The organism is Streptomyces phaeochromogenes (assembly GCF_001418655.1).
Lineage (GTDB): Bacteria > Actinomycetota > Actinomycetes > Streptomycetales > Streptomycetaceae > Streptomyces > Streptomyces phaeochromogenes.
This window is the reverse complement of record NZ_LIQZ01000037.1, coordinates 1-57,671: the sequence shown is the minus strand read 5'-3', so window position 1 is coordinate 57,671 and position 57,671 is coordinate 1. Positions and strand designations below refer to the sequence as shown.

The window sequence follows — 57,671 nt, the reverse complement described above, 5'->3', positions numbered from 1 at the left end:
GTGGAGGGCGCCCCGTTCCGCCTGGGCGAGGAGCCCATGGCGCGCGGCTGCCTGATAGCACTCCAACCGCACCATCACGTACTGATCCTGGTGGTCCATCACATCGTCTTCGACGGCTGGTCCCGCTCCCTGCTGCTCAAAGAGCTGGGTCTGGTGTACTCCGCGCTTCAGCAGGGGCAGGACGTCTCGCTGCCCGAACTGACCTGGCAGTACAGCGATTACACGCGCTGGCAGTGGGACTGGATGTCGGGAGACGAGCCCGCCTCGCACGCCGACCACTGGACCACCGCACTGGCCGGCACCCCGACCGTGATCTCCCTGCCCACCGATCGGCCGCGCCCACCCGAACAGGATTTCCACGGCGACCGGTTGCCCGTGACCGTCGACGAGGATCTGACACGAGCCCTGCGCACCTTGGCTTCTGACAACGATGTCTCCCTCTACGCGACCGTCCTCACCGGCTGGTCCGTACTGCTGTCCCTGCTCTCCGGGCAGGACGACATGGTGGTCGGCGCTCCCACGTCGAACCGCCGACGCGGCGACGTCGAGGGTCTGATCGGCTTCTTCGTCAACACCCTCGCCCTGCGCGCGGACCTCTCCGGCTCCCCCAGTGTCAAGGACGCCCTGAAGCGGGTGAACCAGACGATCCGTGACGCTCTCAAGCACGTCGACCTCCCCTTCGAGCGAGTCGTCCAACTGGTCAACCCACCGCGGAGCCCCGCCTACACGGCCCTGTTCCAGACCATGTTCGCCTGGGTCCCCTCCATGCGGAAGGAACTCGAACTTCCGGGTCTGGAGGTCGAGTTACGGGAAGACGCCGCCCACACACCCGCGAAGTTCGACATGGTCCTGGCCCTGGCCGACGAGGGCCGGCACCTCACCGGGGAGATCGACTACGCGGTGGCGCTCTTCGACCGGACGACGATCGAACGGTACATACGTCAATTCCTGCGCGTGCTGCGCCTGATGACCGAACAGCCCGATGCCGAGATCGCCGACCTCACGCTGCTCGACGAGGACGAGCAGCGGACACTCCTTGCCACCTTCAGCACGGGGCCCACCGTGACGGACCCGGCATCGGAGGGCGTGCTGGAGCGCTTCGCCGCGCAGGTCCGCCAACGACCCGGGCAGTGTGCGGTGGTGGCCGGTGACGCGGAGCTGGACTACGCGACCCTGGACCGCCGGGCCAACCGTCTCGCCCATGCACTGATCGCCCGTGGTGCCGGTCCCGATCGAGTGGTGGGCCTGCACGTCGGACGTACGGCCGAACTCGTCATCGGCGTGCTCGGCATCCTCAAGTCCGGAGCCGCCTACCTGCCCCTCGACCCCGGCCAGCCCCCGGAGCGGCTCACTGCCATGGTGAGCGACGCCGCACCGGTCCTCGTGCTGACCGACCGGACGGACACCGCGGACGACCACGGACAGCTGTGGGAGCACCTGGCGAAGGTGGAGGCAGAGGGGGCGCACGACGAGGCGCCGGCCATCGACACGGACCTGACTCGGCTCGCCTACGTCATCTACACCTCTGGATCGACCGGCCGGCCCAAGGGCGTGGCGGTGACACACGGCAGCGTCGTCAATCTCCTCGACCACTGGCGCGAACTCATGGGGGACTCCCCCGGCGAGGCGTCATCGGCCTGGTCGAGCATCGGCTTCGACGCGTCGGTGCACGAACTCCTCGTCCCGTTGACCACCGGTGCCGTGCTCCACCTGGTCCCCGACGAACTCCGTGGAGATCCACGGGCGTTGCTGGACTGGATGCGCGAACGCAAGGTCACCCAGGCGTTCCTGCCCCCCTCCTACGTCCTGTGGATCGGCGAGGACCCGGCCACACGCCTGGCCGGATCAAACCTGCGTCAGCTCCTCACCGGAGTGGAGTCCCTGCCTGAGAGCACCCTGCACCGCATGCGTGAGCTGCTGCCCGGCCTGCGCATCTGCTTCGGCTACGGCCCGACCGAGGCCACCCTCTACGCCACGGCCTACACCGACCCGCAGCCGTACGAGCGGTCCTGTCCCATCGGGCGGCCACTGCGCAACACACGCCTGTACCTGCTCGACGACCGAATGCGCCCGGTACCCGTGGGAGTCACCGGAGAGGTCTACCTCGGCGGGGCGAGTCTGGCCCGTGGATATCTGAACCGCCCCGACCTCACCGACGAACTCTTCGTGCCCGACCCGTTCGTCCCCGGTGAACGCCTCTACCGCACCGGCGACTTGGCGCGCTGGCTGCCGGACGGCAACGCCGAGTACGTCGGCCGCCGCGACGACCAGCTCAAGCTGCGCGGCTTCCGCATCGAACCCGGCGAGGTCGAGGCGGCGCTGCTGGCGGTCCCCGGGGTCCGGGAGGCCGTCGTCCTGGCCGATCGCGACACACCCGGTGGCCCCCGCCTGATCGCCGGCGTGGGATGCGACGCCGAGGCCACGCGGATGCCGTACGAGTGGCGTGCGGCCCTCAAGGACCGTCTGCCGGACTACATGATCCCCGCCGTGGTGGTCGAGTTCCCGCGACTGCCGTTGAACCGCAGCGGCAAGGTGGACCGGACAGAGGTGCTGCGCACCGCGGCAGGAACCCGCGCGGGGCCGGTCAACACGGCCGCGCCCCGCGACCAGGTGGAGATGGCGCTGTACCGGGTCTGGCGCGGGGTGCTGCTGCACCCGGACATCGGCATCAGTGACAACTTCTTCGAGCTGGGCGGCACTTCGATATCAGCGATCAAGATGGCGTCCGCCGTCCAGGAGGAACTCGGCGTCGCCCTGCCCGTCCGGGACGTCATGCTGCACCCCACCATCGAGGCGCTCGCCGCGCGGGTGCGCGCGGGCGGCGGGGATGCCGTGCAGTCCGGGGAACCCGGCAGCCTGGTCGAATTCCGTGCGGGCGGCGACCGACAGCGCGTGGTGTGTGTGCATCCCGCCGGCGGCACCGCGTTCTGCTACCTGCCTCTGTCCGCCGAACTGGCCGACGACATCGGCGTGGTGGGACTTCAGGCACCCGGCATCAATCCCGGCGAGTCCACCCTGCCCGGTGTCGAGGCGATGGCCGAGGAGTATCTGCGGCTCGTCGGTCCCCGTGCCGACGAGGCACTGGTGCTGTGCGGACTCTCCTACGGCGGTCTGATCGCCTACGAGATGGGCCGCCGCCTGGTGGCGGCCGGACACGAGAAGGTGAGCGTGGTCCTCCTCGACACCCACGGCGCCCAGGACGACGAGCAGCGCGCCGCGATCGCGCCGGTCGGCATGGCAGAGTTCCGGGAGAAGCTGGTGCGCTTCAACGGCATGTACCCAGGTATCGACGACGACCAGGTGGCCCGGTACCTGAACGTCTACAACCACCATCGCGAGACAGGGCGCGACTACGCCGTACCCCAATCGCCCGCCCGCGTCGTGCTGATGCAGGCGACGGCCGTGGAGGACGAGGACGCGGACGTCGAGGACGCTGCCGCTCGTCTACGCGCCTTCTGGCGGCACCGCGTCAGCGGTGAGTTCGTGGTCGAGCCGGTTGCCTGCGGCCACTGGGACATGTTGGAGAGCGATGAACTGCCCCGCGTCGCCGCCGTCCTCACCGCCGAACTGCACCGCCTGGCATCCGCCCCCGAACAGGGCGAGACGGCCCGCACAGCACCTTCAGGCACGTCGGAGGCACGATGAAACCGCGCGTCGAAACGTCCCGCACCGACGTGGCCGAGGACATGAGCGCCCCGACCGGGACAGCCATCGAGATTCACCGCCGAGCCCTTCGCACACCACACGCCGAGGCGGTCGTCGACGGCGAAGTCCGCCTCGACTATGCGACGTTGAACGTGGCATCCGCGACCGTCGCCCAGGAGCTGGAACGCCAGGGCATCACCGCGGGGCAGGCGGTGGCGGTGGCGATGCCGCGGTCGTGGCGGCTGATCAGCGTGATGCTGGGCATTCTGCGGCTGGGAGCGCAGGTCGTTCCCCTCGACACCCAGAGCCCCGCCGAACGCCGTCACTTCATCCTCCGGGACTCCGCCGCGGTCGCCGTGGTGTACGACACGGTCGAGAGCGTCACCGACCTCCCGCAGGACGTGCCGGCGTTCGCCGCGGACGCCCTTCTGCCCGCAGTTCCCGAACCTCCGGATGCCGCTGCCGCCGTGGGGTCACCGTCCGCGCCCGGCGAGGTGTCCTTCCTGTTCTACACCTCCGGAACGACGGGGCAGCCCAAGGGAGTTGAGGTCCGTGACGCAGGAGTCCGGCGACTGGCTCAACCCGGCTACATCCGCGTCGAGCCCGGGCTGCGCTACGCCTGCATGGCCAATCCGGCATTCGACGCGCTGAGTTTCGAAGTCTGGGTGCCCCTGCTGACCGGTGGCTGCTGCGTGGTCCTCAGCGACGGGAAGGCGCAGACTCCCGAGCGGCTCGCCGCGGCACTGCGGCACGAGCGCGTGGACACCGTCTTCGTCACCACGGCGCTGTTCAACGCGATGGTCACGGCTGTGCCTGACTGCTTCGCCTCGGTCGGCGAGGTTCTTGTGGGCGGTGAACAGCTCAACCCCCACGTGATGCGCCGCTGGTACCGGGACAATGCCGACAGCGGCACCCGTCTGTTCAACATCTACGGGCCGACGGAGTCCACCACCTTCGCCCTGTGCCATCCGATCCCGCGCGACTTCGACGGGGACGTGGTGCCGATCGGCCGGCCGCTGCCGCAGACCGGTGCGGTGCTGGTCGTACCGGGCCAGGAGCGGGTCGCCGCGCCCGGTGAGGTCGGCGAACTCCTGTTGAGCGGAGCCGGACTCGCCGTCGGATACCGCAACCTTCCCGAGGAGACCGAGCGGCGTTTCGTACGGCTGCCGTGGCTCGACGGTGGCGAGGAGCCGTACTACCGCACCGGCGATCTCGTACGGGCCGGCGACGAGGGTCTGCTGGAGTACGTCGGACGAACCGACCGCCAGGTCAAGGTCCGTGGCTTCAGGATCGAGCCCGGCGAGGTGGAGCGGCGCGTTCTCACCCACCCGGCGGTCCAGCGGGCCTACGTGTGCACGCGTCGCGCGGGCCAGGAGGGGCCCAACGAACTGCTGGCGTTCGTCGTCCTCCAACAGGAGCTGTCCTACGAGGAGTTCGACAGCCACCTGGCGGCCCACCTGCCCGCCTACATGCGTCCCCACCAGATCCATCTCGTGGCCGAGCTTCCGCTCAACGCCAACGGCAAGATCGACCAGGCCGCCCTGTTGCGGCAGGCCGACCAGCCCTGGCGGCCCGCCTCCCCCGGTTCCGACGGACCGCCCATTACGGAGACGGAGCGCCAGGTCGTCGAACTGGCCGAGGAGATACTCGGCACGACCGGCCTCGGGCTCGGCGACCGGTGGATCGCCAGCGGCGGTGACTCCTTGAAAGCGCTTCGGTTCTGCTTCGCCGTACGACGGCGATGGGGCCGCGAGCTGACCCAGGCGGCCGTCCTCCACGGCGACCTGGCCGCCGTCGCCCTCTCGCTCACCACGGTCCGTCCCGGCGAGGAGGGCGCTGTGCCGGCACCGGTGGTCTCCGGTGCCCGCTCGGCGCCCGCCACCAGCGAACAGCAGCGGCTGTGGCTGATGGAGCGCCGCGCCCCGGGCTCCCGGGCCTACTCCGTCAACCAGGCCTTCCGCCTGGACGGACCGGTCGACACCGCTGCCCTCCGGCGAGCCCTGCGCAGCCTGGTGACACGCCACGAGGCGCTGCGGACGAGCTTCGGCCTCGGCCCGGACGGCCTGGAACAGACCGTCGGCGAGCCGTACGACCCCTGGCACGAGCCGGGCCGCCGGCAGACCTGGGACGAGGAAGAAGCACACGCCTTCGCCGACACCTTCTTCGCCGAGCCCTTCGACCTCGCCCTCCCCCGCATGCTCCGGGCCTGCTGGCTGCCGCGTGACGGCGGCGGCACACTCCTGCTGCACCTGCACCACATCGCCGTGGACGGCTGGTCGTTGAGCATCCTGCTGCACGACCTGTCGGCCGCCTACGCCGGAAGCGGCGGGCACGAGGCACCCGCTCCGACCCCGCTGGACTTCGCCGGCTGGCAGAGCGACCGGTTCGCGAGCACCGCCTACCGCGCGCAACGCGATGAACTCCTCGCGTTCTACCAGGGGTTGGAGGAGCCGCAGGAGCCGCTGCCTGCCCAGGGCGCGGGCCCGGCACCGCGGGCGCGCCTGCTGCACACGTCGCTCGACGTCGTTCGGCGCGCCCAGGTGGACCAGCTGTGCACCGAGTTCGGACTGACCGGGTTCCAGGTCCTGCTGAGCGTGTTCTCCTGGTGCCTGTACGGCGTGACCGGTCTGCTCCGCCCGCGCATCGCCGCCCCGGCCGCGGGCCGCCCGGTGCGCGAGTTCGAGAACAGCGTGGGCATGATGGCGAACACCGTGCTGCTGCCCCTGACCGTCGCGCCCGGTGAGGACCTTCGCTCTCACCTCGCCCGCACGAAGAGCGACACCGGGCAGGTTCTGGGACGCCAGGACGTGGCGCTCACGGACGTCCTGACCGGCTGGGAGGCCGTCGGCGACAGCACACCGTTCGACTTCCTGTTCGTCCTGGAGAACACCGACTTCGGGGCGCTGCGGCTGCCCGGCTGCACCCAACGCCCCCTGTGGTTAGCGGCACCGGAGGCCAAGTGCCCGATGACGGTCTCCGTGGTCGAGCACGCGGACGGACTCGACGTGCTGTGGGAGTACGCCGAGGACCGGTTCACCGGTGAGGACGTCGAGGCGATGGCGGAACTGTTCCGGCGGGGCGTGGACGCACTCGCGGCCGGTGGCCGCTCCACCGCTCGTGAACTCGTCGTGCCGTACCGGCGGTCCCTCCCGGAGCACGGGCGCGGACCCGCCCCGGAACCCGGCTTCACCACGATCGCCGAAGGCTTCGGCCGGCAGGTCGCCCGCACTCCGCACTCCCCCGCCGTGGTCACGGCCGACGGTGGCACCCTGAGCTACTCGGCCCTCGACGCCCGTGCCGCGGCCCTCGCCACGGAACTGGCCGACCGCTACGCGATCCCGGCCGACGGCAGCCCCTGCCGGGCGGCCCTGTACCTGGATCCCTCCGCCGAACACGTGGTGGCGCTCCTGGCACTGGCGAGGCTGAACGTCACCGCCGTCCCTCTCGACCCCTCCTACCCGGCCGACGTGCTGCGCCGCGTCCTGGAACAGATCGACCCGCTGTGCGTACTGGCCACGCAGGACAGCTCAGCGACACTGAACACGCTGCTCCCGGACGGTGTGGTGCGCCACCTCCTCGTACCGGGGGCGGATCGGGCGCCGCAGGAGGGCGCCGGCACAAGTGCGTCGTACGACGGGCACACGTATCACCGAGGCACGGTCGGTGCGCCGGTACACGACGGCGCACGCCCCCTGTACGCACTGTTCACCTCCGGCTCCACGGGCGTCCCCAAGGGCGTGCAGATCCACGACCGCACACTGTGCGACCTGATCAGGTGGCAGTCAGGTCCCGGCGGCCTGACCGCCCCCGCGGCCACCCAGCAGTTCTCGATGCTGGCGTTCGACGTGTCCTTCCAGGAGATCTTCGGGACACTCTGCACGGGTGGCACCCTCCAGCTCATACGTCCCGAGTGGCGTCAGGACGCGCCCGCACTCCTGGACCGGCTGGACTCCGCCGGCACCGAGCGGATCTTCATGCCGTACGTGGCCCTGCAACTGCTCGCCGAGTACGCCGTCCGCCTGAACCGGTATCCCTCCCGGCTGCGCGAAGTGGTCACCGCGGGCGAGCAGTTGGTGTGCACCGACAGCATCCGGCGCTGGTTCGCCGGACTCCCCGGCGCGCGCCTGTTCAACCACTACGGGCCGACCGAGACCCATGTGGTCAGCGCCCTGTGTCTGGAGGGAGATCCTGCGCAATGGCCCGAACGGCCCGCCATCGGACGACCGGTGGCCGGCGCGGACCTGCATGTGGTGGACGCCCAGGGCGATGCGGCCCCGACCGGATGCACCGGCGAGCTGCTGATCGGCGGCACCATGACCACCCGCTGTTACCTCGACGAACCCGCACTCGACGACGCCCGCTTCGTCGAGCTCCCCGGCGCGGGCCTGTTCTACCGCAGCGGCGACCGGGCTTTCTTCGACCGTGAGGGCCTGCTGCACTACGCGGGCCGCGACGACCAGCAGATCAAACTGAGCGGGCACCGGCTCGAACTCGGATCCGTCGAGGCAGCCCTGCTGCGCCATCCGGCGGTGGTCAACGCAGTCGTCACCCGTGACGGCGACCGGCTGACGGCAGGCCTTGAAGTCCGTGGCGAAGCACCGTCCGCCGACGACCTGACCGCGCACCTGTCCGCCCTTCTGCCCTCCTACGTACGTGTGGACCGCTTCCGCAGACTGGAGAGACTCCCCCGCACACCCAGCGGCAAGCTGGACCGGCAGGCGGTCGTGCGGGCACCGGGGGAAGAGATACGTCGTTCCGCGATCGCCCGCACGGGCCTGTCGGCCGAGGAGGAGCGCCTCACCGCTGTCTTCGAGGAGGTCACCGGGTCGACGATCGCACCCGACCAGACCTTCTTCGAGGCGGGTGCCTCCAGTCTCGCCCTGATGCGCTTCCACCTGCGCTGCACCACGGCACTCGGTCTGCGCTTCAGCGTCGCGGACCTCTTCGAGCACGTCACCGTCCGCTCCCTGGCCCGCCACCTCACCGCCCCGCGGCCACTCACCCCGTCGGCGCCGAGGAACGACGGGCCCCCCGAACCCGGCGAACCGATCGCGGTCGTAGGCATGGCGGTACGGGTGCCCGGCGCCCCGGACCTGGCCGCCTTCTGGGAGCTGACGGTCTCCGGCGGCACCGGAATCCGCCGTATCGAAGCGCCGGAAGGAGTCATCGGCGCGCACAGCACCCTCGACGGCATGCTCGACTTCGACCCGGGCCACTTCGGCATCAGCCCTCAAGAGGCACGTCTGATGGACCCCCAGCAGCGTCATCTGCTGATGGCCGGTGTGCAGGCCCTGGCGCACGCCGGAGTGGCGGACACCTCGGCCACCCGGGTGGGCCTGGTGGCCGGTGCCGGGGAGAACACCTACTTCCAGTCCCTGCTGCGCGAGGCGGACCCCGGCCGGCTGCCTGACGGCTTTCAGCTCGCCCTGCACCATGAGAAGGACTTCCTGGCCACCAAGGTGGCGTACCACCTCGGGCTGACCGGCCCCGCCTTCAGCGCCCAGACGGCCTGCTCCAGTTCTCTGGTCGCCGTGCACCTCGCCGCCGGTCTGCTCCGGCAGGGCGAAGCGGACGTGATGCTCGCCGGAGGGGTACTCATCGACCCCGGGCTGACCGGCGGCTACCGCTACCGCCCCCAGCACATCTTCTCCGCGGACGGCGACTGCCGGCCCTTCAGCGACGACGCCACCGGCACGGTGGGCGCGAGCGGTGTCGGTGTCGTGGTCCTCAAAACGCTGCGGCAGGCACGGCGCGACGGCGACACCGTCCACGCACTCATCACAGGCTCCGCGATCAACAACGACGGTGCGGCGAAGATGAGTTACACCGCGCCGTCCCTGGCCGGACAGCGGGAGGTGATCCGGACCGCCCTGTCCCGCGCCGGACGCACAGGCGCCGACCTCGGCTATGTGGAGGCCCACGGCACCGGCACCCGGCTGGGCGACCCGATCGAAGTGGGGGCGCTACGGCAGGCGTTCGACGTGAGCGAGTCCGGCCGCTGCGCTCTGAGCTCCGTCAAGAGTCAGCTCGGCCACCTGGGCGCAGCCGCCGGTGTGGTGGGCCTCGTACGCGCGGTCCTCGCCGTGCGCCACGGGACGCTCCCGCCCAACCTCAACTTCCGTGCCTTCAACCCGGAGATCGGACCCGACCCCACTCCCTTCCACGTCCCGGCCCGAGCCATGCCCTGGCCCGAGGGACGCGAACGGGTGGCCGCGGTCAGCAGCTTCGGGATCGGCGGCACCAACGCCCACGTCATCGTGGAGCAGGACACCACGCCCGGACCGGTGGCAACCCGCGAGGTGCCCGAGTGCCTTGTGCTGTCGGCCTCCAGCGCGGACGCCCTGGCCGCCGACGCCGCTCGGATCGCCGACTACCTCCAACTGCGCCCGGAGCGCCTCAGGTTCGTGCTGCGCCATCTCCAGGCCGGTCGGGTCGCTCGCCGTCTGCGGGCCGCGGCACCTGTGACGGACGCCGCCGCGGCCGAGCGCTGGTTGCGCACGGTGGCCGCTGGAGCGGTGCAACCCGGTAGCGCGGACCCGGACGCCGCAACGGTCTCCGCGGCCGGTCGCACGGCCCACGATCTCGCCGAGGCCTGGGCCGCCGGACACCCTGTCGACTGGGGTGCGGGCTCCGCTCCGGCGCCCTGGGACCTTCCGCCCCCGTCGTTCTCCCTCGCGGAGTACGACTTCGACCGGCTGCCCGAGGACCCGCGCGAGGCCCCGGCCGCCACACCCCGGCGGCTGCCCCGGGAGAACTGGCTGCACCAGCCGCACTGGGTCCGGCTGCGCCGTGCCGCCGTCGCGGACACCACCGCGCCGGCCGACCGCGCGTCCGCCGTGGTCGTCGTGGCCTCCGAGGACACTCCGCGGACAGCGCTCGCACCCTTCAAGGCGGTGGCGTCGCGAGTGATACGGGTGCACCCGGCCGGCGCCTTCGCCCGCAGAGGGCCGGACTCCTACGACGTGGACCCCGCCGATCCGGCGTCTGTGCGACGGCTGCTCGACGCGCTGTCCGAGGACGGTGCCCCGGCCTCCGGCGACACGGAGTGGGTGCACGCCCTGCCCCTCGACGTGACAGGGCCGGTCGGTCCCAGCACCCTGGAACACGCCCGCCATGCCTGCTTGGACAGCACGGCGGCCCTGGCCCAGGCGCTGACCGGGCGAACCGGCGCCCCACGTGTGTGGTGGCTGTCGTACGGCGCCCGGCCCGTGACGGGAGCGGTGGACAGACCTGAACTGGCGCTCCTCGCCGGGCCGGTCGAGGTCGCCCATCAGGAGTCCGCCCTGAACGGCCATTGGCTCGACCTCCCCGACGGCGACCTCACCCGCTGGGCCGGACACGTGGCTTCGGTCGTCGCCAACACACGTGAGGCCGGCCATCCCGGCGAACCGGCCTTACCCCGCCAACTCGCTCTGCGGCAGGGCTACTGGTGGCGGCTGGGAACGGTCTCCGTACCGGAGCCGGAGGATACGCAATCCCTCGTACCGACTGGAGCGGACACCGTCCACCTCGTGCTCGGTGGCACGGGCGGCATCGGCCGCGCCATCGCCGCCTGGCTGCTCGAACACACCCGCGGTCGGGTGCTGTTGCTGTCGCGAAACCCGCGGCTGCCCGAGGAGTTGGACGGATGGGCCGACCGTGTCGGCCTCGTCCCGGCGGATCTCGCGACCATGCCCGTTCACGAAGTGGCGGCGGCCGTCGCCGACCACACGTCACGGCTGGACGGCGTCATCCACGCGGCCGGTCTCGGACACGGCGGGCTGCTCGTACGACGTGACGCCACCGCGATGCGCGATGCCGCCGCGGTCCGCGAGCGTGGCGCACTCGTCGTCGAGCACCTGATCGGAGCCTTCCGCCCGGAGATCGCGGTCTACTGCTCCTCGATGTCCGCCCTGCTCGGCGGTGTCGGCCAGAGCGACTACGCGGCCGGCGCGAGCCTCCTCGACGGCTTCGCCCACCACCGGGCCACCGAGACGGAGACGACCGTCCGGATCGGCATCGGCTGGGACATCTGGAGCGAGACCGGAATGGCGACCCGGGTCCTGAACACGGACAGCCGCCATCAGGCCCACCTCGCGGTCGGCCTGACCGTCGAGGAGGGCAAAGCGGTCTTCGCCCATGCCCTGGCTCTGCAACTGCCTCAACTCCTCGTGTCCACAACGGACATCGAGGCCTCCCGGGCCTTCTACGCTCCTGCCTACGCTCTTGTCGGCATCGCGGATCGGTCCTCGGGCTCCGGGCCGACGCACCCGACGGCAACGGACACAGAGGAGGAAGCCTCCGACACCGGCAGTATCGAGGAGCGAGCGGACGCCATGGCCCGGGTGATCCAGGATCTGCTGGGCGTGGACGAACTGGACCCCGAGGACTCCCTCTACGACCTGGGCGCCGACTCGCTGACCCTGATCAGCGTGATCGCCCAGATCGAGGACGACTACGGCGTCGAGTTCGACCTGGCTTCCTTCAGTCACCGCGTCAGCCTCACGGAGATCCTCAAACACATCGAGGCGGCCCTCGCCTCCACCGAGCCCGCGACCGAGTCCGCCACGGGGTCCGCCACCGAGGCGGCCGGAAGCACCTCCCGGGTCGTCCTCGACATCTGGCAGGAGGGAACCGGTTCGGCCGTCCTGTGCCTGGTGCACCCGGTGGGTGGGGACATCCAGGCCTACCGCTCCCTGGTGGCAGCCCTCGGACCCGCGCCTACGGTGTGCCTCATCGCCGACCCGGCACTCCGCGACACCGAGATGCCCGCATGGTCACTGGCCGAGCGGGCCCACCACTACGACGCGGAGCTACGTGAGCGCTTCGGCGGACCGGACCACCGGCTTCATCTGGCCGGGTGGTCCTACGGCGCCCGTGTCGCGATGGAGATGGCGGGCCTCGCCGAGTCGGCCGGCCGGGCACCGGAAGCGCTCTACCTTCTGGATCCGCCACCGCCCGAGGCAAAGGCGCTGGTCGCCGCCTACGACGAGACTCACCTGGAAAGGGTGTTCGCCGCCGAACTCGGGACCGGAGCCGCCTCGTTGCCGAACGGGCACGCACAGGCGTACGCCGAGCGGCTGGCCCGCTGCTGCCGCGCCAACCTGCGCAGCCTCGGCGAACATCGCGTACGGCCGCTCGTCTCCGTCCCCACGTATCTGTGGCTGGCCGAACACCCCACGGCGGGCATGCCCGCCCCCGCGGACCCTCGCGAGTCGGACCGGCAGTGGAACGCCTGCCTGCCTCCGTCCGCCGTGCTCAGGTATCTGCCCACGGACCACTACGGCATCGTCGCGGCACCCCACGTGGACACGGTGGCCGAGACCATCAGGGCGACGCTGGCACCCCCGGATGCCAGCACCCGCGAAACCACCGGCCTGTAAACCCCACCCCCCCTTCTGGAGGTTGACATGGAGTCATACGAACGCGAAGCACTGGAAGCGGTGACCACGCGCCCCGTGTACTCCTACCGCACGCTCACGGTCGAACGGATCACCCCCGTTCTCGGGGCGGAAGTGTCAGGCGTCGACCTGTCGCAGGAAATCCCGGCGGAGCAACTCGAAGAGATCCGGGCCGCCTTCCGCGACCACCACGTCCTGGTCTTCCGCGATCAGACGATCACCGGCGAGCAACACAAGCGCTTCGCCACCGCCTTCGGCGAACCGCGCCCCGTCAACCCGCCGCCGCCCGAGGGCGATCCCTGCATCCTGGAGATCCGCACGACGTCCGCCGCTGCGGACGTGGCGGGCAACGGCTGGCACGCGGACGGCACAGCCGACGCCGAACCGTCACTGGGATCGATGCTCTACATCACCGAGATACCCGAGCCGGGATGCGGCGGCGACACCCTGTTCGCCAACATGCACCTCGCCTACGCCATGCTCTCACCGGCCATGCGTGCCCTGTTGGACCCAATGACCGCGATACACGACGGCGCGCAGGCCCTGGCGGGATACACACCGCCCGCGGACTACGTCATCCCCAAGAGCGAACACCCGCTCATCGCCCGGCACCCCGAGACCGACCGCAAACTGCTGTACGTCAACAAGGCCTACACCAGCCGCATCCCGCAGCTCTCCGCCGACGAGAGCCGGGCCCTGCTCGACATGCTCTTCGACACCATCGCCCGCAGGCCGGTCCTGCACTGCCGCGTCCGCTGGACCCCGGGCACGCTGGTCTTCTGGGACAACCGGTGCGTCCAGCACCACGCGACGTACGACTACTACCCCTACGCCCGCTACGGCCAGCGCGTCGCCATCAACGGCGGCCCCGTCAAGGGCTGATGTCCTGAGCAGCAGGTGAGGCGTCGTGCACGAACCCCGGTCCCGCGCACGACACCTCACCGCGCTGCCTGCGGCCAGTGTGGTTCCGGATCGGAGCGGTGGAGACAGGGCGGCATCGCAAATGGCTTCGGGGGCCCGAGGCCGTTCCATATTGGTGCAACGTCGAGAGTGAACGCTCAAACAGTTGCGGGCTGACAGAGGAGTCCTGTACCGCACCAGTTCTGCTGGTGGAGATGGTCGAGCATGGCCGTCTCCGCCGAACCCGGATTGCGCCGCACGCCGACGAGGACGGGCTCGGTCAGGGAGGGCAGCAGCGGGCAGGCCAGTGATTCGAAGCCTTCAGGGATGGCCGAGGCCGGGACCACAGTGACGCCCAGGCCCTGCGCCACGAGCCGCACCGCGGTGGAGATCTGTGACGCTCGGGCCACCGTGTGCGGGCTGAGGCCGGCGTTGGCGAGCAGGCGGGCGAGGTAGTCGTCGAGCAGGCTGGCGCGCCGGAACCGGATCCACCCCTCCGACGCCAGGTCTTCCAGGCGCAGGGTGGCGCCGTCCGAGAGAAGCGGGTGCCCTTTCGGCAGGACGGCGACGTAGGCTTCCTCGCCCAGAGGATGAATGTCGAAGGTGCACCCGGCAGGGATGTGGTGCACGAGGACCATGTCGAGGGTTCCCTGGCGGACCAGTCGTTCCATGTCCGTGGGATCGGGCTCCTCGTGGAGAGTCACCTGCAGCTTCGGGTGGCGATTGCGCAGCTGCCCCAGCACCTGGGGCAGCTGGCGTGCTCCCAGGCCCATGTGGACAGCCATGATGAGTTCGCCTGCCAGTTCCCCGTCGGCGGCGCGTGCGGCCGTGATGGCACGCCGGGATGCGGTCGTCGCGATCTCCGCCTCCGCGAGGAAAGCCCGCCCTGCCACCGTCACCGTCACCCCGCTCGGGGTGCGGGTGAACAGCTGCACCCCGAGGTGCTTCTCCAAGGTGCCGATCTGCTGCGACAGAGAGGGCTGAGTGACCCCCAGCCGTTCTGCTGCCGCTGTCATGGAGCCCTCGTCGGCGACGGCCAGGGCGTATTCGTATTGGCGCAGGTTCATTCGAAATCCAACCTTCGACATGACATAGAAGATGTCAATGCAGAGTATACGTTGCCACTATTTGCCTCTATGTCGAGCCGAGTCCTACCGTGGTGCACGCCCAGCCCAGCCACCAGAGCCGGAAAGCTGCGGGGATGGCAGCCGCGTCCTGCAGACACGCAAGTCCTGCGACGCCAGCTGCCAAAAGCAGGATGAGACAAATCAATGTGTCCGATGCTCACAGTCTCGAATCAAGGAGAAAGCATGCGTCTCTCGAATAAGGTAGCCCTCGTCACTGGCGGGAGCGCGGGCCTTGGCCTGGCGATTGCCCAGCGATTCGCAAGTGAAGGCGCTCACGTCTACATCACGGGGCGACGGAAGGAGGCACTCGAATCCGCGAAGAATTCAATTGAGGGGCATGTCACAGCGGTCACCGCGGACGCTACAGATTCGGGTGATCTCGACAATTTGGTCGAGGCTATCCGTCAGGAGAGCGGGCACCTCGATGTGATCGTCGCGAACGCTGGAAGCATTGAGCGGATGAACTTCGGGAACGTGACCGAGGAACACTTCGACCACACATTCGACCTCAACGCCCGAGGCACACTGTTCACCGTCCAGAAGGCGCTGCCGATCCTACGAACGGGCGCCTCGATCGTTTTGCTGGGCTCAATCACGGCATTCAAGGGGGATCCCGGGGCAGGGGCTTACAGCGCGGCGAAGGCCGCCGTGCGCTCCTACGCGCGCACGTGGGCGGCAGAGTTCGGCGACCGGGGTCTTCGGGTCAACGTGCTGAGTCCGGGGCCGATCGACACTCTCATCATCGATGGACAGGCCGAGTACTTCGGCCAAGATCCAGTAGATCTCCGAGCCCAAATGAGTACCCTTGTCCCGATGGGCCGCCTTGGGCTTCCCGAGGAGATCGCCAATGGTGCGCTGTTTCTCGCCTCGGACGAGAGCAGTTTCATGACAGGTGCAGAACTCTGCATCGACGGCGGCATGGCTCAGGTATAGCCCGCTTCGGCCGGAGCGGAACTGGGAATGAGCTTGTCCTACGGTTTTGGCGTGGGGTCACTCCGCTCATAGGTAATCTGCCTGGCTATAAGGGCGATCACGGCCCAGGTGATGAGCGATTCCGATTCTCTGAACTATTGGCGTTAAAGCCGGAGGTCAGGGATGCGGTGCTGCGGAGCCTGACCGGCTGAGCGACGCCGTGGGAAAAGTGGAGGACGAACCACGCCGCGGTTGGAGTGGAGTGGCGTGCTCCAGGCGACTGTCAGTCTCTCTCGTTCTCGCGCGACCAGGTCAGCCACTCTGCGATGGCGACAGTTGCCGTGTGACAGCGGGGACTGACACGGGAGCGTGAATATGCGGCGCTCAACCATTCGTCACTGGTCGAGGTGGATGACACTGCCGCCTCGTCGGCACGGCAGACGGGATGGGCGGGGCCGTTGACCGGCAGGCTCCGCCAGTGCCATCTATCGCGACCAGTCACACGATGTGTGGTCGTTCAGGATGGGCGGCGGAGCTGCCGCGTTTTGTAGCGGCGTCCCGGCATCGTGTGAACCTGCCGCCGCTCTCCGTCTCGACCCTTGCTCAGGCTATCGAATTTCGATAGATTCCCATCGTCATTCGATGGGAGGATGGGTCGTGGGAAAGCTGACAGTGCGTGCGCTGCGCGCCGTGCTCGGGGTGGTGCTCGCCGGCACCGTGTTCGTACAGGCAGGGATGGTGTGGGTGTTGGTCAGCGGGAACGATCCGGAAGACGGGTCGCTCCCGCTGACCCCGCTGCGCGTGATCACGATCCTGGGCATGATGTCGGCCCAGGTCGCCCTGGTCTGCGTATGGCGGCTGGTGACGATGGTGCGGCGCGGAACCGTGTTCTCCCACGCCGCCTTCCGGTACGTGGACGGAGTGATCGGCGCGATCGTGGCGGCCGCCCTCCTGTGGTTCACGGTCACGGCCATCAATGCGCCGGGCCAGCGGGACGACCCGGGCGTCACCGTCATCATGGGCGGGATCGGCCTGGCCATCCTGGGGGTCGCACTCATCGTGCTCGTACTGCGGATGCTGCTCGCCCAGGCCGTCATACGAGACGTCGAAGCGACGCAGATGCAGGCCGAGTTGAACGAGGTGATCTGATGCCGATCGCCGTCGACATCGACGTGATGCTGGCCAGGCGGAAGATGTCCGTAGGAGAGCTCGCGGACCGCGTAGGCATCACGCCCGCCAACCTGGCCGTACTCAAGAACGGCCGCGCCAAGGCGGTGCGCTTCACGACGCTCGCCGCACTCTGCGAGGTACTCAAGTGCCAGCCGGGCGACCTGCTGCGCTGGGAAGCCGAGGACGCCGCAGGCGGGGTTCTCGACGTCCCGTGATCCGAGGTTGTCCATGCGACCGGTGCAGTGGAGAGTGCCGCCAGAGCGGCCCCTACTCGGGTGGCCGCATGGTGCGCAGCCGGTCGGCGATGACGTACACGGTCAGGCGCAGCGCTCGGATGTCCGCGATGAGGTCGCGCCACGGCTCGTACGCGGCCGTGTCCACGCCCCCCCCCGGATGCCCTGATGTACGCGACGGGGACGCCGTACGCGAAGAACTCGTTGCGGGCCGGCAAAGGTCGCAGCAGCACGATCTGTTCCATGAGCGCGGCTGCCTGCCAGTGGGTGTCCGGTGATCCCACATCAAGTTCATGAATACCTCTCGTGAGCCAGATCGGCCACGTCCAGGTCGCAGGCCTGGCGCGCGCATGCTCTCGGTGGGGTGGGCGCCGTACGTAGTCGACGGCTGCCTACGGGGCAACGTCCTCTGCCTGAGGCTCAGTTCTGATCCGCCCGAGCGTGTCCGGCCCCCCGGTGAGCTCCCCAGGAGCAAAGTCGACGGCATCAAGGCCAAGGGGGTCTCAGTCGTCCATGGCCCGGGCAACGCGCCCAGCACCACCCCGGTCACGCACGAAACTGGGCCCTTCCGGGATCGCCCCCGGAAGAGCGGCGGTGCCAGTGCCGGCGCGGGACTCCGCTCGTAGGCTGAATTCCTCGGTGCCGTTCACGGAGGTTCGTCGTGCCCCGAACTGTATGGTCAGGCGCTATTTCATTCGGCCTGGTGACTTCTCTGAACCATGAGGAGCGATCAGCGCCTGGAGGATCGCAAGCTGCACGTGATGCAGGTCGTCCAAAGAGTATCCGAGCGTTCCCAGAGCCACATTTTCCCCTCTACCAAGGAATCTTGACATCAAGGCAATGAGAGCTGAGCAGTCCTGGCAAGGACGGAAACTCGGCCGAGGGCACGCGGTAGTTGGCACAGCATGCCGTGGTCAGTCGCGAGGGTGTTCAAACACGGGAGTGGCGTTCGCGTCGTACGCCAGGGTGGAGATCACGTCGGCGTAGCCCCGATCCAGCACCTGCCGTTCACGTGCAGTGTGCGGGCCCGCGGGGCGCTCGGCCAACCGCGCCACTCGTTCCTCGTGCGCCTCGGTGATCTTCTCAGCGGTCGCCCGCCAGTCGGCGTCGTCCGGTACGCGGACCAGTTCCACGCAGGCCGGTTGCATGCCTTCAGCCAGCGCGGCCGCAGCCCGGTCATGACCGTCGAGGAGCAGCCAACCGTCCAGAAAGGACACCCACCACAGCAGGACCGGGGCGAGTGTGCCCTCCCGGGCGTGCTTGCGGTACGCCTTCACGCGCGAGGCGTCCGGTGTCGGCAGCGGACGCAGCGGCAAGACACCGTGCCAGCCACCCCCGCAGAGCAGTTCGAGGGTGGCGTCCGGCCAGTCCTGAACGAGGTCGCAATCCCAGATACCCGGAGCGAAAGTGGAGCGCGGAGTCAGCAGCCAGCGCCCGTAGTGCAGTGGGCCGAGCCCCGCCTCCTCCAGCCACAGCGCGTATCGGTGCGGCCAGTCGGCCCCGGTCCGCATCGCCGCGGCGGTCAGAGGCGGCAGTGGGGAGCGGTGCCCGGGCAGGCGGCACAGGTGGAGGTCGCGGCAGCAGCCGTCGCCCTCCGATCGGGCCTGGATCAGCGGCCGTTCACCTTGCCGGAGGATCCATTTGCGGTCCGTAACCCGCTCAAAGCGCAGTAGGGGCGGGCCTGACAGGCCGTCCGGTACGGCCAGGACGACACCGCCTCCCGGTAGAGGTTCCCTCGTTGCCCTGGCCATGGGATCAGTGTCAGCACGAGGGACCCCTTCCCGGCAAGCGATTACTCCGACGCCGTGTGCCGAACCTGTCTGCAGAAGACCTCGGCAGTGTGCTTCACCAGGAGCAACACGATGACGCCCTGACAAGCGGCCCAGTGCTGTCGAAGCTCGTACACATCGCCCGACCGAGATCTGGGTGCCTCCCAAAGTCGCGATCACCAGACTTCCAACTGGGGGCTCTGGTCCACTTCTTGTGGTGGGCTCACTCACGGTGATGTCCGTGGCATGTGGTGAGATGACCGCGCTCTGTCAGCTGCCTGGTGGGAGGTCGTTCCGATGCCCGTGTACCCGTCGCTGACCCATGCTCTGCCGCAGGCTTTGGTCGATGTTCTCTGGTTCGTTGAGGGCTGCGAGGACGAGCAGATGGATCCGGATGACGCGGTCAAGGTCTTGGAGGGTCTTGCCCATCTGGTGACTCAGCTGACGAGCGATCAGCGATGCGACTTCATCGACCTACTCGATTCGATGGCTGCAGAGGAGTCCGATCCATCGCGCCGCGAGTTCTTGGAGGGCTTCCCTGAAGGTTTTGGACTCATTGAGGATGACTCCCGACCTGGGATCTATTCATAACTCGGGAAGGACACGATGAAGCTTCTCCTCACCGACTCCGGTATCAGGAACGCGAGCATCCAGGACGCGTTGGTCGACCTCCTGGGTAAGCCGATCACCAAGTCCACCGCCCTCTGCATCCCCACCGCAGGGTACGGGGCCCCCGACGCCGACCCGGACGGCCCCTGGCGATTCATCAGCGGACGATCCCCCAGCCCCATGACCGAGCTGGGGTGGAAGTCGGTGGGCGTGCTGGAACTCACCGCGCTGCCCAGCATCGACACAGCGCGCTGGGTCTCCTGGGTCCGGGAGGCCGAGGTCCTGCTGGTCAATGGCGGCGACGCGCTGTACCTGTGCCACTGGATGCGGGAATCCGGGCTGGCTGGGCTCCTGCCGTCGCTGCCCGACACGGTCTACGTGGGACTCAGCGCCGGGAGCATGGTGATGACCCCCCGAATCGGGCAGGACTTCGTGGGCTGGAAGCCGCCCACCGGAGGCGACAGCACGCTGGGCCTGGTTGATTTTTCGATCTTCCCGCACCTGGATCATCCGGCTTGTCCGGAAAACACCATGGCTGCGGCAGAACGATGGGCGGCCCAGATCGCGGGTCCGGCGTACGCGACTGACGAGCAGACCGCCATCAAGGTGGCCGACGGCACCATCGAGGTGGTCTCCGAGGGCCATTGGAAGTTGTTCAACCCGACCTCATGAAGCGTTCTTCCGGAGCGAGTTCGTGGTGCAGCACTGGGGCGGCGATTCATGGAGTAGCGAGAGCTCGCTTGCGGAGGAGTTCGAATCCCGCGCGGCCGAACATCTGCCGCTTGAACATCTTGATCCGGTTGACGTTTCCTTCAACGCCGCCCGAGTTCCAGGGGAGGGTGAGACCGGCAGTGACGGCGTGTCGAGTGCGCAGGCATGCGACCAGGCATCGGGCGACTCGACGTCTTCCGTACGGCATACGGCATCCGTCGCACCAGGACAGCGCCGTACCGACTCACGCATGAACAATTCACGCGAACCTGCATAGGTCACCCAGGAAGGCCTCTGCCCTGCCCGCCATCCATCACACACAACCGGCCACCTGAAGCGCCACGTATCCCGCCGGAGGGGCCCGGCCCCGACCGGGCCCCTCCGGCGGCCTGCGTCAGCTCATGAACTTGGCGCAGGCGCTCTGCGTCACCCACTTGTGCGAGCTGATCGAGTTGTTCATCGTGTGCCCAGTGGTGCTGGTGTTGCGGCTGAGGTCGTCCACGTAGATCTCGCCGCGCTTCAGGCAGCTGTATCCCTGTGCCTCGCTGTAGTTGGCGTCGACGTAGAACTTCACCACGTCCCAGCCGCCGGAGTACGTGCCCGTATTCATCACCGAGCTGACCGCGTCGTTGTCGGACCATGCGAAGTGGCCCAGTCCGTCGCTCCAGTTGACGTCGTCTCCGTCGCCGTACTTGACGTTCAGGCTACGGCAGTCGGTCTCGTAGTAGATATGGACGTTGCCGTCCCCCGCGTACTGCCAGTACTCGTTGTCGCAGTTGGCGCTCGCGGGTGCGGCCTGCACCGTCGTGGCGGGAATCATGACGGTGAACAGGGCGCTCAGCCCAACCGCCGCGAGCGCTCGAGTCTTCTTGCTCATACCGGTGTGCTCCTCGTGACCTAGGCGTTTCAGTGGTTCAGGATTTGGTCGGCGCGACGCAGCGCGGCGCGTTCCAGCCGGTCTCGCTCGGTGATCTCGGCGCGGTAGCGCTCGCGCACCGGAGCACTGTGCTCCTCCTCCAGGGCGCGGAGGGTGTCGCCGAACCCGGTCCGCCGCGCGCAGGTCGCCTCGGCGACAGCCAGTCGTACCTCCGTCCGGTACGCCTGTGCGGCGCTGCGGCCGGAGGTGACCTCGGGCAGCGCGGAGCGGATGTCGGCGGGCGTCCGGTAGGGGTGTCCTGCGGCGCGCATGCAGGCGGCCCAGCGGCTCTGCGCCGTCTTGAAGCGTTGATCGGCGACGAGATCCGGTACGTACAGAGGCGTCAGGTTGGTGGCGATCCTGTCGGCCCGGAACCACTTCTCCTGGTCTCCATACAGCTTGCGCACGGCCTCCCCCTCGCACCCGCCCGTGGCGAGCCGGATCTGCCCGCCGGCCGGCAGCCGCACCGTCATGATTTCCGAGCCGGGACCGCCCGCCAGATCGGCGACGTACGTCCGTGCCGCACGGGTGGAGAGATCCGCCCGGTAGGACAGGTTCCGATCGTTCTTCTTGGCCTTGAGCACCTTCTGCTTGACGCGGCTCCCGTAGCCGTGCGCCTGGGCCCACGCCACGTCGTCCATGACGTAGCCGAAACTGCGGGTCTCGTCCTCGTCGAGCGGCGCCGCCACCCAGTACCGATGGCCCTTGCGCTTCATGCAGGTCTGCACGAGCAACGCCTCGGCCCGGCTCGTCACGGCACGATCCGCGTCCGTGAGAGGGACCGACCGGGCCGGCTCCATTTCCGGCCTTGGCCGGTCTGGCGCCGCGGCACCGCAGCCCACGAGCAGGGTGAGTACCGCCACGCACGCGGAGGCGCTCGCCAGGAACCGGCGCGTCTTCTGGTTCGGCATCCCCTGTCCCGTCACTCGGGCGGGACGGCTCCCCGCCGGCCGGTGGACCCGGCCGACGAAGCACAACACGGACCCGGTCCTGGGCGGTCCTGACATCTGTCAGGGCGGCAGACGCCTCCGGCGGCAGCGGCCGGAATTCACAGGATCAGAGCGAAAGGGAAACGGGCGTCCCGTACCCCGGAGAGCTCCCTGAAAGCCGCACGGAAGCTCTGACAGAGGTCGATCCAGGGTGGCCCCCGGCCCCGGCCCGGGAGATGGCCTGGCAACGCAACTACCGGTCGTCGCTCGCCCACGTGAAGGCTGGCAGCAGCCTCCCGGCGGTGGGCGGGCGATCTGGTCGTGCAGGGCGAGGACCCCGGGGTGTGGATGGGAGGTCCAGCGGGCCGGATGCGCCGGGTTGATGCCCGCGCAACGCTGTCTGCTCGAGCGGCGTGCGCAGTTGGCCGGACTCGGTCCGAAGTGGGCGGCGCGGGAAGGGCAGGAAGGGAGTGCGTGATGTGGAGTGCTGACGATGTAGCCCGGCCCTCCACAATCCTAAGAAGCAGATAAAATTCTGCACGCACTCAGCGAGTGTGACGTCACTTGTGCACGAAAGGAACGGAGGCTCGGCATGCGGGACTCCCCCTTCGATGAACTCGACATCGCCATCGTGGACGCCGTGCGATCCGCCCCGCGCGTCAGCTGGCGCAATCTGGCGCCCGTTCTGGGCGTGGATCCGGCAACCATCAGCCGTCGTTGGTCTCGCATGCACTCCGAGGGGGTCGCATGGGTCACGGCCCACCCGGCAGGCAGCGCGACACCCGACTGTGCCCTGGTGGAAATCACCTGTGTCCCGGGGCGATCGGGCACCGTGGCGGACGTCCTCGCCGCCGACATCGAGGCTGCCACCGTGAAGTTGACGTCCGGCGCACGGAATGTCGTGGTGCTGGCACAGGCCCCGGACTTCGATGCTCTCTCGCGCTACCTCCTCGACCGGGTGGAGCACGTCCCCGGCGTCACGTCCATACACAGCCACATCGTCACGCGGTCGGCCCTGGAGGCCAGTCGGTGGCGCGAAGGCGCACTCAACGAGGAGCAGCGCCGGCAACTCCGTACCGACGCCGGGACCCGACCGGATCACGCCACCGCCCTCCAGGCCCCCGACCATCGCATCATCCGGGCGCTGAACATCGACGGACGGATGTCGTTCGAGCGGATCGCCGCGCAGGTCGATCTCAGTCCCGTCGCTGTGCGGCGCCGGTTGGCACGGCTGGAGGAGTCGGGACTGATCATCTTCCGCTGTGACACCTCGCGTCTCATCTCGGGACATGCCATCGCCGCCGTCTACTTCGGATCACTCGACGCCCACGAACTGGAAGAGGCCGAGGGGCGGATCCGTACGCTGCCAGGAGTCCGGGCGTGCAGCATCGTGGCCGGTCCTCACAACGTCATCATCGACGCCTGGCTGCGGTCGACGGCGGAGACGCACGACCTGGAGCGGAAGATGAGACAGGTCCTGCCCGCTCTACGGATTCAGGACCGGTCGCTGGTACTTCGTACGATCAAACTGCTCGGCCGCGTCCTGGACTCGGAGGGCAGGTCTGTGCGCTCCGTGCCGCTGCTGGCCGAGGACTCCGCAGCCGAGCGTCGGTGACGTCGGCTCCCCGGTTGAACTGCCCGGCAGCGCACATGGGGTGTCGAGTCTCGCCGTATCAGAAGAATCCGGTGCGGGGCGCGGTGACCTCGATCGTGTCCTTCACCAGGGCGAGCGCGGCCCCGAGCGGACTGGAGCGTCCCCCGCTCACGGTCACGTCGCCCGCGTCCGGGCAGCCGAACACCACTGCCTTTTCCGGCCCGTCGAGCGCGTGCAGGGGGTCACCCGGCCGCGTCTCCTCCAGCCGGACCCGGACGAAGTAGGGCTGGTCCACGGATGCGCCGGCGACGGCTCGCAGCCGGCGGTTCCGGGACACCGCGCTCAGCGCCTCACCGGCGGTGCCCTCGATCACCGGCTGCGTCTCCACGCGTACCAGCGCCGGATCCCACCCCCAGGCCAGCGCGGCCAGCAGCCGCACCTTCGTCGAGGCATCATCGCCGGACAGGTCGGCCGAGGGATCCGCTTCCGCGATTCCCCGGCGCTGCGCCTCGTGGATCGCGTCACTCAGCGAGTCGCCCTGGGCGAGGCGGTCGAGGACGAACGTGACGGTGCCGTTCGGGCAGGCCCGGATCGTCTCGCAGCCCATCCCACGCAACGCCGTTCTCGACAGGTCTCCCGCCGGCAGGGCCGCCCCCGTCGCCCCGGAAATCCTGATCATGACACCGAGTCCGCGGGCCGCGTCGTCGAGTTCTCGCCAGTGGCCGAGCAGATGGCTCTTGGTGGCCGTGACCACGTGGACCCCTTGGCGCAGCGCCTCGACTGCCTCCTTCACGGCCTGGTGCCGGAGTTCGGGCGAGGACGGGATCGCCTGGACGAACACGCGGGCGGCGGTTCGTTCGAGCGTCTCCTCCAGTGGGACGAGCGGGCCCCATGCCGAGCGTGGCGGTACGGGCTCACTCCCGCGCAGCCAGCACTGCGCCGAACTCGCACGGATGGCACGGACCCTCGGCCGTACTCCGTGTTGGCGCGCGAGCTCGTCCCCCTGCCGAGCCAGGTGGTTCACGAAAGCCTGGCCGACCGGGCCGTAGCCGGAAAGCACCACATCGGCCTGACTCACTTCGCCCATGGCCCTTTGCTCCGTTTCGTCCATGCGAGCCATCATGTCTTCCCGATCCGCAACGTCTGGATGTTGGCCAGCTCGTGGACCCCCCACGTGCCCAGCTCGCGTCCGTAGCCGCTGGCTTTGATGCCGCCGGTGGGCAGGCGGGGGTCGGTCGCGGAGATCGTGTTGATGAACACCGCTCCTGCGTGGACCCGGTCGCTCACGGACGAGGCGTGATCGCGGTCCGTGCTCCACACGCTGCTGCTCAGCCCGTAGCGCGAGGAGTTCGCGAGGGCGATGAGCTCCTCATCGTCCGCTCCGGTCGTGAGCGCGCCGAGCGGACCGAACGTCTCGTCGGTGAGGAGGACCGAGTCGTTCCCGTCCACTTCGACGATCGACGGCGAGAACCACGCTCCCTGAGCGGATTCGGGCGCGTCGGCCTGCGCGATCACGCGCCCGCCGGCCGCCAGGGCCTGAGCGCGCTGCTCACTCAGGGAGTCACGCAGATCCTGGCGCGCGAGCGGGCCGACCTCGGTCGTCTCCTCCGCCGGGTCGCCGACTCTCAACTCGCGGACGTGCGGCGCCAGTTCGTGCACGAATGCGTCATGCACGTCGCGATGGACGAGTATCCGCTTCGCCGCGATACAGCTCTGACCGTTGTTGAGGAATCGGGACTTGACTGCGGCGGCAGCCGCGGCGGGGACATCGGCGTCGGCGAGGACGACGAACGGGTCGGATCCCCCGAGCTCCAGCACACACTTCTTGAGCGCGGCGCCGGCTCGCGAGGCGACGAGGGCACCCACGCGATCGCTGCCGGTGAAGGTGATGGCAGCGACCCGGCTGTCCTCGATGATGTCCGATGCCGTCGGCCCGTCGACGACGATGGTCTGCAGGACGCCCGCGCCGAAGGCTTCCTGGAACACGTCCTCGACCGCCATCGCACTTCCGGTGACAGATTCGGCGTGCTTGAGGACGACGGTGTTGCCCGCCGCGATCGCGGGCAGCAGCGCCCGGATCACCTGCCACCACGGGTAGTTCCACGGGAGGATCGCGAACACGACCCCGATCGGCACGACCCGGACCATAGCGGTGTCGCCGTCGATGTCGAAGGTGTCCGGCCACAGAACCCCGGGCAGTTCCTCGGCGTAGTAGCGGCACGCGGTGACGCATTTGTCGATCTCGGCCCGCGCCTGCCTGATCGGCTTCCCCATCTCCAGGGTGATGAGCGTCGCCAGCGGCTCCCGCCGTTCCACCAGGACGTCGCCGAGCCGGCCGATCGCCGCGACGCGGTCCTCCACACGGGACCGGGGCCACTGCGAGGCCGACGCGTCGTCGAGCACCCGGTCGATGGCTTCGGGAGTCGTGTACGGGTAGAAGCCCAGCTCGTAGCCTGTCGTGGGGTTGACCACGACAATGCCGCCGTCCCTCCCCGTCATGCCGCGACCGCCGATGCGTGGACCTCGCGAAGCCAGCGGGTGAAGCGTTCCGTGATCGAGACCGGGTCGGCCAGCAGCTTCTCGATGCCTTCCGCGTTGCCCGCCTCGATCCGGGCGTGCAGAAACGCCGGGCCCCGCACCGTGAGCAGCTCCCCGAAGGCGGCCTTCAAGCCGTCGACGGTGTCCGTCGATCGTGTGGTCCATCCCACGGCTGCCGCGAACCGCCCCAGGTCGATCCTCGACAGTAGGTCGGCAGGGCCCCGGTCGACCCGTACACACCGTTGTCGAGAAGGACGAGGAGCAGGTTGTCCGGAGCCAGATAACCGCCCGTCGGGAGGACGTTCGGGTTCATCAGCAGCGCCCCGTCCCCCTCGATGCCGACGACCTTCGGCGCGGAGGGGTCCACGCCGAGTGCCAGTCCGGTCGCCACCGATCCGACGAGGCCCATCGCGTCGAGGAGGTACAGGTGGTTGTCGCCGTCCTTCACCGAGGCCAGCTCTCGGCTCGTCGCCGCGCACGTCACGACCACGGGATGCCGGTCCGTCAGGTCCGCAAGGGCCTGGAGTGCTTCGATGCGCTTCATCAGGCGGCCTTTCCGTCGGTGTTCCAGAACGACCCGAGGACCACTACCGGGCGATACGTCATGACCGCATGCACACCCGCCTCCTTCACGGTGTCGTGCCAGTCCTCGGCGCTGCTCCTGCGGTCCAGCTCGACAACGGGAAGCCCGACCGTGCGCAGCAGGGCGGGTACGGGCTGGCTGATGGAGTGGATCATCGAGTTGTACTCGCCGAAGCTCCCGCGGGTGTTCGCGAAGACGAGCAACGGCAGATGGTAGGAGAGCGTGAACGTCGTGAGTGCCGTGAGCGCGTTGCCGAATCCGTTGTCCTGCATGACGACGGCGCCGAGTTCGCCGGTGAACGCGACCGCCCCCATCACGCCGATCGCCTCTTCTTCCCGCGAGAGCGGTGTGACACGCGGCGAGACGCCGTCCGTGCCGCCATCGGTCGCGACCAACGAGTTGACGACCGGTGCCACGCTCACGGAAGGGATGTACCCGACCCGCACGGTGCCTGCCGCCCAGATGCCGTCGGCGACGGCTTTCGCATACGTCATGTGCGTGCGGTTCCTTTCAGGTGGGGAGGGTGAGCGCGCGGGCGAGGAGGGGTGGGTCGATGTTGCCGCCCGAGAGGACGGCGACCGCCCGCCCGTACTTCCCCGGCTCGGCGAGGTAGGCGGCGACACTCAGTGCGCCGCTGGGTTCGGCGACGAGGTGAGCACGACGCGCCAGGGTGCCCACGGCAGCGAGGATGTCGTCCTCGTCCACCGTGACGATCTCGTCGACCGTCGCCTGGATGATCGGGAAGGTGATCTCGCCCACGACAGGCGTGCGCGTTCCGTCGGCGATCGTGCGATACGTCGCCTGCGCGTCCCATTCGATCCGGCGCCCGTTGGCGAGCGAGTCGCGCGCGTCCGCGGCCAGTGAGGGCTCGACGCCGACCACCCGGGTTCGGTGGGACAGGGCCTTCACGGCGACGCCCACTCCCGAGATGAGTCCGCCGCCTCCGATCGGCACGAGCACCGTGTCGATGTCGGACAGGTCTTCGAGCACCTCGACGGCCAGCGTCCCCTGACCGGAGATCACGTCGGCATGGTCGAAGGGAGGAATCAGCGTCATCCTCCGCTCCGCCGTCATGGCTTCGGCGACGATCTCCCGTCGGGCACCGGGGGCCATGATGACCTCGGCGCCCAGGGCTCTGGTGGCCTCCACCTTGACGGGCGTGGCCTCCTCCGGCATGACGATCACGGCTCGGACGCCTGCCGCTCGGGCTGCCCACGCAACTGCCTGGCCGTGGTTGCCGCTCGAATGCGTGACCACGCCACGTGCCCTGACGTCCGGATCGAGGCGTCTGATCGCGTTGACGGCGCCCCGCAGTTTGAAGGCGCCGATCGGCTGGAGGTTCTCGGCCTTCAGCCAGAGGTCGCCCGGCGCCCACGAAGCGGGCAGCAGCGGAGTCCGCACCACGTCCTCGGCGATCCGTCCATGCGCTGCGCGGATGTCGCCGACGGATACTTCGAGATCAGTCACTGTTCCTACCGCGTCTCATGAGGGAGTTGGGCATTCAGGCCCCGTCCCGGACGGCGACGGCGTCGAACTCGACCCGGGCCTTGTAGGGCAGTTCGGCGCCGGCGATGCATGTGCGGGCCGGCAGGGGCTCGACGAGGGCCTCCTGATAGATCGGTCCATGGCGTTGCGGTCGTCCATCGAGGCCAGATAGACCGTGATCTTCACAAGATGCCGCAGCTCCAGCCCCGCCGAGGCCAGCCTGCTCTGGAGATTGGCCAGGGCCTGTCGTGTCTCGGGGACGATGCCGCCCTCCACGATGTCGCCGTCTGCGATGCCCAACTGCCCCGAGACATAGACGAGTCCGGCCTCGGTCGCCCGCACGGGACTGTACGGATGCCGCGCCCCTGAGGGACTTGTCGGCGCGAGGTTCGTCATGCTCCTGCTCCTGCTCCTGCTCCTGGGTGAGGTTCTGCGGGGACGTCCGCGTGGCCTCGCAACTTCCGGACCAGGAAGGCCATCGGGATGGCGGCGAGGACAAACGTGCAGCCCGCGACGGCGATGTACGTGTGCACGCCGGTCGACGAGTTCACGGACTCTCCGTCGACGACGATTTCGTTGGCCGCGAGAATCGCCGATCCGATGAAGCTCATCGTCACCGAACCGACGGCGACCATCACCATGACCATGCTGGAGACGGTGCCCTGCCGCTCCGGCGGCGCGAGGACGGACGCGAGGTTGAACCCGGAGGTGACCAGCGAGCCTGCCGTCATGCTCAGCATGAACGAGCAGATCACGGCGACCGGAAGGCTGTCGGCGCCGGACGAGAACATCACGAAGGAGGCGATCGTTCCGAGAGCCACGCCCACGGCCAGGGGCCGGGCAGGGCCCACGCGGGTGGCGATCGCACCCGCCACGATGCCGCCGAGCATGATCCCGATCGATGGGATGCCGAACATCAGGCCGAGCGCTCCGGGGCCGTTGATGCCGTATCCGAGGCCCTCGTCGGGAGAGACGTCGATCAGCAGGCTGAACAGCTGAAGCATGCTCCGATAGGCGCCCGTGCCCATCACGACGACGAGGAGACCGAGCCCGAGGACCGCTGAGATGCCACGGATGTCGATCACGGGCTCCGGGATGCGGCTCAGGACGAGGTACCAGACCGTCAGCGCGGCCAGCCCGCCGATGAGAATGGCGAGCGGGGCAATCCCCAGCCAGCCGAATTCCTGCCCGAGGCTGATGTAGGCGAGAACGGCCGCGATGCCGCCGCCGAGTGTGAGCGCCCCGGCGACGTCGACCTTGCCCGGCGTGCGGTTGCGAGAGTTCGGGATCACGAGGTGGACGCAGAGCGCGGCCACTCCCGCGAACACTGCGGAGACCACGAAGACGAACTTCCAGCCGAACGCCTCGGTGGCGAAGTCCAGGATGAAGGGGGAGACGATCCCGAAGACGGCCGAGCCCGAGGTGACAATGCCTGTCACCACCATGGCGAACTTGGGCGCGCAGATGTCGCGGATGATGGCGACGGAGAGAAACAGGCCTGCGATCGCTGCGCCCTGCAGGGCGCGTCCGAGGACGAAGACACTGATGTGGGGCGCGAGGAGACACACGACTCCGCCGAGGCCGGCGACCATCAGTGTGATCACGAGCACTTTGCGCTTGCCGTAGATGTCGGCGCTCTTGCCGAGCAGTGGTGCCCAGGTGGCTCCCGCCAGCATCGCGCTGGAATCGATCCACGCGAACTGATTGGTGTCGAAGGCGTCGCTCAGCTCCGGAAGCACGAAGGTGGGCGAGGCGAGCACAGTGTCGACCATGACGTTCACCAGGATGAGGATGGCGACATAGCCGACGACCGGCCTGGTCCAGCCGGTGTTCAGTTCGGTCGCCGGCTCGTCTCTGGTGAGGCTGGGGCTCATGTCTTGCATGAGCGGCTCCTTTCCACTGCGGATCGCTCCGGGCGGCTGTGCCGGGGTGGGGCGGAGAGGGACGTGCAGACGTGATTCATGGGCGTGCCACGGCGTGCAGGCTTCTCTGTCCAGGTGCTGGGGACAGGTCCTGTGACGAACCGGCGTCGGCGAGCGTGTACTTGCGGACGACGCCCTGTTGGGCGACGAGGGCGATGTTCTCGGGCGCCGAGAGCGCGCCGATGTCCCGCAGCGGATCTTCGGCGCAGAGGACGAGGTCCGCGGCGTATCCGAGGCGCAGTGTCCCGAGTGTGTCCGCCACTCCGAGGAGCCGGGCGCTGTTGGATGTCGCCGCGCGGATGGCGTCGATCGGCGACATCCCCAGTTCCACGAGGCACGACAGCTCGAACGGGTTCTGCCCGTGCGGGGTGATGCCGGCATCCGTGCCCACCGCGATGTTCACCTCCCGCGCGATGGCCGCGGCGATGTTCTCCTTGGTCCGCTCGTTCCAGCGAAGCTTCTTCTCGTAGCGCCACGGCGCGGTCTTCCGCGGGTCCAGCGGCTGGAAGGCGGTCGACAGGGTCGGTACGAGGAAGGTCCCCCTCTCTCCGATGAGGTCGCATCCTTCGTCATCGATGCCGAAACCGTGCTCGATCGACGTGACACCGCAGCGGATCGCGGCGAGGATGCCGGCCCGGCCTTGCGCGTGCGCGGCGACCGGACGTCCTCGGTGGCGATGTCCCTCGTCCACGACCGCCGCGATCTCCTCGTCGAGCAGGTCCTGGTCGTCGGGATCGTCATGGGCGCTGCTGATCCCGCCACTTGTGCAGATCTTGATGACGTCGGCGCCGGCGCGCAGCATCCGTCTCGCTGCCTTCCGTGCGCCCACCACGTCGTCCGCGATCTCGCAGTAGTCGAGGCCGAGGCTTCTTCCGCCGGGGAAGGTGTCGTCGGCGTGTCCGCCGGTGTGGCTGATCACACCGACCGATGTCTGCAGGCGTGGGCCGGTGATCAGTCCTGATGCGACGGCGTCGCGGAATCCGGCGGGAAGTCCACCGAGGTCCCGGGCTGACGTGATCCCGGCGTCGAGCGTCCGGCGCAGACGTTCAGTCGTCTGGAGAACACCCAGGACGGGGTCCGTCAGAAGGGCGGCTTCCAGGATCGACCGGTCGGAGGCCACACCGAGGTGGGTGTGGCAGTCGAACAGTCCGGGGAGCAGTGTTCCGCCCCGGCCGTCGATCGCCCTGACGCCGGGGATCGGCCCGGGCGCCTGTGCCGCCGGTCCGGCGTAGGTGATCCAGCCCTTGTCATTGGCGTCCAGCACGGCATCGTCCACTGCCTCCGTGCTGACACCGTCGATGAGCCGCACGTTGCTTATCCGCAACGCGGCTCCGTCGTTGAGTCCCACGCGCCGACCTGCCCTCATTGGCCTTCTATGACAGGCGTCACGCTAAATCGACCCTGCGATTCAGCCTGAAAAGTGCATGGAATCTGCCTCAGGGGCCGGCCTGCTGCATGAAAGCACCTAGGGAAGGCTCACTCGACCTCACGATGATTGACGCGCTGCGGGCGTTCCCGGCATCAGGGGGCCACTCCCCCATGAGCACCCCTCCCGCGTGCGCGCCGTCGAGGCAACGACTCGTCGCCGACTGCCGTGCCGGATGGGTCGGCTACCGGTACGCCCGCAGGAACACATCGACACCGTCGGCGACGGTCGCCAAAATCTCCGGCTCTCCCGCCTCGGCGTCCCCCCGAACGTCGAGTGTCTCCAGCGCGAGACTGATGGTGAGGGCCGTGAAGTGGCGCGCCGCGAGGCCGGGATCCGCGGCCCGGATCTCACCATCGGCGACCAGCGCGGCGAAGCGCGCCTCCAGCATCCGTTCGGGGCGGTCGCGCGTGGCCTCGTCCAGCTGCGGAATCGCCCATCGCTGGGAGGTCAGTCGCCGGAAGGTCACGTAGTCGGACGACGGAAAGGCCTGCGTGACCACTCGTTGCCCGAACGCCGTCAAGGCTTCGCGTAGGTCACGACCTTGAGCCAGCTCCTCGTCGATCGCGGAGCGAATGGTGTCGGCCACTGCGTTGTGAGCACGCTCGATCACCCGCAGAAAGACCGTTCCCTTGTCGCCGAAGTGGTCGTAGACGGTCCGCTTCGAGACCTGCGCCCGACCTGCGATGGCGTCGACGCTCGCCCGCTCGTAGCCCTCCGCGAGAAACAGCGCCTCCGCGGCTTCCAGGATCGCCGCCCTCTTGCCTTCGGAGCGCCGCCGGCGCCCGGGAGTCTGAACCGCCGCGATAGCCCTCGACATGGGCCCAGCGTACCGTCGACTCCTAAAACCACACTCATGAGTGTACTTTGTTGCTCAGGCCGGCACCTGTGGTCGGCCGGTCCACCCCGGCGTCGCCCGAGCCTCGAAGCATCGAGGGGCGGCAGCCCACTACGTGGAGGTACTGACATGGCTTTCCATCCGGCCGATCACTGGGAGGGCTACCTTGCTCCGCCCGACTTCGAGGAGTACTCGGCCAGGTATGCGGACTTCTTCCGGATGCGGCGCGCGGACGGCATCATCGAGGTCCGCCTGCACACGGACGACGGCCCGTACGCGCACACCCACGCCGCACACAATGTCTGGACGCGCGTCTGGCAGGAGATAGGCAACGATCCCCAGAACCAGGTGCTGATCATCACCGGCACCGGTGACCGGTGGATGACCGGCAACCCCAAGGGGCTCAACCCCAAACCCGCCTCCGACCTGGATCCCGACCACGTCTACCAGCGGATGACGGACGGCTGGAAACTCATCGAGAGTTTCGCCAACAACATCGACATTCCGACGATCGCGGCCGTCAACGGCCCCGGCGTGCACACCGAGTTCGCCATGATGAGCGACGTGACACTCGCGGCGCCGGACGCCGACTTCATGGACCCGCACTTCTGGCTCGGTTCCCCTCCCGGGGACGGTCAGTACATGGCGCTTCAGGCCCTGATGGGTCCCAAGCGCGCCGCGTACTACATCTATGCGGCCAAGTCGATCCCGGCCGACAAGGCCCTTGAGTGGGGGATCGTCAGCGACGTACTCCCCCGTGAGGAACTCCTCGATCGGTCCTGGGAACTCGCACGGTTCATCATGAAGCGGCCCCGCTACACGCGGTGGGCCACCCACAACATCGTGTCGCGGCACTGGAAGAAGACGGTGGCCGAGGACTTCGGCTTCCATATGGCGCATCAGATGCTCGCCAACGTCGCCGGCAAGTCCCGGGTTCCCGACCCGGAACTGCTCGCCGACTCCGAGGCCCGCAAGCTGTTCTGACGACGCCTCGACAGGCCGGTCCGGCTCCGGCTTCCGGCTTCCGGCTTCCGGCTTCCGGCTTCCGGCTTCCGGCTTCCGGCTTCCGGCTTCCGCATGGTCGAAGCCCGACCGACCTGTTGCCTCCGACGCAGTCCCGGCACGCGCGCATCCCTCGAACGCGGAGTACGAGCTTGATCGAACGACATGAGCATCTCGGGAAACTTGTCACCGACGCGACCGCACAGCTCAGTGCCACCTCGCCCTGGCTCGTGGTCGCCACGTCGCCGGCCCACCCGGCATCGGACGACTTCAACGCAGCGAGCGGCAGAGACATCCAGCGATGGATCGGTCTGCAGGTTGCAGACTGGCCCGCACCGATCCCTCTCGGAGGCGAACACCCGGACGTCCGCACGGACAGGGTGACATTCGCGCCGGCGCGGCAACCGGGCCGTACGGCGAACTCGTACTACTACGAGTTCCATTCGGACGGGTCAGCGCTCGGTGGGCTGCAGGTGGGGACACTCCAGAGCAGTCCCCCGGACGGCGAACCCGTCTGGGCACTGGGTGAGGGAGCCGTCGCCTGGATCACCATCGCCATGGTGCGTCTCAACGCGGCTTTCGCCCGTCATGTCTCGGCCCTGGGCGAAGCCGCCGTGGAAGTCACTGTCGTCCGCCCTGTCGAACCCAGCCCACAGCGCCGATACAGGTGTGGAACAACGCCGCTGGCGCGTACGGTCCGGCGGGAAAGCGCCAGTACGCCGGTGTCGGCACCGCTCGTTCCGCCGTGGACCTGACCACGTGCCTGTCACCCCGGCTCACTACTGCCGCGCGGCCACTCCTCGTCGACCTGCTGCAGCAGTTCGGAGTCTCCGAGCCACGCCATGTCGACCCCTCCGGAGTCGTCCGGCGCCGGCACTTCACCGGCCACGACGAGTTGATTCACGCGTGGGCCGATGCGATCGGCATTCCGTCCGAACCGTGACAGTCGCCGTGCCACCTGATTCCTGCCACACCTTTCAATGCCCTCGGCGACGGTGGAGGTTCAGTGAGCCGGTGACCAACGGACGGTCAGGACCGCGACATCGTCGTGTCGGCCGCCCTGGCCGGCGAAGGCGAGACTGTCCTCGAACAGGGCCTGAGGCAGGTCGGTGGGCGAGAGGTCGAGCTTCTCCAGACGCTCGTCGACCGGGTAGAACGTGCCGTCGGGCGCGCGGGTTTCGGTGAGGCCGTCCGTGCTCAGCAACAGCGTCGCGCCCCGGGGAAAGGGGAACCATCCGACCGTCGTGGGTTCGGAGGCGAGTTCGGCGAGACCGAGCGGGACGCCGGAGTCCAGCGAAGGGCTGGTGATGGTGCCCTCGTGCATGACGTAGGGCGAGATGTGCCCGCAGTTGATGGCCTGCACATCCTCGATGCCCGTCTCGATACCGATGATCAGAGCGGTGACGAATCGTTCGTCGTCGCCGGTGTGTTCGGCGTAGGAATTGTGGCGTACGACGGCGGCGTCCAGTGCGTCGACGAGCGCCGTGAGAGTCGGCTCGCGGTGGGCGGCCTCGCGGAAGGCTCCGATGGTGGCGAACGCGGTGCCCACCGCGGCCAGCCCCTTGCCCTGCACGTCCCCGATGAGAACGCGCGTGCCCCACGGTGACGCGACCACGTCGTAGATGTCGCCGCCGACGAGCCTGTCCTCATGGAGGGGTTCGTAGACACCGTTGACCAGAACGTCACCGGTGACCAGGGGAAGAGGATGCAGGATGTGGCGCTGCATGGCGGCGGCCGTGGAGCGCAGCCGCACCATCTCGTGTTCCCGCCTGATCCGCCTGCTGCAGGCGTAGACCGAGGTCGTGGCCAGGACGAGGGTGAACAGGACCAGCAGGAGGCGGTCGAACCAGCGGCTCCCGTCGACATCCCGCAGCACCGCGGTCGCGGTGACAACGAGCGTGGTCCACGCGGCGACGAACCCCGTCTGCCGGACGGTGCACAGCGCCGATGCCGTCCCGGGCAGGAACACCAGAAGTCCGAGGAGCCACACCTCGGAGCGGGACAGGATGCCGAGGGCCTCCACCAGGGCCGTCAGCGCCACCACGGCGGCGATCAGTTCGGCGTTGCCCGGAGGCTCGATGGCCTCGAAGGCTTCAGTGGGTCTCTTCCGGAGGCTACCGGACATGAACGCTCCCAGGCAGGTGGTGATCTCCTGGAACTGTATTCGGACCGCGGTGTGCTGCCGGCATCTCGCCGAGCAGACACTCGGCTCAACCGGCCCGGTCCATCGAAACGCCTCACGGAAGAGGCCTCGCCAGGCCCACCTGGTAGGCGATGGCAACCAACTGGGCGCGGCTGCGTGCCTCCATCTTCGTCTTGGCCCGCTGAACGTGCGTCCGGACGGTCAGTGGGCTGAGGCACGCCTCCTCGGCGATCTCGTCGTCGGATTTCCCGTCCGCTACGAGAACCACCATCTCGCGCTCGCGAGGGGTGAGGTTCTCCAGAACCCGCGAGGTCGGGCCGTCGCTGCGATCGGGCGTCGCGAGGAAGCGTGCGATGAGGGAGCGTGTGGCCGCGGGGGACAGAAGTGCGTCTCCGGAGGCCACCGTGCGAATTCCGCCGAGGAGTTCATCGGCGGTGACGTTCTTGCCGAGGAAGCCGCCGGCGCCGACGCGCAGCGCCCGGGCAACATGCTCATCGCTCTGGAACGTGGTGAGGATGAGGACGCGAGTGTTCTGCAGGTCCGGGTCGGCGCAGATGGCAGAGGTCGCGGCGAGGCCGTCGGTGCCGGGCATACGGATGTCCATGAGGACGACGTCGGGGTGATGGACGCGTGTGAGGTCGACTGCTTCGGCACCGTCGGCCGCCTCCGCCACCACTTCCAGGTCGTCGCAGGAGTCGATCAGGATGCGGAATGTCGCCCGTAGGAGGGCCTGGTCATCGGCGAGCAGTACACGGATGGTCATCAGGGTCTCTCCGGAGTCAGGCATGGATGGGCAGTTGAGCGGTGACGGCGAAGCCGCCTTCAGGTCGGTGTCCTGCCTGGAGACGGCCGCCGGCGGACTGGGCGCGTTCCTGCATTCCGATGAGGCCGAAGCCGCCGCTGGGGGCAGGTGCGCGCGGGACGGTGCCGCCGTCGTCGCTGACGGTCAGGGTCAGACGGTCGACGGTGTAGGCGAGTTCGACTCGGGCCGTGCTCGCACCGGCGTGCTTGGCAACGTTGGTCAGCGCTTCCTGTGTGATCCGGAACGCGGTCAGGTCCACTCCGGGTGACAGGGGCTGTGTCTCGCCGTCCACTGTGACGAGGACGGTGAGTCCGGCGGCACCGAAAGCGGATGCCAACTCGGGTAGCCGCCCAAGTCCGGGGCTCGGCTCCAGGGGGTCCTCGGCGTCGTCGGACTGGCGCAGAAGACCGACGGTGGCCTGGAGTTCGCGCAGCGCCGATGAGGTCGTGGTGCCGAGTTCGGCAAGAATCGTCTGCGCCTGTTCCGGTCGGGTTCGGGCGAGGTGCGCCGCGGTGGCGGCCTGCGCATTGGCCAGGGCCATGTGATGGGCCACGACGTCGTGCAGTTCGCGGGCGATGCGGATCCGTTCCTCGGCGACACGGTGGCGTGCCTCCTCCTCCCGCGTGCGTTCGGCGTGCTCGGCTCGTGTGTGAACGGCTTCCAGGTAGGCCCGCCGGGCCCGGACCGCCGAGCCCTGCACGACCGGGAGCATGATCCAGAAGGCGGGACTGACCGTCTTGAGTCCCCAGGGCTGGTTGTTGTCGTCGGAGAGAAGGGCCGTCAGGACGATCAGCGCGATCACTGCGGTGCCGTAGGCGTGCGCGGTCTTCTGTGGGGTGCGCAGGGTGAGTTCGTAGAGCGCCACGATCACGGGGAGCAGCAGGAGAGGGCTGATCAGATGGCCGATGCTGGCGGAGATCGCGGCGCAGACCGTGGTGATCGCGACGACCGCGCCTGGATGGCTGCGCCGCCCCAGCAGCGACAAACACGCGGCAGTGGCGAGGAGAAGCCCGGGCCACCGGCCTGGTCCCCCTTCGTTGTACTGGTTGCTGGTGGCCGCGTACACCAGCAGCAGGAATCCCGCCTCGACGAGCCGGGGGTGTCGGCCGGCGTTCCGCCGCCAAGTCGCGAGCATGGGTCTCTCCGCTGGGGATGGATCCGGTCCCAGCCCGCCGATGGTTGTTCCTTCGGCCTGCCTGGCCCGGAGCTGTCGTGGAGCGGGTAGGGGCCCCATGCCGAACATGGGGCCCTTACCTCTGACGTGTCGGTCAGACACGCGCCATGTCCTGGAGCGATTCGCCGGTCGGGGCAGGGAGTTCAGCGGCCCGGCGGTTGAGGGCTTCGCCCTCGATGTCCACCCGCGGCAGCAGTCGGTCCAGCCAGCCGGGGAGCCACCAGGCCCGCTTGCCCAGCAGCGCGAGCACAGCGGGCACCAGGACCATCCGGACGACTATCGCGTCGAACAGGACGGCGGTGGCGAGGCCGAAACCGACCATCTTGACCATGGAATCGCCGGCCGTCATGAAACCCGAGAACACGGCCATCATGATCAGCGCGGCGGCCACCACGATCCGGCCGCTGTGGCGGAAGCCGGAGACGACCGCCTGGCCGGCCCCCTCCCCGTGGACGTATGCCTCGCGCATCCGGGACACCAGGAACACCTGGTAGTCCATGGCGAGTCCGAAGACGATGCCCACCAGGAAGATCGGCATCAGGCTCATGATCGGTCCGGTCTGATCGACTCCGAGGAGACTGGCCCCGTGGCCGTTCTGGAAGACCGTGACCACGGCCCCGAAGGACGCGAGAACCGACAGGAGGAAGCCGAGAGCCGCCTTGAGAGGCACCAGTACGGAGCGGAAGACCACCAGCAGCAGGAGGAAGGCCAGGCCCACGACGACCACGAGGTAGGGGATCAGCGCGTCCTGCATCTTCTGGGCGACGTCGATGTTCAGCGCGGTGGTGCCGGTGACCTCGAAGGTGGCACCGGTCTCGGTCTCCGTCGCCGAGCGCTCATCGCGGATGGTGTGGACGAGGTTCTTGGTCCGCTCGCTGGTGGGAGCGGTGGAGGGGGTGGCAGAAAGCAGCGCGGTGTCCTTGGCCTCGTTGAACTGGGGCGGGGAGACCGATACGACGCCCTTGGTGGCGCCGATCCTCTCGGCGACCGTCTCCACCGCGGCCTTCGGGTCATCGGCGTCCCGCGCGTCCACGACGATCGTCAGCGGACCGTTGAAGCCGGGGCCGAAACCCGCCGCGAGGGCGTCGTAGGCACGGCGCTCAGTGGTCGAGGTGGGCTTGGCCTCGTCACCCGGCATGCCCAGCCGCAACTCCAGGGCAGGCACGGCGAGAGCGCCCAGGCCGACGACGGTGACGAGCAGCACCGCTACGGGCCGTCGCAGGACGAAACTCGCCCAGCGGACGCTCCAGCTTCCGGCTTCCTCGCGCTTGCGGGGCTCGCGGTTCTTGCGGTTCTCGCGGGGAGCCGGGCTTTCGCCGGGTTCGTGGCTCCTGCCCAGTTGCCGGCCGCGGCGGTGGATCCTGATCCTGGGGATTCGCAGGCCGCGCTCGGACTTGCGGGCCCGGCCCCTACGGGTCTGACGGGCCAGGACGGCGTTCGGCCAGAAGCCGAGCAGTGCGGGAACCAGAGTGAGCGCGATCAGTACGCCGACAACGACCGTGCCCGCGGCGGACAGGCCCATCTTCGTGAGCATCGGTACGCCGACCACCGAGAGGCCGGCCAGCGCGATGACGACCGTGAGGCCGGCGAAGACGACCGCGGAGCCGGCCGTGCCCAGGGCCAGACCGACGGCCTCCTGCGGATCACGCCCCTTCGCCCGTTCCTCCCGGTAGCGCGAGACCACGAAGAGCGAATAGTCGATACCGACCGCGAGACCGAGCATCATGGCCAACTCGCCACTGGTCGAGGACAGCCCGAAGGCGTTGGCGAGAGCGGTGATCCCGGCCAGGCTGATGCTGACGCCGATGACGGCGGTGATCAGCGGAAGCCCTGCCGCGGCCAAGGAGCCGAAGGTGATCAGCAGTACGATCGCCGCTACCAGGACGCCGACGATCTCGCCCATTCCGGCGGGAGCCTCGGTGGCCAGCGCGCTTCCGCCGACCTCGACGGTCAGGCCCGTGTCGCGGACCTCCTCGACGGCCCCCTCCAGCTCCTTCTTGCTGGCATCGGTGACCTCGTCGTCCTTGGTCTTGTACGTGACCGTGGCGTAGGCCGTGGTCTTGTCCTTGCTCAGCCCCGGCCCGTCGAACGGGCTCGACACGTCGGCGACCTGTGGTCCGCCGGCCGCCTCGGTGAGGAACCGGTCGACGGCCGACCGGTGGCCCGCCGCGGTGATCTTCTGGCCGTCCGGCGCGACGAAGACGATCCGGGCGCTCGCGCCGTTCGCCTCACTGCCGGGGAACTGCTCGTTGATGAGGTCGAACGCCTTCTGGGACTCGATCCCCGGCATCGACGACGAATCGTCAGGCGCTTCCGCAGCGCTGAGGGCACCGATGCCGACGACGGCCAGCACAGCCACCCACAGCAGAGCCACCCAGCGTCGCCGCCGGAAGGCCCGTTGGCCCAATTGGTACAAGAAGGTCGCCATCGAAGGAGTCTCCGTATCTCGTCTCGGGAACCCCTTCAGCCTCCCGACAAGCACCGTGCCGAGTCGTCATCGGTGCTGCGACATTCCACCTACTGAGTTTCAAGTACGGCTCACCGCGGCTCTCCGCCGTGAGAACTACGACGCCTCCCAACTCCACTCCGCGCAGGCACATCAGGTCCCACCGGCAGCGGCGTTCTGACCGAGTTCGGCGAACAGCGCGCGCAGAACGGAGAGTGCGCGGGCACGCCGTGAGGCGCTGCGCACTCACCATTCCTAAAATCACACTAGCCGGTGTACTTTATGAAATCACGTCGATGCCTGGCGGCCGGCAGGTCCACCTCGGTGCCGCCCGAGCTTCGAGAGACCGCGAGGCGGCCACTCACACGGGAACCCTCGACCGCGGCCAACGGTCCGACGCCCGCACGACTCTCAGCGTCGTCAAGTTCCCCGCTGACCGTCAGGGCAGCCCCGTAACACGGAGGAGGAAAGCATGAGGATGCCCGCCATCGAGCCAAGTGCCCTGTCGGACGAGCAGCGCGTGCTCGACGAGCAGGTTCGGCGGATGATGGACGGGCTGCGGACACCCTTCACCTCGACGGACGAGAACGGCGCGCTGATCGGTCCATTCCCCGCGATGCTGCGCTTTCCCGAACTTGCCCGGCCACTGCTGGCGTGGTTCACGACCGTCACGAACGGCAGCGTGCTCGCGACGCGCGTGCGCGAAGTAGCAATACTCACCATCGGATCACGGTACGGCGCGGCCTACGAACTCTATTCACACAGCAGGGTCGCGTTGGCGGTCGGCCTCTCCAAGAGCGTCGTCGCAGGTCTGGTCGCCGGACAGCGGCCCTCGGCCCTGACGTCCGAGGAACTGGTCGCTCACGACGTGGCGGCATGCCTCTACTCGGGTGCACCACTTCCGGGAGCGCTCTACCGCTGTGCGGTCGAGTCCTTCGGCGAGCAGGGCACGGCGGAACTCGTCTTCCTGATCGCGCAGTACTCCAGCATCTCCGTGATACTCAACGCCTTTGACGTCCCGTTGCCAACTGATGCCGAGTGACGGTCACTTCAGGTACTCACGGTCTTCAGGAGCGCGGCGAGGCCGTCGGCACAAGTTCCCGTGGAGCAGTTCCTCTGCGTCGGTGTCGCCCACACGGGAGGTAGCCCGTCACCGAGAACAGCGCCTTGCGGCATTCACTCCGCCCAGCGGCGGGACACCTCCCACCGACGGGGCGGACTCCGCCCATCCAAGACTGGGACCCGCGCCGCCGGAAGCAACACCGGCACGACCCTGGCAAATCGTCTGGATACGCCCATCGCGGAGCTCCGTACGCCCCGGTGAGAAATCGAAGGCAACCTTTTCGCTCTGTGCGGTCACTGATCAGTGCACCATCGGCTCGATCTTCCGAACGGACAGGTATGAAGACAGCGAGGCAGGCCGCGCGTCAGCGCAGGCAGAGACGCAGACTTGTGCTGAGCGCCACCTTGGCGGTGACCATCGTGGGTGTTCTCGCCTACGTGGTCCTGGGGTCGCTCCCCGACCGTAAGGCGGAGGCAGGGCATGCCGCGGCCACTCCCGTCGCCACCAACCAGGTGAGAACCACGACCACGACGGGCACCCCGAGCGCGTCGGCGACCCCTTCCGCGACCGGCAAGCCGAAGCCGAAGCCGTCGGCCAGTGCGAAGACCGGTGCGGCACGCCCTTCGGCCACAGCCACTTCACAGCCCCCGCGAAGAGCGTCCAGCACGTCGGTGTCCGCAGGGCGGATTCGGCCCAACAGCACCTACACGGGGGTCGCCACCGCCTACGAGGCCGCCGACGGAAACGGCGCCTGCCTGTTCGGCCCGAGCGCCGACCTCATGATCGCGGCAATGAACACGACCGACTACGAGACGTCCAGGGCGTGCGGCGCGTACGTGCTCGTCCGCGCGGCCAACGGCAAGTCGATCACCGTACGGATCACCAACGAATGCCCATTGCCCTGCGCACCCGGGCAACTCGACCTCAGCCAACAGGCCTTCGCCAAGCTCGCCGACCTCAAGGTCGGCCGGATACCGATCACCTGGCAGCTGCTGAGTCCCAGCACGACCGAGACGGTCTCCATCAGATACAAGACCGGGTCCAACCCCAATTGGTGCGGCATCCAGGCGATCGGCCACCGCAATCCGGTTGCGCGCCTTGAGGTCCGGGCCGGCAGCGGATGGCGGCAGTTGCCCCGCACCGAATACAACTACTTCATCTCCGACGACGGCACCGGGTGCGGAGGCTCGATCAGAGTCACGGACATCTACGGAGAACAACTGACCCTCACCGGGATCGCGCTGCGGCCGAACGTCGCGCAACCGACCGGGGTTCAGTTCGCCCGGCACTGATCACGCGACGCACGCGTGCGTTGAGGAACGGTCCCGCCGCCGTCATGCGGTGGGCGGGACCGGGACCCGCGCGATGCTCCGGTCAGAACGAACAGGTGTCCATCCAGCGCGTGACCAGAGATGTGTTGTTCTTGTCGGGGTCACGTACGGGACCGCACAGGAACGGGCCGAAGCGGGTGTCTGCACGCAGCCAGAGACTGAGGAACGACACGATCCACTTGCCCTGCTTGGCCTTGTTGCCGGAGCCCGTCATCGGGCACAGGTGGTCGCCCGGAACCTCGATGTAGAGCTTCTCTGCCTGGGACATGGAGTTGTACCAGGGCACCGCGTAGGTGTTGCCGTGGGCGACGGAGTCGCTTTGACAGGTCAGGAAGAACGTGGGCTCGGTGACCGCGGAGAAGTTCGCGTTCGGGTGGTACGGCGCGGTGGGCACGCCCGCCCGGAAGCGCGAGTCGTCCCGGAGGGCCGCCATGACTCCACCGCCGCCCATCGAGTGACCGACCGCGCCGAGCGTGCCGTTGACCTTCCCGGACAGCGGGTTGCCGGCTGCGTTGCCGAGCGCGATCAGCTGGGTGCCGGCGGCGGTGATCTGCCGGCCGCGTGATTCGGGATCGTCGGTGAGCGTGTTGGTTCCGACGTTGATGACGACGAAGCCCCAGGAGGCGAGGCGGGGTGCGAGCCACTGCAGGTTCTGCTGTGTGCCCTGATAGCCGGGCATCAGTACGACACCCGGGTACGAGCCACTGTTCGTGGGGTACGTGACCGTGCCTGAGCCGTACCCGCTCGGGCCGGGAACGGTGTAAGTGGCGGTGGTCAGCGGCCCGTTGGCGGCCTCCAGAGAAGTGGCCGTCGGATCCGGGATGCTGTTGCCCGGAGGAGTTCCGCCACCGGAGCCGTACACCTGGAACTCCCACAGCGAGTAGCCGTAGGCGGTGCCGCGCTGGGTGCCCAGCAGGCGGACGTACCGGCCGTTGCCGTTCACATCGAGGGTCTGCACACCTCCGGTGCCGGTCGTGATCGAGTGGACGGTGGTCCAGGCGGTGCCGTTGGCGGAGGTCTGGATCTGGAACGCGCGGGCGTACGCGGCCTCCCAGCGCAGCACTACTTGGCTGATGGTGGCAGTGGCGCCCAGATCGATACTCAGCGACTGCGGGTCACTGAACGTGCTCGCCCAGCGTGTTCCGGTGTTGCCGTCCACGGCCGCCGACGCGGGAGTTGACGTGTTCTCGGTGGACGAGGCGGTCACGGGTCTGCCCTGGGACAGCAGGTCCGCGGCGGCTGCCGGCGGGGCGACGGCCGTCAGCAGGGCCAGCGTCAGGCCGATGGTGGTCGCCAGGGCGATCAGTGCCGTCATGGCACGGGATCTTGTCCGTAACGGCACGGCCGATTGGGTGGAACCACTGGATGGACGCATTGCTCTACCTCCGGAAGGAAGGGGTGCCGTGTGCGGCGGCTACCGGGACTGTGCGAAGAGCCAGTCGATGACCACGTCGTTCTCATACGTCTGGGCCCATGCCAGGTGTGGGTTCACCGGTGTCGTGCCGGGCGTGTAGCTGGTGAACAGTACGTGGCTGCGGGTAGCCGCGGCCTGCCGTAGGAGCTCCCGGGACCTGGCCTCGAACTGCGCCTTCGGCAGGTCGTTCGCCCACTCCCCACGGCTGACCCGGGCACCGGCGGTCTCCAGCGCGTTCATCAGTGTCCAGGTGCCGGGTTTGCCGAACCGGCCCTCCCGGTACGGCACGACCGGGTCGTCGATGGAGTGGTCGGCCCAGATCGGGATGTGCGTGATCCTGTCCATGGTGGCCGCGTCGCCCCAGCCGGCCGTGGGCAGGGCGGCCGCGAACTCGTCGGGTCGCTTGGCCAGCAGGCTGTAGATGCCGCGCCCGCCCGAGGACAGTCCGACGAGATACAGCCGGGCCGTGTCCATGTTTCGGGAGTGCTCGCTCACGAAGGTGTCGATGAGTTCGATCAGAGCGGCCTGGACCTTGGCGTCGGTCCAGTCCGTGCCGTCGGGTCCGTCCATGGGACGGGGCAGCGGGATCTGCGGAGAGAGCACGAAGGCGGGGTCGCGGCGCTGTCGTTCCGGTTTGGCGAACGTGACGGCGATCCGGTTGGAGGTGAGCTGGGTCATGTTGTTGTCCGCGACCTCACCACCGCCGTGCAGGGTGACGACGAGTGGGTACCGCGTGCGCGTCCACGGGTTCTGTACGAATCCCTCGGGCCGGTACAGCCGGAAGTCCAGTTCGAAGCCCGTGGAGTCGGTGAAGGAACCCGCGGCGAAGTCGTCGGCCACGGGAGTGGTGACGTTGTCGTTCCGGACCGCGAACGGACCGGCCCTGAGCACTGGTTCGCCTTCCGGGGTGTGCACGTCCGCCACCTGTCTGACGGAGTACGCACGGTCCAGCGGAAGGGGATCGGTGCCCGCGGCCCGCGCGTTGGAGTCGTTCGGGTCGAGTTCGATGATCAGTCGGTCCCCCGGCCGTCCGGGGCGGGACCGGTCGTCCACTTCGGCGGTGGTGCCGGCGTAGACCCGGGTCACCGTGCGAGCCGCTGTCTGCCCGCCCACGGTCGCCTTCACCTGGAAGGCCGAGGGCGGGATCGCCCCGCCGCGCAGGTCGATGCGATGCGCGTACTGGAGGGCGACGGCTGTCACCAGCCAGTTGTTCCTCGGCGTCACCCGTGTGACGAGGTCCGTTCGCAGGACCGGATTGCGCCCCCCGGTCGACCGGCGTCCCTCGGGTGTGCCTGTGGTGGTGTCGGCGGCTGCCGCGGTTGCCGCGGTAACGGCCGGAGCCGCGACCGCGCCTGCCGTGACTGCGAGCGCCGTACGTCTGGTGATCCGTCTCATGTGCGTCCTCGTCTCGGTCCTGTGGGGAACTGGGTCGCGCGGATCGGGTACTTGGTGTGTGTGGAGGTCGTCGCCCTGCTCCGGACTCCTGGAAGCAGGCGGCGCGTCGGAGGGCCGAGCGGCAGGTGCGGCAGCTGCCGGGAGTCCACGACGGCGGGGCATGCGCTCGGGCCCGGGTCGCCTGTCACAGTGAGAACGCACCGGTCAGCAGGGCGGCGGCCGTCATGACCAGGGTGGTGGCGAAGGCCCAGCGGAAGATGAAGCGCTGGTGTTCGCCGAGCGACACGCCGCTCATGCCGACCAGGATGAACGTGGAGGCAGTGAGCGGGCTGAGCGGGAACCCCGTGGTCATCTGGCCGAGAATGGCGGCCCGGGCGACCTCGGCCGGGTCCGTGCCGAAGCCCTGCGCGGTCTCGGCGAGTACGGGCAGTACGCCGAAGTAGTAGGCGTCCGGGGTGAAGACCAGGCTCAGCGGCATGCCGCTGACCGCCACCGCGACGGGCATGTGCGAGCCGAAGGAGTCCGGGACGACGGAGACGAGCGTCTCGGCCATCTCGTCGAGCATCCTGGTGCCGGTGAGGATCCCGGTGAGGACACCGGCCGCGAAGATCATCGTGGTGACCAGGACCACGTTCTTGGCGTGCCTGTCGAGCAGCGCCTGCTGCTGTTCCCAGGTGGGGTGGTTGACCAGTGCCGCGATCGCGAACCCGAGGACGAACAGCACCGGAAGCGGCATCACTTCCTGGATCAGACAGACCACGAGGGTGACGGTGAGCAGGAGGTTGAAGACGTTCAGCCAGGTCCGTGGCAGCGGCGGGACCCGGACGGTGCCGGGGCCGTCCCCGGGAGCCCGGAGGGCCTGTCGCTTCCCGTCGGCCGTCGCGGGAGTGGCGTGCCGACTCGGCTCGGGTTCGGTGGCCGCCGTGACCGTCGTCGCAGCGGCGGGTTCACGGTCGTCCCGCTCGTCCTTGCCCTCGTCCGGGGCCAGACCCTGCGGGGACAGCGTGGCAAGACGGTTGCGTTCCCGGCGGCCGAGCAGATAGGAGGCCACCAGCACCCAGGCGACGCCGACGCCCATCGCGGGCAGTACTGGGGTGAAGACGTCAGAACTGTCCAGCTTCAGCGCCGCCATGGCGCGTACCGTCGGGCCACCCCAGGGGACCATGTTCATCACGCCCGCACCCAGGCAGACCACTCCGGACAGCACCAGGGGGTTCATGCCGAGCCGCTGATAGACCGGCAGCAGTGCGGAGACGGTGATGAGGAAGGTGGAGGCGCCGTCTCCGTCCAGCGCCACGCACAGGGTGAGGACGGCGGTGGCGACGGTGATCCGCAACGGGTCGCCACGAGCCACGCGCAGCAGACCGCGGATCAGGGGGTCGGAGAGCCCGGCGTCCACCATCAGGCTGAAGTACAGGACCGCAAAGGCGATCATGATGCCGGTGGGGGCCACCTTGGACAGCCCACCGAGAATCAACTCGCCCAGATCGCCCGCGAATCCGCCGATGAGCGCCGCCAGCACCGGAAGCAGGATCAGAGCGACCAGTACCGAGGCGCGTTTGGTCATGGTGAGCAGCAGGAGGACGGCGATCGTGGCGAAGCCCAGGGCTGCCAGCATGGCGGCGCTCGCTTTCTCGGGGACGGCCCTCGGCTGCGGTGGGTGGAACTGAGCGGGGGGCAGTCCGAGGTGTTACGCGAGAGTTTCGGAGCACCGGCGGATCGGTGTCCAGCATCAAACCGAGATCTGTTCATGCGTTAAGCGCATCAATTCAGACGGGGCGCCCTATGCTCGTCGCCCATGGAGGCCACCACCCTGCGTCAACTGGCGGCATACGCGGCCGTCGCCCGGGCCGCGAGCTTCACCGCGGCCGCCGCGGAGATGCATGTGTCCCAGTCTTCGCTCAGTCGCGCGGTCGCGGATCTGGAGCGGCAACTTGGCGTCCAGCTCCTGGAACGGGACACCCGCAACGTGCAGTTGACCGCGGCGGGCGTCGAGGCCCTGCGCGTCGCCGAGCAGATCGTCACCGCGCACCGAGCGGGCATGAAGGAGCTCAGGCGATTCCTGCTCGGCGAGTCGGGAACGGTCGCCGTGGCCACTCTTCCCTCCGTCGCGGCGGTGCTCCTGCCGCAGGTGATCTCCGACTTCCGCGAGCGGCGGCCACAGGTGGCGGTTCGACTCCTCGACGGCCTGGAGCGGTCAGTACTGGACCGGGTCCTGTCCGGCGACGCCGACTTCGCGATCACCACCGTCGGTAACCCGCTGGAGCAGTTGGAGCACCGCCCTCTGGTCAGGGACCGCTTCGTCGCGGTGCTGCCGGAAGGCCACCCGCTCGCAGACCGCCCCGAGATCGCCTGGGACGACCTGGCTCGTCAGCCGTTCCTGGCCGTCGGGCGCGACTCGAGCGTGCGCCGGCTCACCGACGCGGCGTTCGCCCAGATCGACGCGCACGCGCCGCCGGCGGCCGAGGCGGGCAGTATCGCGACCGTGGGCGGACTGGTGACCGCCGGCCTCGGGGTGTCGGCGATGCCCGCCCTGGTACTCCCGCTGATGGGTACCGGACCCGTCGTCTGCCGCCCACTGGTGGACCCCGTGGTGGACCGGCGTCTGGACATCGCGCTGCGCGCCCGACGAACGCTCCCGACCGTGACGGAGCGGTTCCTGGAGACGCTCGAAGAGTTCCGCCGCCAGGGACGTCCGCTTCCGCCCGGAGTGTCGTGGGCCTGAGGCAGCATCCTGCCGCACCCCCTCAATTCATGCATTTTTCGCATTGATTGATGGCCTTCTGTTGCTCGACAGGCATTTCTCCGCTCCGGCAGTCTGAGGACAACGGCGACGGCGGTGCCGCACCAACGCGGGACGACGCTGTCGGGGACCCACGCGGAACGGCAGTGCAAGGGAGCTCAGCGGTGTCGGACGACGAGCGGAACACCACCGGAAGCGGGCAGTTGCGCGGGCTGAAGGTGGTCGAGTTCGCCCACGTGGTGGCCGGTCCGCTGGCGGGGTCGATGCTCGCCGACCAGGGGGCCGACGTCGTACACGTTGAACCCCCCGGCGCCGGAGACGCTGCCCGTGCCATGGGGCCCCAACGTGACGGTGTTCCCCTGTGGTTCAAGGTCGCCGGCCGCAACAAACGCTCCGTCACCCTCGATCTGCACCACGAGGCCGGCCGGACCGTCGCCCACCGCCTCGTCGCCTGGGCGGACGTCGTCATCGTCACCCTGCGCGCGGGACGCCTGCGCGACTGGGGACTCGACTGGGACTCCGTGCACCGGATCAACCCCCGGGCCGTCCTGCTGCAGATCTCCGGCTTCGGCGCCACCTCGTCACAGGCGGACGCTCCCGGCTTCGGCAAGGTGGGTGAGGCGCGCAGTGGAGTCGTCCATCTGACCGGCTTTCCGGACGGCCCGCCCGTGCACACCGGCTTCTCGCACGGCGACGCCGTGACCGGCCTGATGGGCGCCTACGCCGTCCTCGCCGCCCTCCACCGCCGCGACCACGACCCCGATTTCGACGGCGAGTGGATCGACCTCGCTCTCTTCGAGTCCCTGTTCCGTCTGGTCGAGTGGCAGGTCATCGTCCACGACCAGTTGGGACGAGTACCCGAACGCTCCGGCAACCAGCTGGCGGTCGCCCCGGGGGCCGTGATCAACACCTACCGCTCCCGCGACGGCGAGTGGATCACGGTGACCTCCGCGACGCTGCGATCGGTCCGCAACATCGCCCGCCTGCTCGGACTCCCCGAGGAGGAGTTCACCACGGCTCAGCAACAGTACGACCGACGCGAGCAGTTGGACGAGAACCTGCGGAACTGGGTGGCGGAGCGCGACACCGGCGAGTGCCTGGAGGAGTTCGCCCGGGCCGAGGTAGTGGCCTCACGGGTGTTCGACGCCGCGGACATCGGCGCCGACCCCGTGTACGCCGAACGCGAGGACATCGTCACCGTCGAAGACCCCGATCTCGGTCCGGTGCGTATGCAGGCGGTGATCCCGCATTTCCGGCAGCGCCCCGGGCGGGTCTGGCGTACGGGGCCCGCCCTCGGACAGGACAACCACCTGGTCTACGGGCAGTGGCTCGGACTCAGCGCGGACGAGTTGGCCGACCTGGAGAAGAGCGATGTCATCTGAGGCGTATCCCGAAGGCCCGGCCGAGGCGGGAGTGGTCGACCGGCCCCCGCTGCGCTCCCTGCTCTTCGTCCCCGGCACCAGAACCGACTGGCTGCCCAAGGCCCGGGGGGCGGGCGCCGACGCCGCCGTCCTCGACCTGGAGGACGCGGTGCCCGCCGCGGACAAGCTCGCCGCCCGCGCGCAGGTGGCCGACGCCCTCGCACGGGCCGCCGCAATGCCCGAACAGACGGGACGGATGGCGCTGTTCGTCCGTGTCAATCCGCTGGACGACTGGGCGGGGGCCGAGGAACTGCGGGCGGTCGTACGGCCCGGACTCGCCGGGATCGTCCTTCCCAAGGTCCGCTCCGCCCAGGACGTGAGGCTCGCCGACCGGCTGCTGGGCTGGTGTGAACAGGAACAGGGCATGCCGCCGGGGCGGATCGCCCTGGTGCCCCTGCTGGAGACGGCACGCGGCCTGCGCGAGGCCTACGACATCGCCCGGGCCGCCTCACGCATCGCCTACCTGGGCGCTCTCACCGCACCCGGCGGCGATGTGGAACGCGCCGTCGGCTACCGATGGAGCCCGGAGGGAACCGAAACGGTGGCACTGCGCTCCCGTGTTCTGCTGGACGCCAGGGCAGCCGGGGTGCCGTGCCCGGTCAGCGGACTGTGGACGCGCATCGGCGACCTGCCGGGGCTGCGCGCCTTCGCCGAACAGAACCGCTCCCTCGGCTACGAGGGCATGATGGCGATCCATCCCTCCCATGTCCCCGTGATCAACGAGGTGTTCTCTCCCAGCTCCGCCGAACTCGCCCGCTGCGCAGAGCTGATCACGGCGGTCGAGGCGGCACAGCGGGAGGGGACGGGCGCCGTGACATTCCGCGGCGAGATGGTCGACGAGGCCATGGCCCACACGGCCCGCCTCGTTCTCGAACGACACGGGGCATGAGCCGGGGAACGGGCCAGGAGCGGCCCGCTCCGCGGAGAATCGCCTCGGCCACGCCTCGCGCGGTCGGCTCCTCCAGGGCACGCGTCCCGTAGTCGCCCGGACCCTCGTTGTAGCGCTCCAGAGCTTTGCGGAACAGCTCCTCCTTGTTCCCGAAGGCCGCGTACAGGCTTGGTTTCGTGATGCCCATGGCCTTGGTCAGATCGGTGAGACTGACCCCCTCGTATCCCCGTTCCCAGAACACCTGCATGGAGCGCTCGAGCGCCTCGTCGATATCGAATTCTCGAGGCCGACCCATAACGGCGCTCCGGGAACCAGCCATGCGCGCAGCGTACTCCCGAGTGACGATCGGCACGACTTCTGTACCGATCGGAATAGAAGTCTTGCGCTCTCGATTCCTACCCACGACGGCAGCCGCCACGGCGAGTTCACGGAAGGGCGTCGACGCAGGTCGATCATCGTCCGCATACACGCCCCGCGGTTCGGGGCGGCAGAGAGGTCAGCATGTCCGAGAAGGAAGTACGCGAAGTCTTCGAGCGCTACATCGAGGCGCTCAACGCCCATGAGTTCGACCGGATGACCGAGTTCATCCATGACGAGCTCACCGAGAACGGCCGGCCGGTCACGCGGGACGACGTCATCGCGGAGCTGAAGGGGCACGGCGACGCGGTGCCGGACTTCACCTGGCGGGTACGGGACGTAGCCATCGACGGCGACCGCGTCGCAGCCCGACTGTTCAACAAGGGCACCCCCACGAAGGAGTGGTTCGGCGTCGCTCCGACCGGCGAAACGATCGAGTACGCCGAGTACTCCTTCCACAAGGTGCGCGACGGACGCTTCTACGAGATGAACTACCTGATGGACGCCCAGGCCGTACAGCAACAGCTCGGCATCTGATCTCCGCAAGCGACCCTCGCTACAGCTGAACCCAGTGCACCTCCGAGAGCCCGGCCACCGGCCGGGCTCTCGTTGTGCGTCGACCGTGTCGCGACTCGGATGTCTCCTGTGTCCCCGGAGGGATACCGCCCAGAGGCGGAAGCCGCCGGTGGCGTTCTGCGCGGCGATGGCGACGATGGCAGCGATGAGTTCGGAGCTGCCGCGCAACCAGGACGTGTTCATGTCGGTGTCGGTGGTGGCGGAGACAACGGTGTTGACAGTGATGCCGCGGGGGCCGAGGCGCTGGGCGAGGGGCAGCGTGAGGGCGTCGATGACTCCCTTTGTCATGGTGTAGCCGATGAGATCGAGGAGGGCGACGCGGGAAGTGCCTGAGCTTGTTCCTTATATCTTCCGTCAGCGTCGTAGGGCGGGGCCGGACGGTTCCAAACGGCGTCTGACCGTCCGACAATCCTTCGCAGTTCGCGGGCGCTTCGTGGTGATACGGCCTGCATCACGGTGTCGAGGAGAGCTCGGGCTTCGAGAGGGTTGCCGCAGCAGTACCAGTGCACGTTGCCCCACTCGTAGTCGTGCCACAGTGCGCGCTCGGGCTGGTGGACGTAGTCCTTCCACAGGCCCACAGCCATGCTGACGTCGCCTGGCTGCAGATAGTTGCGGGTGTGCTCAAGACGGCTGATCTCGGACAGTACATGCGAAGACAGGCCGTCGATGACTGGCCTTGTACCCGTTGTCCGGTGGCTGTCGAGGGCGCCGGCGCGGATCCGTCCTGGCCGTCTACGCGGCATGGACCTTTCGGTTCGTCGTCATGCGGTACATGGTGCCACGGTCTCGAATAGCTTTTCGAACGGATTCGCTCCAGCAGATGCACCCGCTGAGTACCGGTCTGGATCTTGAAGGCGATCGCGTCGATCCCCTCCCGGTGACCGCGCCATCGACCCACCCCGCTTGGGCGTCCGGTCCGGGAGCAACGGCTCGTTCCGCGCCCACTGCGCATCACTCAACGACACACCCGGACCAACGACGAACTGATCCAAACGAGACTGTCCAGGGCAAGGCTGCTGCGTGGGCCTAGGTTCTGTCCCGCCGATCATGTCCGGAGCCAGATGATGGTTGCTGCGATGGTGACGGTGCCCAGGTAGACGTATGCGCGCTTGTCGTACCTCGTGGACACAGCTCGGTAGCTTTTGAGCTTGTTGATCGCCCGTTCCACAATGTTGCGCTTCTTGTACCGCTCCCTGTCGAAGCCGGGTGGGCGTCCCCCTGCCCGGCCCCGGCGTACGCGATTCACGGCCTGATCGCTCTTCTCGGGGATGACGTGGTGGATGCCGCGTCGCCACAGGTAGCGGCGGGTCCTGCGATTGCTGTAAGCCTTGTCGGCGCTCACGCTGTCTGGTGTGGTGCGCGGGCGGCCCGAGCCGAGGCACCCGAATGCGTTCCATGACCGGCTCGAACTGCGTGCAGTCCGCCCGCTGGCCTGCCGTCAGCAACATTGAAAGCACGCGGCAACGCCCGTCTGCGCTCAGGTGAATCTTGGTGGTGAAGCCTCCTCGGGAGCGGCCGAGCGCCTCACCTCCTGCACCACCTCCGCCAGGCGGGCGCACAGTCTCACCCATGGCCTACCGCTCTGGTGTGCCATCGCGGTCGCCCCTTTTGACACGGCGGGCGGCGGAGCTTTCCGCGCGCCGGCCCATGCTGGTGGGCACGGATCGAGGTGGAATCAACCGAGACGTCCCAGTCGATCCCACTGGTGGCATCGGTTTGGGCCTGCACGTGCTGGAGTAGCCGTTCCCAGGTTCCGTCGGCCGACCAGCGCCGGTGGCGTTCGTAGACGGTCTTCCACGGCCCGTAGCGTTCAGGCAGGTCACGCCACTGCACCCCGGTTCGCACCCGGTGCAGGATGCCGTTGACCACCTGACGGTGATCGCGCCACCGCCCGTAGCGGTTGTTGCCCGTTGGTAGAAGAGGCTCCAGACGTCGCCACTCCGCCTCTGTCAGATCCCCCGGCCAGTCACGTAGGAGCCGACGAACCAGTGGGCGACACGGGTACGGTCAGCACCTGCGATGCCACCACGCCAACTCCGGGTCTTCCGTCGGTTCGTGTTGCGTTCGCCCGAGGAGCACCGTGTCCAGGCGCTCGACCTGCACACGGAGTTCGCTGGCAGCCCTTGACGGAAGCATGAATAGAGCGTCTTGCAGCTTGTCCCGGGCCCATCCCTCGCCGCAGCAGGAGCAGGTGAACTCCGCCTCCCAACGCCTCCACCGGCGCCTCGTGCCGTGGACGCGCACGGACCACACGCTCAGCGCCACCGCCACGATGCCCGGAGACAATCGCTCTCGTTCAAGGACACGGACAGCGGCATTCGCCGCTCCCGACAGGCCTGGGACATCGCGATACCGCACCCAGGGTCTACCCCAGCCGCGTTCCCGCGGTCGAAGTGAAGCTGGTGTTCTACGAGGCACGGCCCCTTCGGATGCAAGTCATGGGCGACATCCTCCCACAGCCCAAGATCGGCCGGACAGAACCTAGTGGGGGCCTAGAGGGCGTCCCACACCTTGAACCAGCCGATGTTGTCGTTCGCTCGGGCACCCACGTTCGGCGTGCCGAAACCGTAGTAATAGACGGCGTTTTGGCCGTCGTTGAGGACGGCCTGCTGGCCGTCGCAGCTGTTGTAGGTGATGAACGAGGAGATCGAGCGCCACCACGTGCCGGTGCTCAGGACGTAGCCGTCCGCGTCGCAGGGGCCGTAGTCCCCGTATACGTCGGTGTTGTCGCCGCCGTACTCGGCGTGCTCGTACCAGGTCATGAGCAGGGTCCGGCCGCTGCGGTTGACCGCCGCCGTCCCGGTGTCGGAACAGGTCCGGCTCTTCACCCGGGAGAACTTCTCACCCGGCTTCACCCGCTCCACCACCACGGAGCAGTGCGTGCCGTCCGACGATGCCGAGGCCGATGCCTGCGGTGCGAGTCCGACGAGGCCGATGAACGAAGCAGCCACGCTGAGCGTGGCGGCCATACGCGTGTACAGGGACATGATGTTCCTCGCGGCTGGGCTGACAGGGCATTGCGCACCGCAAGCCTAGGAAGACGCATCGCGCAGCGGTTCCTGACAGATGTCAGGGACCGGGGCCGGGCCAGGGAGCGCGGCAACCCCTACTTGACGAACCCCTCTGCCTTCATCCGGTCCAACGCCACCTGATGCGGATCCTCCCCGTTCACATCCACCTCGCATTCAGGTCCTGCGCAACCGAGTTGTTCAGCTTCCTGGTAATCGGGGTGAGGGTGTCGGGGATGGCTCGGGAGGCTCCCCTCAGCGGCAGAGCGGAGGTGGTCATACCTCCACTGCGGCAACGCTCGGCGGGGATCTGGAGCGCTCGACCCGGTGTTCGCCAATGCATGCCGCGTCCAGATCGCAGGTTGGGCTCGTGCTCACGTGGGTCAGGTCCCGTACCCAGCCGACGGCTGCGTACGGGATCCGCTGCCGGTGACTCAGCTCGAATCCGCCCGAACATGTCCGGCACTCAGGAACCGGTGGACGACCGGCCCGAGGTAGTCCACGTGAGGGCCATGGCCGGAGGCGATACACGAACCGGGCCGTCCAAAAGCAACAGGGCTGGGGCAGCCGACAACGAGATCACGAAGGAGCTGATCGGACGGGATTCTGGGCCGTGTCCGGCGCTGGGACGCCGTCTCCCCGCGCAGCGATCAGCGGCCCCAGTAGCTGCGTGCCCGGCCCCACGCGCCCGCCGGGGCCGGGCAGTTGGGTCGTGTCGGCTACCGTGAGCGGATCCCGGCAGGCATCGCAGGCCACAACCGGCGTGGCCAGGTGCCCGCAGGCATCGTGCCGGATCTGCGCAGGCGGCCCGGCGGGCCCCGCGTACCACTTGTCGCCCCAGGCCATCAGCGCCAGCAGGACAGGGTAGAACTCCCGGCCCTTCTCCGTGGCCACGTACTCCTCGCGCGGCGGAGTGACCTGGTACCGCTCGCGCGTCAGTACGCCCTCCTCGACCAGCAGTGCCAGCCGCGCGGCGAGGGTCTTGCGGGACAGGCCGATGTCCTCCGCCAGCTCGTCGAAGCGGCGGATGCCGACGAGGACGTCGCGCATGATCAGGGCCGTCCAGGCGTCGCCGAACAGATCGGTCGCGCGGGCGATCGAGCAAGCGACGCCGGAGAGGGAAGTACGGGTCACGGGCCCATGCTATCGCCGCCAGGTTCCCTAAGGGAACTTACAAATGCTAGGTTCACTCAGGGAACCTGGCCTGTCTTGTCGAGGGAGCCTGCCATGGCCGCCGCCCCGCACATCGCACTCGACACGGCCGGACCCACGGCCGTCGACGGCCGCCACATCCGGGCCCTGACCTTCCAGTCGGTACGTCTTGAGTACCTCCGCCGCGTGCTCTCGGCGGTGGGCCTCACGGCGGCCGGCAGCCGGCAGCCGGGCGCTCGTCGTCGGGAGCGGGCGCGGCCTTCTCGCCCGCGGCCTCGCCCGGCTCGGTTTCGAGGTCGTCGCCGCCGACTCGTCCCCCGCCGCGACGGCCCTCGCCCAGGAAGCGGACGACGCTCACGGCATTACGTACCTCACGGCACCCGCGGAGGAACTCGGCCTGCCGGACGACTCCTTCGACCTGCTGTACTGCGCCGACACCCTCGAGATCACCGAACGGCCGGACGCGGTACTCGCTCAGGCGGCGCGCGTGCTGCGCCCCGGCGGAGCCTTCGTCTACGACACCGTGAATCGCACCCCCATCTCCCGCCTCATCTACTTCGGCGCCTTCCAGGCCTTCCCCGGCACACGAATCATGCCTCGCGGCCGCTACGCCGCACACAGGCTGCGCCGCCCGGCAGAGCTCGCCGAGGCACTCGACCAGGCCGGGCTCTCCGCGCAGGACGTCTCGGCGTTCAAGCCGCGCGACGTACGCAGCCTGGTACGCGCGACGCGCGGGCGCAGGCGCGGCACGCTGACCGAAGATCAGCTGCCGGCATTGGTCGACATGGTGCTCAAGCCGGAGGGCAGCCCGGTGGTGACGTATCTGGGCCACGCGATACCTTCCCCGCCCGCTCCGAAGCTCTGATCCGTCTCGCCATGAGCGACCTGATGGCCCGCCGCCTCATCGGCGAGAACACCATCGGCGGCACGCCTTGCAGCCTTCCCGGCCGTCCTGGCAACCGCAGCTTGTCACCTTCGCATCGTGAGGTGTCTTCCTTACGCCCAGCTGCGTGCTCATCCGCTGGCGACGTCTGACCTCATTGCCAGTAGTTTCTCGACCGCGGCGTCGTCACCACCTCATTCGGCCACGTCAGCCGGACCCTTCCGAGCTGCTCACGCAGCTCGTCCACCCAGCCGTCCCCCGGATCCAGGACGACGCGGACCGAAACGCCGGACTCGCCACTGTCGTCCACCGTGATGATGGGACGGGACATCGAGAAGTGCCTGTCGATCTCAATCCGGACCTCGGTGTCGCCTGTGGCCGTCCAGCAGATGCCCTGCCTGTCGGCAAGTTCATCCAGGGCAGTCGACCAGTCATCCAGGGCTTCAGGTGACAAGCACAGCCGAACGCGCCCGCCGGCGAAGGCGCTCGTGATGACGAGCTCAGCATCGAGGTAGTCGTTGTACGGCGTGTCCCCCGGACTGGTCCGCCCCACCACGCGCACCCGGACGCTGCTGTCCGAGTCGATCAGGTGGATCAGGTCCACTCCGTCACCCTCATCCACGCGCCCTCCCGAAACCCGCAATGTTCCGTTCCCGATCATCATGCACGAGTCGCGAACTGACCCCGATTGGCATTCCGTTGGGAGTTCTCACGACGACCGTCCGCCGTTTCACCCGCCCTGGACAGCCGCGCCCTCGCGAACTCGCGCCCCGGCCGGGAAAACGAACCGAACAACGGACGGGTTTGTGCGCAGGGGAGCTGAAGCTGGGAACCCTACGGACCTGCGCGCTTCCGAAGACGACATCCTGCGCCACGCGGTGACCGTCGACCACAGCGGTAGGGGAATTGGACGCTTGCCCGCGCGGACCGCGACCTGCAGCGCCGGTCAGAGGCTGGTCCAGATCTCCTGATGCGCCCCCTCCCGATTCGCATGGCTGGGGGCGCGGCAGAACATCCGATCCGCCGGGCATGGCACGTCCGAGGGCCGCCATGGTGACACCTCGGCGGCAAGAACCATGGCAGTGGGCAGACAGGGAATTTGGTCTTCAGAGTGGGCGAACCGGGGCGGCTCCAGGGCAGTACCCGGGGCCGTGACAGGATCCTCCCTATGTCTACCAACGTCTT

At 68.5% G+C, this 57,671-nt stretch carries 42 protein-coding genes and 3 pseudogenes (1 of these 45 running past the window's edge); 18 read left to right on the top strand and 27 right to left on the bottom strand.

Translation table 11 applies throughout. The features are described 5' to 3' along the window. The 3 genes in view from AOK17_RS05760 to AOK17_RS05750 are tightly spaced (at most 27 nt apart) and all read left to right on the top strand, a layout consistent with a single transcriptional unit that may run on beyond the window. Nucleotides 1-3,645 carry the 3' portion of a non-ribosomal peptide synthetase gene (locus tag AOK17_RS05760; protein WP_281198581.1) on the top strand. The gene continues 354 nt to the left of window position 1, outside the view, so only the last 3,645 of its 3,999 coding nucleotides appear in the window; its start codon lies beyond the left edge, outside the window; the stop codon is at nt 3,643-3,645. Beyond that, entirely contained in the window at nt 3,642-13,007 is a 9,366-nt protein-coding gene (locus tag AOK17_RS05755) for a non-ribosomal peptide synthetase (RefSeq protein WP_063997169.1), read from the top strand. The genes AOK17_RS05760 and AOK17_RS05755 overlap by 4 nt, the downstream gene beginning before the upstream one ends. 27 nt (nt 13,008-13,034) lie before the next feature. After that, nucleotides 13,035-13,907, top strand: coding sequence for a TauD/TfdA dioxygenase family protein (locus tag AOK17_RS05750; RefSeq protein ID WP_055611212.1), 873 nt, complete (start codon nt 13,035-13,037; stop codon nt 13,905-13,907). A gap of 176 nt (nt 13,908-14,083) precedes the next feature. Here the strand turns inward: AOK17_RS05750 and AOK17_RS05745 are convergent, their stop codons facing one another. Next, complete coding sequence (locus AOK17_RS05745; RefSeq protein ID WP_055611211.1) at nt 14,084-14,992, bottom strand: LysR family transcriptional regulator; 909 nt, start codon at nt 14,990-14,992, stop codon at nt 14,084-14,086. Between the two features lie 243 nt (nt 14,993-15,235). Between AOK17_RS05745 and AOK17_RS05740 the strand changes: the two genes are divergently transcribed. From AOK17_RS05740 to AOK17_RS05730, 3 genes are all read left to right on the top strand, one after another. Next, nucleotides 15,236-15,985: an SDR family NAD(P)-dependent oxidoreductase gene (locus tag AOK17_RS05740; protein WP_055611210.1), complete on the top strand. Its 750-nt coding sequence runs from the start codon at nt 15,236-15,238 to the stop codon at nt 15,983-15,985. Between the two features lie 636 nt (nt 15,986-16,621). Continuing rightward, nucleotides 16,622-17,113: a DUF2975 domain-containing protein gene (locus AOK17_RS05735; RefSeq protein WP_055611209.1), complete on the top strand. Its 492-nt coding sequence runs from the start codon at nt 16,622-16,624 to the stop codon at nt 17,111-17,113. Beyond that, nucleotides 17,113-17,349 carry a helix-turn-helix domain-containing protein gene (locus tag AOK17_RS05730; protein WP_055611208.1) on the top strand — a complete coding sequence of 79 codons (237 nt, stop codon included), beginning with the start codon at nt 17,113-17,115 and terminating at the stop codon, nt 17,347-17,349. Before AOK17_RS05735 ends, AOK17_RS05730 begins: the two co-directional genes overlap by 1 nt. Before the next feature lie 932 nt (nt 17,350-18,281). Here the strand turns inward: AOK17_RS05730 and AOK17_RS05725 are convergent. Continuing rightward, on the bottom strand, nt 18,282-19,118 hold the full coding sequence (locus AOK17_RS05725) for a hypothetical protein (RefSeq protein WP_055611207.1): 837 nt from the start codon (nt 19,116-19,118) through the stop codon (nt 18,282-18,284). 315 nt (nt 19,119-19,433) lie between these two features. Here AOK17_RS05725 and AOK17_RS05720 point away from each other — a divergent pair, with 315 nt between their 5' ends. Both AOK17_RS05720 and AOK17_RS05715 read left to right on the top strand, forming a co-directional pair. Beyond that, nucleotides 19,434-19,727 carry a hypothetical protein gene (locus AOK17_RS05720; RefSeq protein ID WP_055611206.1) on the top strand — a complete coding sequence of 98 codons (294 nt, stop codon included), beginning with the start codon at nt 19,434-19,436 and terminating at the stop codon, nt 19,725-19,727. Between the two features lie 15 nt (nt 19,728-19,742). Beyond that, a complete protein-coding gene (locus AOK17_RS05715; RefSeq protein ID WP_055611205.1) occupies nt 19,743-20,417 on the top strand; it encodes a Type 1 glutamine amidotransferase-like domain-containing protein in 675 nt (224 codons plus the stop codon). Nucleotides 20,418-20,850: 433 nt separating this feature from the next. Here AOK17_RS05715 and AOK17_RS05710 read toward each other — a convergent pair whose 3' ends face one another. Beyond that, nucleotides 20,851-21,333 (bottom strand): hypothetical protein, encoded by a 483-nt coding sequence (locus AOK17_RS05710; RefSeq protein WP_055611204.1) that lies wholly within the window; start codon nt 21,331-21,333, stop codon nt 20,851-20,853. 29 nt (nt 21,334-21,362) lie between these two features. Next, the gene (locus tag AOK17_RS05705) at nt 21,363-22,283 is read right to left on the bottom strand and encodes a hypothetical protein (protein ID WP_055611203.1); all 921 of its coding nucleotides are present in this window, start codon (nt 22,281-22,283) and stop codon (nt 21,363-21,365) included. A 610-nt stretch (nt 22,284-22,893) separates the two neighbouring features. On the opposite strand from AOK17_RS05705, the gene AOK17_RS05700 reads away from it, so the two are divergent. Continuing rightward, complete coding sequence (locus AOK17_RS05700) at nt 22,894-23,916, top strand: Lrp/AsnC family transcriptional regulator (protein ID WP_055611202.1); 1,023 nt, start codon at nt 22,894-22,896, stop codon at nt 23,914-23,916. 58 nt (nt 23,917-23,974) lie between these two features. Here the strand turns inward: AOK17_RS05700 and AOK17_RS05695 are convergent, their stop codons facing one another. The 10 genes from AOK17_RS05695 to AOK17_RS05660 form a co-directional block, all read right to left on the bottom strand. After that, nucleotides 23,975-24,982 carry a homoserine dehydrogenase gene (locus tag AOK17_RS05695; protein WP_055611201.1) on the bottom strand — a complete coding sequence of 336 codons (1,008 nt, stop codon included), beginning with the start codon at nt 24,980-24,982 and terminating at the stop codon, nt 23,975-23,977. A gap of 32 nt (nt 24,983-25,014) precedes the next feature. After that, nucleotides 25,015-26,394: an aldehyde dehydrogenase family protein gene (locus AOK17_RS05690; RefSeq protein WP_055611200.1), complete on the bottom strand. Its 1,380-nt coding sequence runs from the start codon at nt 26,392-26,394 to the stop codon at nt 25,015-25,017. Beyond that, entirely contained in the window at nt 26,391-26,564 is a 174-nt protein-coding gene (locus tag AOK17_RS51535; RefSeq protein ID WP_206190684.1) for a hypothetical protein, read from the bottom strand. The genes AOK17_RS05690 and AOK17_RS51535 overlap by 4 nt, the downstream gene beginning before the upstream one ends. Then, entirely contained in the window at nt 26,561-26,977 is a 417-nt protein-coding gene (locus AOK17_RS05685) for a thiamine pyrophosphate-dependent enzyme (RefSeq protein ID WP_206190683.1), read from the bottom strand. Before AOK17_RS05685 ends, AOK17_RS51535 begins: the two co-directional genes overlap by 4 nt. Beyond that, a complete protein-coding gene (locus AOK17_RS05680; protein ID WP_055611199.1) occupies nt 26,977-27,510 on the bottom strand; it encodes a thiamine pyrophosphate-binding protein in 534 nt (177 codons plus the stop codon). The genes AOK17_RS05685 and AOK17_RS05680 overlap by 1 nt, the downstream gene beginning before the upstream one ends. Before the next feature lie 16 nt (nt 27,511-27,526). Beyond that, the gene (locus AOK17_RS05675) at nt 27,527-28,483 is read right to left on the bottom strand and encodes a threonine ammonia-lyase (RefSeq protein WP_055611198.1); all 957 of its coding nucleotides are present in this window, start codon (nt 28,481-28,483) and stop codon (nt 27,527-27,529) included. A 15-nt stretch (nt 28,484-28,498) separates the two neighbouring features. After that, entirely contained in the window at nt 28,499-28,897 is a 399-nt protein-coding gene (locus tag AOK17_RS48040; RefSeq protein WP_079052810.1) for a RidA family protein, read from the bottom strand. Beyond that, complete coding sequence (locus tag AOK17_RS05670; RefSeq protein ID WP_245697023.1) at nt 28,894-30,384, bottom strand: MFS transporter; 1,491 nt, start codon at nt 30,382-30,384, stop codon at nt 28,894-28,896. Before AOK17_RS05670 ends, AOK17_RS48040 begins: the two co-directional genes overlap by 4 nt. Before the next feature lie 76 nt (nt 30,385-30,460). Further along, complete coding sequence (locus tag AOK17_RS05665; RefSeq protein ID WP_245697022.1) at nt 30,461-31,771, bottom strand: metal-dependent hydrolase family protein; 1,311 nt, start codon at nt 31,769-31,771, stop codon at nt 30,461-30,463. A 262-nt stretch (nt 31,772-32,033) separates the two neighbouring features. After that, on the bottom strand, nt 32,034-32,669 hold the full coding sequence (locus AOK17_RS05660) for a TetR/AcrR family transcriptional regulator (protein WP_055611196.1): 636 nt from the start codon (nt 32,667-32,669) through the stop codon (nt 32,034-32,036). Between the two features lie 147 nt (nt 32,670-32,816). On the opposite strand from AOK17_RS05660, the gene AOK17_RS05655 reads away from it, so the two are divergent. Together AOK17_RS05655 and AOK17_RS50630 are read left to right on the top strand one after the other, a co-directional pair. Next, entirely contained in the window at nt 32,817-33,671 is an 855-nt protein-coding gene (locus tag AOK17_RS05655; protein WP_055611195.1) for an enoyl-CoA hydratase/isomerase family protein, read from the top strand. A 763-nt stretch (nt 33,672-34,434) separates the two neighbouring features. Next, entirely contained in the window at nt 34,435-34,632 is a 198-nt protein-coding gene (locus tag AOK17_RS50630; RefSeq protein WP_157881271.1) for a hypothetical protein, read from the top strand. 60 nt (nt 34,633-34,692) lie between these two features. Here the strand turns inward: AOK17_RS50630 and AOK17_RS05645 are convergent, their stop codons facing one another. From AOK17_RS05645 to AOK17_RS05630, 4 genes are all read right to left on the bottom strand, one after another. Next, the gene (locus AOK17_RS05645; RefSeq protein WP_055611193.1) at nt 34,693-35,814 is read right to left on the bottom strand and encodes a PP2C family protein-serine/threonine phosphatase; all 1,122 of its coding nucleotides are present in this window, start codon (nt 35,812-35,814) and stop codon (nt 34,693-34,695) included. A gap of 112 nt (nt 35,815-35,926) precedes the next feature. Then, nucleotides 35,927-36,595, bottom strand: coding sequence for a response regulator transcription factor (locus AOK17_RS05640; RefSeq protein ID WP_055611192.1), 669 nt, complete (start codon nt 36,593-36,595; stop codon nt 35,927-35,929). 16 nt (nt 36,596-36,611) lie between these two features. After that, nucleotides 36,612-37,769 carry a sensor histidine kinase gene (locus AOK17_RS05635; RefSeq protein WP_055611191.1) on the bottom strand — a complete coding sequence of 386 codons (1,158 nt, stop codon included), beginning with the start codon at nt 37,767-37,769 and terminating at the stop codon, nt 36,612-36,614. A 133-nt stretch (nt 37,770-37,902) separates the two neighbouring features. Next, the gene (locus AOK17_RS05630; protein WP_055611190.1) at nt 37,903-40,236 is read right to left on the bottom strand and encodes an MMPL family transporter; all 2,334 of its coding nucleotides are present in this window, start codon (nt 40,234-40,236) and stop codon (nt 37,903-37,905) included. A gap of 490 nt (nt 40,237-40,726) precedes the next feature. On the opposite strand from AOK17_RS05630, the gene AOK17_RS05625 reads away from it, so the two are divergent. Together AOK17_RS05625 and AOK17_RS05620 are read left to right on the top strand one after the other, a co-directional pair. Beyond that, nucleotides 40,727-41,296: a carboxymuconolactone decarboxylase family protein gene (locus tag AOK17_RS05625; protein ID WP_063997168.1), complete on the top strand. Its 570-nt coding sequence runs from the start codon at nt 40,727-40,729 to the stop codon at nt 41,294-41,296. A gap of 359 nt (nt 41,297-41,655) precedes the next feature. Then, nucleotides 41,656-42,609, top strand: coding sequence for an expansin EXLX1 family cellulose-binding protein (locus AOK17_RS05620; RefSeq protein WP_055611188.1), 954 nt, complete (start codon nt 41,656-41,658; stop codon nt 42,607-42,609). 82 nt (nt 42,610-42,691) lie between these two features. Here AOK17_RS05620 and AOK17_RS05615 read toward each other — a convergent pair whose 3' ends face one another. The 3 genes from AOK17_RS05615 to AOK17_RS05605 form a co-directional block, all read right to left on the bottom strand. After that, entirely contained in the window at nt 42,692-43,963 is a 1,272-nt protein-coding gene (locus AOK17_RS05615; RefSeq protein WP_055611187.1) for a poly(ethylene terephthalate) hydrolase family protein, read from the bottom strand. Between the two features lie 99 nt (nt 43,964-44,062). Next, entirely contained in the window at nt 44,063-45,457 is a 1,395-nt protein-coding gene (locus AOK17_RS05610) for a prolyl oligopeptidase family serine peptidase (RefSeq protein WP_055611186.1), read from the bottom strand. Nucleotides 45,458-45,641: 184 nt separating this feature from the next. After that, complete coding sequence (locus tag AOK17_RS05605) at nt 45,642-47,075, bottom strand: CitMHS family transporter (protein WP_055611185.1); 1,434 nt, start codon at nt 47,073-47,075, stop codon at nt 45,642-45,644. A gap of 180 nt (nt 47,076-47,255) precedes the next feature. Here AOK17_RS05605 and AOK17_RS05600 point away from each other — a divergent pair, with 180 nt between their 5' ends. From AOK17_RS05600 to AOK17_RS05590, 3 genes are all read left to right on the top strand, one after another. Continuing rightward, on the top strand, nt 47,256-48,182 hold the full coding sequence (locus tag AOK17_RS05600) for a LysR family transcriptional regulator (protein WP_055611184.1): 927 nt from the start codon (nt 47,256-47,258) through the stop codon (nt 48,180-48,182). 182 nt (nt 48,183-48,364) lie between these two features. Further along, nucleotides 48,365-49,582 carry a CaiB/BaiF CoA transferase family protein gene (locus AOK17_RS05595; protein ID WP_055611183.1) on the top strand — a complete coding sequence of 406 codons (1,218 nt, stop codon included), beginning with the start codon at nt 48,365-48,367 and terminating at the stop codon, nt 49,580-49,582. Then, on the top strand, nt 49,572-50,510 hold the full coding sequence (locus tag AOK17_RS05590; protein WP_055611182.1) for an HpcH/HpaI aldolase/citrate lyase family protein: 939 nt from the start codon (nt 49,572-49,574) through the stop codon (nt 50,508-50,510). Before AOK17_RS05595 ends, AOK17_RS05590 begins: the two co-directional genes overlap by 11 nt. 25 nt (nt 50,511-50,535) lie before the next feature. Here AOK17_RS05590 and AOK17_RS48035 read toward each other — a convergent pair. Continuing rightward, a pseudogene (locus AOK17_RS48035) lies at nt 50,536-50,829 on the bottom strand (TetR/AcrR family transcriptional regulator); the annotation flags it as partial. 182 nt (nt 50,830-51,011) lie between these two features. Here AOK17_RS48035 and AOK17_RS05585 point away from each other — a divergent pair. Continuing rightward, entirely contained in the window at nt 51,012-51,404 is a 393-nt protein-coding gene (locus AOK17_RS05585) for an ester cyclase (protein ID WP_055611181.1), read from the top strand. 1,084 nt (nt 51,405-52,488) lie between these two features. On the opposite strand, the pseudogene AOK17_RS48025 reads toward AOK17_RS05585, so the two are convergent. The 4 genes and pseudogenes from AOK17_RS48025 to AOK17_RS05560 all read right to left on the bottom strand — a co-directional run bounded on the left by AOK17_RS48025 (nt 52,489) and on the right by AOK17_RS05560 (nt 55,585). After that, a pseudogene (locus AOK17_RS48025) lies at nt 52,489-53,432 on the bottom strand (IS5 family transposase). 503 nt (nt 53,433-53,935) lie between these two features. Next, nucleotides 53,936-54,430 carry a hypothetical protein gene (locus AOK17_RS05565; protein ID WP_055611177.1) on the bottom strand — a complete coding sequence of 165 codons (495 nt, stop codon included), beginning with the start codon at nt 54,428-54,430 and terminating at the stop codon, nt 53,936-53,938. A 119-nt stretch (nt 54,431-54,549) separates the two neighbouring features. Further along, nucleotides 54,550-54,677: pseudogene (locus tag AOK17_RS51965) on the bottom strand (glycine betaine ABC transporter substrate-binding protein); the annotation flags it as partial. 353 nt (nt 54,678-55,030) lie between these two features. Beyond that, nucleotides 55,031-55,585 carry a winged helix-turn-helix transcriptional regulator gene (locus tag AOK17_RS05560; RefSeq protein WP_055611176.1) on the bottom strand — a complete coding sequence of 185 codons (555 nt, stop codon included), beginning with the start codon at nt 55,583-55,585 and terminating at the stop codon, nt 55,031-55,033. 187 nt (nt 55,586-55,772) lie between these two features. On the opposite strand from AOK17_RS05560, the gene AOK17_RS05555 reads away from it, so the two are divergent. Continuing rightward, complete coding sequence (locus AOK17_RS05555) at nt 55,773-56,468, top strand: class I SAM-dependent methyltransferase (RefSeq protein WP_245697021.1); 696 nt, start codon at nt 55,773-55,775, stop codon at nt 56,466-56,468. A gap of 172 nt (nt 56,469-56,640) precedes the next feature. Here the strand turns inward: AOK17_RS05555 and AOK17_RS05550 are convergent, their stop codons facing one another. After that, nucleotides 56,641-57,090, bottom strand: coding sequence for a DUF5959 family protein (locus AOK17_RS05550; RefSeq protein WP_055611175.1), 450 nt, complete (start codon nt 57,088-57,090; stop codon nt 56,641-56,643). Nucleotides 57,091-57,671: the final 581 nt, after the last annotated feature.

Excerpts from the sequence above, each read along its gene's own strand:
- AOK17_RS48040 (WP_079052810.1), bottom strand. The coding sequence starts at position 28,897 with ATGACGAACCTCGCGCCGACAAGTCCCTCAGGGGCGCGGCATCCGTAC.
- AOK17_RS05670 (WP_245697023.1), bottom strand. The coding sequence starts at position 30,384 with ATGCAAGACATGAGCCCCAGCCTCACCAGAGACGAGCCGGCGACCGAA.
- AOK17_RS05585 (WP_055611181.1), top strand. The coding sequence starts at position 51,012 with ATGTCCGAGAAGGAAGTACGCGAAGTCTTCGAGCGCTACATCGAGGCG.
- AOK17_RS05660 (WP_055611196.1), bottom strand. The coding sequence starts at position 32,669 with ATGTCGAGGGCTATCGCGGCGGTTCAGACTCCCGGGCGCCGGCGGCGC.
- AOK17_RS05685 (WP_206190683.1), bottom strand. The coding sequence starts at position 26,977 with ATGAAGCGCATCGAAGCACTCCAGGCCCTTGCGGACCTGACGGACCGG.
- AOK17_RS05690 (WP_055611200.1), bottom strand. The coding sequence starts at position 26,394 with ATGACGGGGAGGGACGGCGGCATTGTCGTGGTCAACCCCACGACAGGC.
- AOK17_RS05615 (WP_055611187.1), bottom strand. The coding sequence starts at position 43,963 with ATGACGGCACTGATCGCCCTGGCGACCACCATCGGCCTGACGCTGGCC.
- AOK17_RS05740 (WP_055611210.1), top strand. The coding sequence starts at position 15,236 with ATGCGTCTCTCGAATAAGGTAGCCCTCGTCACTGGCGGGAGCGCGGGC.
- AOK17_RS05655 (WP_055611195.1), top strand. The coding sequence starts at position 32,817 with ATGGCTTTCCATCCGGCCGATCACTGGGAGGGCTACCTTGCTCCGCCC.
- AOK17_RS05640 (WP_055611192.1), bottom strand. The coding sequence starts at position 36,595 with ATGACCATCCGTGTACTGCTCGCCGATGACCAGGCCCTCCTACGGGCG.
- AOK17_RS05700 (WP_055611202.1), top strand. The coding sequence starts at position 22,894 with ATGCGGGACTCCCCCTTCGATGAACTCGACATCGCCATCGTGGACGCC.
- AOK17_RS05565 (WP_055611177.1), bottom strand. The coding sequence starts at position 54,430 with ATGTCCCTGTACACGCGTATGGCCGCCACGCTCAGCGTGGCTGCTTCG.
- AOK17_RS05730 (WP_055611208.1), top strand. The coding sequence starts at position 17,113 with ATGCCGATCGCCGTCGACATCGACGTGATGCTGGCCAGGCGGAAGATG.
- AOK17_RS05610 (WP_055611186.1), bottom strand. The coding sequence starts at position 45,457 with ATGAGACGGATCACCAGACGTACGGCGCTCGCAGTCACGGCAGGCGCG.
- AOK17_RS05680 (WP_055611199.1), bottom strand. The coding sequence starts at position 27,510 with ATGACGTATGCGAAAGCCGTCGCCGACGGCATCTGGGCGGCAGGCACC.
- AOK17_RS05620 (WP_055611188.1), top strand. The coding sequence starts at position 41,656 with ATGAAGACAGCGAGGCAGGCCGCGCGTCAGCGCAGGCAGAGACGCAGA.
- AOK17_RS05745 (WP_055611211.1), bottom strand. The coding sequence starts at position 14,992 with ATGAACCTGCGCCAATACGAATACGCCCTGGCCGTCGCCGACGAGGGC.
- AOK17_RS05720 (WP_055611206.1), top strand. The coding sequence starts at position 19,434 with ATGCCCGTGTACCCGTCGCTGACCCATGCTCTGCCGCAGGCTTTGGTC.
- AOK17_RS05710 (WP_055611204.1), bottom strand. The coding sequence starts at position 21,333 with ATGAGCAAGAAGACTCGAGCGCTCGCGGCGGTTGGGCTGAGCGCCCTG.
- AOK17_RS05600 (WP_055611184.1), top strand. The coding sequence starts at position 47,256 with ATGGAGGCCACCACCCTGCGTCAACTGGCGGCATACGCGGCCGTCGCC.
- AOK17_RS05705 (WP_055611203.1), bottom strand. The coding sequence starts at position 22,283 with ATGCCGAACCAGAAGACGCGCCGGTTCCTGGCGAGCGCCTCCGCGTGC.
- AOK17_RS05715 (WP_055611205.1), top strand. The coding sequence starts at position 19,743 with ATGAAGCTTCTCCTCACCGACTCCGGTATCAGGAACGCGAGCATCCAG.
- AOK17_RS05630 (WP_055611190.1), bottom strand. The coding sequence starts at position 40,236 with ATGGCGACCTTCTTGTACCAATTGGGCCAACGGGCCTTCCGGCGGCGA.
- AOK17_RS05605 (WP_055611185.1), bottom strand. The coding sequence starts at position 47,075 with ATGCTGGCAGCCCTGGGCTTCGCCACGATCGCCGTCCTCCTGCTGCTC.
- AOK17_RS05625 (WP_063997168.1), top strand. The coding sequence starts at position 40,727 with ATGAGGATGCCCGCCATCGAGCCAAGTGCCCTGTCGGACGAGCAGCGC.
- AOK17_RS05755 (WP_063997169.1), top strand. The coding sequence starts at position 3,642 with ATGAAACCGCGCGTCGAAACGTCCCGCACCGACGTGGCCGAGGACATG.
- AOK17_RS05590 (WP_055611182.1), top strand. The coding sequence starts at position 49,572 with ATGTCATCTGAGGCGTATCCCGAAGGCCCGGCCGAGGCGGGAGTGGTC.
- AOK17_RS05725 (WP_055611207.1), bottom strand. The coding sequence starts at position 19,118 with ATGGCCAGGGCAACGAGGGAACCTCTACCGGGAGGCGGTGTCGTCCTG.
- AOK17_RS05635 (WP_055611191.1), bottom strand. The coding sequence starts at position 37,769 with ATGCTCGCGACTTGGCGGCGGAACGCCGGCCGACACCCCCGGCTCGTC.
- AOK17_RS05645 (WP_055611193.1), bottom strand. The coding sequence starts at position 35,814 with ATGTCCGGTAGCCTCCGGAAGAGACCCACTGAAGCCTTCGAGGCCATC.
- AOK17_RS05750 (WP_055611212.1), top strand. The coding sequence starts at position 13,035 with ATGGAGTCATACGAACGCGAAGCACTGGAAGCGGTGACCACGCGCCCC.
- AOK17_RS05695 (WP_055611201.1), bottom strand. The coding sequence starts at position 24,982 with ATGGGCGAAGTGAGTCAGGCCGATGTGGTGCTTTCCGGCTACGGCCCG.